General features: G+C 73.0%; 41 protein-coding genes and 1 rRNA gene (1 of these 42 running past the window's edge). 12 read left to right on the top strand and 30 right to left on the bottom strand.

Annotation, left to right across the window (positions count from 1 at the left end):
- On the top strand, positions 1–683 hold the 3' portion of the coding sequence (gene lexA / locus ABT095_RS17115) for a transcriptional repressor LexA (RefSeq protein WP_350530312.1). It extends 136 nt beyond the left edge of the window; 683 of the gene's 819 nt are visible here — the last part of the coding sequence; the start codon falls outside the window, past its left edge; it ends in the stop codon at positions 681–683.
- A 97-nt stretch (positions 684–780) separates the two neighbouring features.
- Here lexA and ABT095_RS17110 read toward each other — a convergent pair whose 3' ends face one another.
- Genes ABT095_RS17110 through ABT095_RS17090 form a run of 5 tightly spaced genes read right to left on the bottom strand, consistent with a single transcriptional unit; the run spans position 781 to position 8,366 of the window.
- On the bottom strand, positions 781–2,871 hold the full coding sequence (locus tag ABT095_RS17110; RefSeq protein ID WP_350530223.1) for an ATP-dependent DNA helicase: 2,091 nt from the start codon (positions 2,869–2,871) through the stop codon (positions 781–783).
- Positions 2,872–2,883: 12 nt separating this feature from the next.
- Positions 2,884–4,644 carry an IucA/IucC family protein gene (locus tag ABT095_RS17105; RefSeq protein WP_502884902.1) on the bottom strand — a complete coding sequence of 587 codons (1,761 nt, stop codon included), beginning with the start codon at positions 4,642–4,644 and terminating at the stop codon, positions 2,884–2,886.
- Entirely contained in the window at positions 4,622–6,001 is a 1,380-nt protein-coding gene (locus ABT095_RS17100; RefSeq protein WP_350530222.1) for a lysine N(6)-hydroxylase/L-ornithine N(5)-oxygenase family protein, read from the bottom strand. Before ABT095_RS17100 ends, ABT095_RS17105 begins: the two co-directional genes overlap by 23 nt.
- A 20-nt stretch (positions 6,002–6,021) precedes the next feature.
- Positions 6,022–6,579: a GNAT family N-acetyltransferase gene (locus ABT095_RS17095; RefSeq protein ID WP_502884901.1), complete on the bottom strand. Its 558-nt coding sequence runs from the start codon at positions 6,577–6,579 to the stop codon at positions 6,022–6,024.
- Entirely contained in the window at positions 6,576–8,366 is a 1,791-nt protein-coding gene (locus tag ABT095_RS17090) for an IucA/IucC family protein (protein WP_350530220.1), read from the bottom strand. The genes ABT095_RS17095 and ABT095_RS17090 overlap by 4 nt, the downstream gene beginning before the upstream one ends.
- A 264-nt stretch (positions 8,367–8,630) precedes the next feature.
- Here ABT095_RS17090 and ABT095_RS17085 point away from each other — a divergent pair, with 264 nt between their 5' ends.
- A complete protein-coding gene (locus tag ABT095_RS17085) occupies positions 8,631–9,761 on the top strand; it encodes a trypsin-like serine peptidase (RefSeq protein ID WP_350530219.1) in 1,131 nt (376 codons plus the stop codon).
- 57 nt (positions 9,762–9,818) lie between these two features.
- Here the strand turns inward: ABT095_RS17085 and hflX are convergent, their stop codons facing one another.
- The 5 genes from hflX to miaA form a co-directional block, all read right to left on the bottom strand.
- Positions 9,819–11,318, bottom strand: coding sequence for a GTPase HflX (gene hflX, locus ABT095_RS17080; protein ID WP_502884900.1), 1,500 nt, complete (start codon positions 11,316–11,318; stop codon positions 9,819–9,821).
- Positions 11,319–11,326: 8 nt separating this feature from the next.
- Positions 11,327–13,540 (bottom strand): RelA/SpoT family protein, encoded by a 2,214-nt coding sequence (locus tag ABT095_RS17075; protein ID WP_350530218.1) that lies wholly within the window; start codon positions 13,538–13,540, stop codon positions 11,327–11,329.
- Positions 13,541–13,797: 257 nt separating this feature from the next.
- Complete coding sequence (gene dapF / locus ABT095_RS17070; protein ID WP_350530217.1) at positions 13,798–14,658, bottom strand: diaminopimelate epimerase; 861 nt, start codon at positions 14,656–14,658, stop codon at positions 13,798–13,800.
- 67 nt (positions 14,659–14,725) lie between these two features.
- On the bottom strand, positions 14,726–15,208 hold the full coding sequence (locus ABT095_RS17065) for a hypothetical protein (RefSeq protein ID WP_350530216.1): 483 nt from the start codon (positions 15,206–15,208) through the stop codon (positions 14,726–14,728).
- Positions 15,209–15,438: 230 nt separating this feature from the next.
- Positions 15,439–16,383: a tRNA (adenosine(37)-N6)-dimethylallyltransferase MiaA gene (gene miaA / locus ABT095_RS17060; protein ID WP_350530215.1), complete on the bottom strand. Its 945-nt coding sequence runs from the start codon at positions 16,381–16,383 to the stop codon at positions 15,439–15,441.
- A gap of 107 nt (positions 16,384–16,490) precedes the next feature.
- On the opposite strand from miaA, the gene ABT095_RS17055 reads away from it, so the two are divergent.
- Positions 16,491–16,727 carry an antitoxin gene (locus ABT095_RS17055; protein ID WP_350530214.1) on the top strand — a complete coding sequence of 79 codons (237 nt, stop codon included), beginning with the start codon at positions 16,491–16,493 and terminating at the stop codon, positions 16,725–16,727.
- A 12-nt stretch (positions 16,728–16,739) separates the two neighbouring features.
- On the opposite strand, the gene ABT095_RS17050 is transcribed toward ABT095_RS17055, so the two are convergent.
- Both ABT095_RS17050 and miaB read right to left on the bottom strand, forming a co-directional pair.
- Positions 16,740–17,438, bottom strand: a complete 699-nt coding sequence (locus ABT095_RS17050) for a class III extradiol dioxygenase subunit B-like domain-containing protein (protein ID WP_350530213.1) — start codon at positions 17,436–17,438, stop codon at positions 16,740–16,742.
- A 205-nt stretch (positions 17,439–17,643) separates the two neighbouring features.
- Complete coding sequence (gene miaB, locus ABT095_RS17045) at positions 17,644–19,137, bottom strand: tRNA (N6-isopentenyl adenosine(37)-C2)-methylthiotransferase MiaB (RefSeq protein ID WP_350530212.1); 1,494 nt, start codon at positions 19,135–19,137, stop codon at positions 17,644–17,646.
- A 94-nt stretch (positions 19,138–19,231) separates the two neighbouring features.
- Here miaB and ABT095_RS17040 point away from each other — a divergent pair, with 94 nt between their 5' ends.
- Entirely contained in the window at positions 19,232–20,239 is a 1,008-nt protein-coding gene (locus ABT095_RS17040; protein ID WP_350530211.1) for a TAXI family TRAP transporter solute-binding subunit, read from the top strand.
- Here the strand turns inward: ABT095_RS17040 and ABT095_RS17035 are convergent.
- Positions 20,236–21,660, bottom strand: a complete 1,425-nt coding sequence (locus tag ABT095_RS17035; RefSeq protein WP_350530210.1) for a sensor histidine kinase — start codon at positions 21,658–21,660, stop codon at positions 20,236–20,238. The two genes, ABT095_RS17040 and ABT095_RS17035, sit on opposite strands and share 4 nt — an antisense overlap.
- A 6-nt stretch (positions 21,661–21,666) precedes the next feature.
- Positions 21,667–22,431, bottom strand: coding sequence for a response regulator transcription factor (locus tag ABT095_RS17030; protein WP_350530209.1), 765 nt, complete (start codon positions 22,429–22,431; stop codon positions 21,667–21,669).
- 247 nt (positions 22,432–22,678) lie between these two features.
- Between ABT095_RS17030 and ABT095_RS17025 the strand changes: the two genes are divergently transcribed.
- The 5 genes from ABT095_RS17025 (at position 22,679) to ABT095_RS17005 (ending at position 27,742) form a co-directional block, all read left to right on the top strand.
- Entirely contained in the window at positions 22,679–23,440 is a 762-nt protein-coding gene (locus ABT095_RS17025) for an amino acid ABC transporter ATP-binding protein (protein ID WP_350530208.1), read from the top strand.
- Positions 23,441–23,517: 77 nt separating this feature from the next.
- Positions 23,518–24,417 (top strand): glutamate ABC transporter substrate-binding protein, encoded by a 900-nt coding sequence (locus tag ABT095_RS17020; RefSeq protein WP_350530207.1) that lies wholly within the window; start codon positions 23,518–23,520, stop codon positions 24,415–24,417.
- Positions 24,418–24,456: 39 nt separating this feature from the next.
- The gene (locus ABT095_RS17015) at positions 24,457–25,107 is read left to right on the top strand and encodes an amino acid ABC transporter permease (protein WP_350530206.1); all 651 of its coding nucleotides are present in this window, start codon (positions 24,457–24,459) and stop codon (positions 25,105–25,107) included.
- A complete protein-coding gene (locus ABT095_RS17010) occupies positions 25,104–25,937 on the top strand; it encodes an amino acid ABC transporter permease (protein WP_350530205.1) in 834 nt (277 codons plus the stop codon). The genes ABT095_RS17015 and ABT095_RS17010 overlap by 4 nt, the downstream gene beginning before the upstream one ends.
- A 95-nt stretch (positions 25,938–26,032) precedes the next feature.
- Positions 26,033–27,742 carry an FAD-dependent monooxygenase gene (locus tag ABT095_RS17005; RefSeq protein ID WP_350530204.1) on the top strand — a complete coding sequence of 570 codons (1,710 nt, stop codon included), beginning with the start codon at positions 26,033–26,035 and terminating at the stop codon, positions 27,740–27,742.
- A 120-nt stretch (positions 27,743–27,862) separates the two neighbouring features.
- Here the strand turns inward: ABT095_RS17005 and rny are convergent, their stop codons facing one another.
- From rny to ABT095_RS16975, 6 genes are all read right to left on the bottom strand, one after another.
- A complete protein-coding gene (gene rny, locus ABT095_RS17000; RefSeq protein WP_350530203.1) occupies positions 27,863–29,317 on the bottom strand; it encodes a ribonuclease Y in 1,455 nt (484 codons plus the stop codon).
- Between the two features lie 158 nt (positions 29,318–29,475).
- Complete coding sequence (locus ABT095_RS16995) at positions 29,476–30,450, bottom strand: regulatory protein RecX (protein ID WP_350530202.1); 975 nt, start codon at positions 30,448–30,450, stop codon at positions 29,476–29,478.
- A 1-nt stretch (position 30,451) separates the two neighbouring features.
- A complete protein-coding gene (recA, locus tag ABT095_RS16990) occupies positions 30,452–31,570 on the bottom strand; it encodes a recombinase RecA (protein WP_350530201.1) in 1,119 nt (372 codons plus the stop codon).
- Between the two features lie 148 nt (positions 31,571–31,718).
- The gene (locus ABT095_RS16985) at positions 31,719–32,894 is read right to left on the bottom strand and encodes an AI-2E family transporter (protein ID WP_502884897.1); all 1,176 of its coding nucleotides are present in this window, start codon (positions 32,892–32,894) and stop codon (positions 31,719–31,721) included.
- A 52-nt stretch (positions 32,895–32,946) separates the two neighbouring features.
- Complete coding sequence (locus tag ABT095_RS16980; RefSeq protein ID WP_350530199.1) at positions 32,947–33,141, bottom strand: DUF3046 domain-containing protein; 195 nt, start codon at positions 33,139–33,141, stop codon at positions 32,947–32,949.
- 30 nt (positions 33,142–33,171) lie between these two features.
- The gene (locus tag ABT095_RS16975) at positions 33,172–34,731 is read right to left on the bottom strand and encodes a S8 family serine peptidase (protein ID WP_350530198.1); all 1,560 of its coding nucleotides are present in this window, start codon (positions 34,729–34,731) and stop codon (positions 33,172–33,174) included.
- Positions 34,732–34,984: 253 nt separating this feature from the next.
- On the opposite strand from ABT095_RS16975, the gene ABT095_RS16970 reads away from it, so the two are divergent.
- A complete protein-coding gene (locus ABT095_RS16970) occupies positions 34,985–39,592 on the top strand; it encodes an ATP-dependent helicase (protein ID WP_350530197.1) in 4,608 nt (1,535 codons plus the stop codon).
- Positions 39,593–39,925: 333 nt separating this feature from the next.
- On the opposite strand, the gene ABT095_RS16965 is transcribed toward ABT095_RS16970, so the two are convergent.
- From ABT095_RS16965 to ABT095_RS16930, 8 genes are all read right to left on the bottom strand, one after another.
- A complete protein-coding gene (locus ABT095_RS16965) occupies positions 39,926–40,291 on the bottom strand; it encodes a helix-turn-helix domain-containing protein (RefSeq protein ID WP_350530196.1) in 366 nt (121 codons plus the stop codon).
- Positions 40,292–40,644: 353 nt separating this feature from the next.
- Positions 40,645–41,160: a CinA family protein gene (locus tag ABT095_RS16960; RefSeq protein WP_350530195.1), complete on the bottom strand. Its 516-nt coding sequence runs from the start codon at positions 41,158–41,160 to the stop codon at positions 40,645–40,647.
- Positions 41,157–41,795 carry a CDP-diacylglycerol--glycerol-3-phosphate 3-phosphatidyltransferase gene (gene pgsA / locus ABT095_RS16955; protein WP_350530194.1) on the bottom strand — a complete coding sequence of 213 codons (639 nt, stop codon included), beginning with the start codon at positions 41,793–41,795 and terminating at the stop codon, positions 41,157–41,159. The genes ABT095_RS16960 and pgsA overlap by 4 nt, the downstream gene beginning before the upstream one ends.
- The gene (gene rimO, locus ABT095_RS16950; protein WP_350530193.1) at positions 41,792–43,279 is read right to left on the bottom strand and encodes a 30S ribosomal protein S12 methylthiotransferase RimO; all 1,488 of its coding nucleotides are present in this window, start codon (positions 43,277–43,279) and stop codon (positions 41,792–41,794) included. The genes pgsA and rimO overlap by 4 nt, the downstream gene beginning before the upstream one ends.
- 84 nt (positions 43,280–43,363) lie before the next feature.
- Complete coding sequence (locus ABT095_RS16945; RefSeq protein WP_350530192.1) at positions 43,364–44,215, bottom strand: helix-turn-helix domain-containing protein; 852 nt, start codon at positions 44,213–44,215, stop codon at positions 43,364–43,366.
- A 208-nt stretch (positions 44,216–44,423) separates the two neighbouring features.
- Positions 44,424–47,090: a DNA translocase FtsK gene (locus ABT095_RS16940; protein WP_350530191.1), complete on the bottom strand. Its 2,667-nt coding sequence runs from the start codon at positions 47,088–47,090 to the stop codon at positions 44,424–44,426.
- A 200-nt stretch (positions 47,091–47,290) separates the two neighbouring features.
- Positions 47,291–47,911, bottom strand: coding sequence for a response regulator (locus ABT095_RS16935; RefSeq protein ID WP_350530190.1), 621 nt, complete (start codon positions 47,909–47,911; stop codon positions 47,291–47,293).
- 268 nt (positions 47,912–48,179) lie between these two features.
- A complete protein-coding gene (locus ABT095_RS16930; RefSeq protein WP_502884907.1) occupies positions 48,180–52,679 on the bottom strand; it encodes a HAMP domain-containing protein in 4,500 nt (1,499 codons plus the stop codon).
- A 476-nt stretch (positions 52,680–53,155) separates the two neighbouring features.
- Between ABT095_RS16930 and ABT095_RS16925 the strand changes: the two genes are divergently transcribed.
- Complete coding sequence (locus ABT095_RS16925) at positions 53,156–55,741, top strand: SpoIIE family protein phosphatase (protein WP_502884895.1); 2,586 nt, start codon at positions 53,156–53,158, stop codon at positions 55,739–55,741.
- 285 nt (positions 55,742–56,026) lie between these two features.
- On the top strand, positions 56,027–56,584 hold the full coding sequence (locus tag ABT095_RS16920) for an acetate uptake transporter (protein WP_350530188.1): 558 nt from the start codon (positions 56,027–56,029) through the stop codon (positions 56,582–56,584).
- A gap of 89 nt (positions 56,585–56,673) precedes the next feature.
- On the opposite strand, the gene ABT095_RS16915 is transcribed toward ABT095_RS16920, so the two are convergent.
- The gene (locus ABT095_RS16915; RefSeq protein ID WP_350530187.1) at positions 56,674–57,516 is read right to left on the bottom strand and encodes a phosphatase PAP2 family protein; all 843 of its coding nucleotides are present in this window, start codon (positions 57,514–57,516) and stop codon (positions 56,674–56,676) included.
- A gap of 62 nt (positions 57,517–57,578) precedes the next feature.
- Positions 57,579–57,671 (bottom strand): 5S ribosomal RNA (gene rrf, locus ABT095_RS16910); the annotation flags it as partial.

The following is a 57,671-nucleotide window of genomic DNA, read 5'->3' as shown; positions in this document are numbered from 1 at the left end:
AGAGCGCCCCCACCCGTGCCCTCCCCGGCCGCCCGCCCGGCATCCGTACCGACGAGGCGGGGCTGACGGAGCGCCAGCGCCGCGTCATCGAGGTCATCAGGGACTCTGTCCAGCGCCGGGGTTACCCGCCGAGCATGCGGGAGATCGGCCAGGCCGTCGGCCTCTCCAGCACCTCCTCGGTGGCGCACCAGCTGATGGCCCTGGAGCGCAAGGGCTTCCTCCGGCGTGACCCGCACCGCCCCCGTGCCTACGAGGTGCGCGGTGTCGAGGTCTCCCGCCCCAACACCGCCGAGGCGGCCGGGCGCCCCTCCACCTCCTACGTGCCGCTGGTGGGCCGGATCGCGGCCGGCGGCCCGATCCTGGCCGAGCAGACGGTCGAGGACGTGTTCCCCCTCCCCCGTCAGCTGGTCGGCGACGGCGAGCTGTTCGCCCTCACCGTACGGGGTGACTCGATGGTGGACGCCGCGATCTGCGACGGCGACTACGTCGCGGTCCGCCGCCAGCCGGTCGCCGAGAACGGCGACATCGTCGCGGCGATGATCGACGGCGAGGCCACCGTCAAGCGGCTCAAGCGCGAGGACGGCCGGATCTGGCTGATGCCGCACAACCCGGCGTACGACCCGATCCCGGGCGACAACGCCACGATCCTCGGCAAGGTCGTAGCTGTCATGCGCCGACTCTGAGTTGCACTACCTAGGGGCGCGAGGAACTGCGCGAGTGCGGAAGGCGACAGGCCGCTGTCTCCCGCACTCGCGCAGTTCCTCGCGCCCCTGGTCTTGCCTAGCGTGAGTGAACCGGCTTCACCGGAGGTGCCGAAGCGTCGATCGCGGCGAGTGACTTGCGGATCTGGTTGCGGTCGGTGGTGTACCAGAAGGCCGGCATCGAGGAGCGGAAGAAGCCGCCGTACCGGGCCGTGGCCAGCCGGGGGTCGAGGACGGCGACGACGCCGCGGTCGTCTGCCGCGCGGACGAGCCGGCCCGCGCCCTGGGCCATCAGCAGGGCGGCGTGGGTGGCCGCCACCGCCATGAAGCCGTTGCCGCCGGCCTCCTCGACCGCCTTCTGGCGGGCGCTCATCAGCGGGTCGTCGGGCCGGGGGAAGGGGATCCTGTCCATCACGACCAGCTGGCAGGCGGAGCCGGGCACGTCCACGCCCTGCCAGAGCGAGAGCGTCCCGAAGAGGCAGGTCTCGGCGTCCGAGCCGAACTCGCGGATCAGCTCGCCCAGGGTGTCCTCCCCCTGGAGCAGGATCCGGTTGTCCAGCCGCTCCCGGAGCGCCTCTGCGGCGGCCTTCGCGGCCCGCATCGAGGAGAACAGCCCGAGCGTGCGGCCGCCGGCCGCACCGATCAGGTCGGCCAGTTCGTCCAGCATCTCCGGCCGGTCGGGCTCGCGCCCGGGCGGCGGCAGGTGCTTGGCGACATAGAGGATGCCCTGCTTGTTGTAGGAGAAGGGCGAACCGACGTCGATCCCGCGCCAATACGGCGGGGCGTCGTCGCCCTCCGCGCGCGCCGGCTCGGCCGCGCCGCGCGCGTCGGGCAGCCGCCCCTCCACCGGCAGGCCGACCGAGGCGGCGACGCCGTTGAAGTCCCCGCCCAGCTTGAGCGTGGCGGAGGTGAGCACCACCGCGCGCTCCCGGTAGAGCGTCTCCCGCAGCAGGCCGGAGACGTTCAGCGGGGCGACCCGCAGCGAGGCGGTGCCCGGGCCGAAGCGGTCGCTGCGCTCGATCCAGACCACGTCGTAGGCGGATTCGGCGAGCAGCCGCTCGGTGGTCTCGTGCAGCGTCTCGGCGGAGGCCATCGCCTGCTTGCGCACGGCGTCCTCGTCGGAGAGGCCCTTGTCGCGGGTCTCGCCGAGCGAGGTGATCACCTGGCGGGCGGCGTCCCGGATCGCCGAGACGGCGTAGACCAGGTACTCCGGCAGTTCCTCGACCCGGCCGGGCTGGGCCGTCTCCATCAGGCCGTGGTAGCTCTCGGCCGCGGCCTGGAGCGCGTCCACCGCCTTCTCGTTGGCCAACCGGGCGGCCCGCTTCACCGCCCGGTTGACCGCGCCCACCGTCAGCTCGGCGGTGGCCGCACCCGTCACCCGGTTCACCAGTTCGTGGGCCTCGTCCACGATCAGCATGGCGTGCTCGGGCAGCACGGGGGCGCCCTCGATCGCGTCGATCGCCAGCATCGCGTGGTTGGTGACCACCACGTCGGCGGTCTTGGCCCGCTCGCGGGCCAGCTCGGCGAAGCACTCCTCGCCGTACGGGCAGCGGGTGGCGCCCAGGCACTCCTTGGAAGTGACCGAGAGCTGGGCCCAGGCCCGGTCGGAGACGCCGGGGGTCAGGTCGTCGCGGTCCCCGGTCTCGGTCTCCTCGGCCCAGTCGCGCAGGCGCAGCACGTCCTGGCCGAGCTTGCCGGTGGGGCCGGCGATCTCCTCGAGCGGGATGAGCCCCTCGCCCTCGTCGCTCGGCGCGCCCTCCCTCGCCCGGTGCAGGCAGAGGTAGTTGGAGCGGCCCTTGAGCATGGCGAAGCTCGGGCGGCGGCGCAGCACCGGGTGCAGCGCGTCCACCGTGCGGGGCAGGTCCCGCTCCACCAGCTGGCGCTGGAGCGCCAGGGTCGCCGTGGCGACCACCACCCGGTCGCCGTGGGCGAGCGCGGGCACCAGGTAGGCCAGGGACTTACCGGTGCCGGTGCCGGCCTGGACGAGCAGGTGCTCGTCGTGGTCGACGGCGTCGGCCACGGCCTCGGCCATCGCGACCTGGCCCGGCCGCTCGGTGCCGCCGACGGCCGCGACGGCGGCGTGCAGCAGCTCGGGGAGCCGGGCGCGGGGGACGCTCACCGGGGCCTCGGCGGTGCCGGGCAGGGGCTGGGGTGCGGAGTCGTTCGTCATGGCCCTCCCACCCTACGGCGCGGGGGTGACAACCCGTGCGCGTCGGGGTGGCAGAGCGACCGGGCCGCCGGGGCACAGGGCGTTGTCCACCGCTCCGTGCACGGCGGCGTGCGGGCGCTCGGGGCGGTCCCGGTAGCCGTCGAGCAGCAGGCGGTTGCGGTTGAGGCAGAGCCGGTCGATGGTGGGCGTGAAGAGGTCGAACAGCCGGTAGCGCTCGCCGAGTTCGGGGAAGCGCCGCTGGTGGGCGAGGATCCGCTCCGCCACCAGGGTCCAGAACTCGTGCTCGGGCAGTCCCAGTTGTTCCTCGACCAGCGGGGCCAGGTAGCGCAGTACCCCGATGAACAGCCCGGAGTGCAGGAACTGGCAGAGCCCGGCCGGGGTCTCCCGCAGCAGCACCCCGCTCACCTCCTCGGGCAGCGCGGCGAGTTCGGGCAGCGGCTGGTCGCTGATGTTGACATCGTCCACGAAGTCCTTGACCGCCAGGCGTACCGGGGTGCACCGCTCGTCGAAGACCACGATCGCGTTCTCGCCGTGCGGGGAGAACGCGGTGCCGTAGCGGTAGAGGAAGTGCAGCAGCGGCGGGAGCAGCACGGCGAACAGCCGCCGCAGCCAGTCCCGGGCGGGCAGGCCGGAGCGGGCGACCAGTTCGGTGACCAGGGCCCGGCCGTCGGAGCCCACCTGCAGCAGGGCGGCCAGGGTGCGGCCCCGCTCGCCCGGGTCGAGGTACCGGCCGAGCGGCTCGCGCCAGATCACGCCGAGCAACTCCTTGTACTGGTACGGCACCTCGGGCAGGCCGCGGTAGTGCGGGTGGTCGACGGTGACGGAGGCCAGCTCGCCGAGCAGGATCACCCGGCACTCGTCGCGCAGGAACGGGTCGGCGTCGCGCACCCCGTGGATCCAGGCGGTGACGGCGGGCGCGGCCAGCGTGCGCTCGGTCGGCAGGCCGCGCCAGACCAGGGTGTTGAGGATGGACAGCGGCAGCTTGACCGTGCAGCGCTCGGGGTGGCTGAGGTTGAAGAAGCTGCGGATGGACTGCTGGGGCAGCCGCAGGTCGCCGTCGCCCGGCAGCGGCACGATCTCGCCGGAGGCGATCCAGGGGGCGAAGAGGGGCACCACCACTTCGTCCCACTGCCAGGGGTGCACGGGCAGCACCAGGTAGTCCTCGGACGGCGCGCCGCTCACCCCCGAGGCCTCCTCGGCGTACAGCTCCCGGTCGCCGCGGAACTCGGCGAGGCGGCGGTGGACCGCGATCCAGGGCAGCTGCCGCGGGGTGCGGGCCTCCGGGGTCCAGCCCGCCGAGTCCGTGGCGGAGAAGCCGAGCCGGCCCTTGTTGGGGACGATCCAGGGGTGGCCGCTCTGGCGGCCCTCCAGTTCGGTGTGGCCGAGGTCGGCCAGTTCGGCGGCGGTGAGCTCCTCGGCCAGCAGCCGGGTGTCGGCGACCAGGGTGGCGGTGAGCTCGCGGATCAGGTGGCCCAGGGTGTCGCCGGAGAGCCCGAGCACGCCGCGGGCGTGCCGGAGGAAGAGCAGCGGGTCACCGTCCAGCGAGCCCTGGTCCACCCGCCAGCTCCCGTACGCGCCCCGGCGGGCCCGGAAGCGGTAGTCGGCCTCGGGCAGCTCCACCAGGTACCCGTCGCCGTCGGCGACCGGGGTGATCAGCTCCTCGTAGGCGAACTCGGCGATCATCTTGGCCAGCAGGGCCCGGCTCGCCCGGCGCCAGTGCGCGGCGGTGAGCCCGGCGGGCAGGACGAGGTCAGCGGGTGGCTGCTGCGGCACGGTGCCCCTCCTGGGGTCGCGGGAGGGTGACGGCGGCCGGGCCGGGGGCGCCGAAGCTGGTCCAGGCCGCGCGGGCGGGCAGTTGGTGGACGGCGCGGCCGGTCACGGCGTTGAGGACGGTGGCGGCGCGGTGGGCGCCGAGGCCGAGGTCGGGGGTGCCGACCCCGTGGGTGTGCAGCTCGGCGTTCTGCACGTACAGGCCGCCGGAGAAGCGGGCGGCCACCCGGTGGTCCAGGTCCACCCGGAAGCGGCCCTGCTCGTCCCAGTCGATCAGCTCGGCGATCGGGTCCAGGGTGGCGGGGCGGACGGCCCGGTAGCCGGTGGCGAGCACCACGGCGTCGGTGCGCACCACGTGCCGGGCGCCGGAGTCGGTGTGGCGGCAGCTCAGTTCGAAGCCGCCGCAGGGCCCGGCCAGCGCCTCGACCACGGCGGTGCCGGGGATGATCTCGACCGGGTCGGCGCCGAGCGGGCGGCCGATGGTGCGCTCGTAGAGGTGGTCGTGGATCTCGGCCAGCGTCTCGGCGCTGGCGGCCTTGTGCAGCTGCCACTGGGCTTCGACCAGGCGGTCGCGGACGGCGCCGGGCAGGCCGTGGAAGTACCGGGTGTAGTCGGGGGTGAAGTGCTCCAGGCCGAGCTTGGAGTACTCCATGGGGGCGAGCGCGCGGGTACGGGTGAGCCAGCGCAGCCGGGTGCCGTCGGCGCCCCGGGTGCGCAGCAGGTCGAGGAAGACCTCGGCGCCGGACTGGCCGGAGCCGACCACGGTGATGTCCCGGGCGCCCGCCAGCGAGGCGCGGCGCGGCAGGTACTCGGCGCTGTGCCAGACCGCCGGGTGGCCGCGCAGCGCCGCGAAGGCCTCGGGCAGCACCGGCTCGGTGCCCACCCCGAGCACCACGTTGCGCGCCCGCACCTCACCGAGCCCGGTCACCTCCGCCCGGAAGGTCTCCCGGGAGGCGTCCCAGTGCAGCGCCGTCACGGCCGCGCCGAAGCGGCAGCTGACCAAGCGCTCGGCGGCCCAGCGGCAGTAGTGGTCGTACTCGCGGCGGGGCAGTTGGAAGCGCTCGGCGAAGTAGAACGGGAAGAGCCGCTCCTGGTCGCGCAGGTAGTTGAGGAAGGACCAGGGGTTGGTCGGGTCGACCAGCGAGACCAGGTCGGCGAGGAAGGGCACCTGCATCCGGGCCCCGTCCACCAGCATCCCGGGGTGCCAGCGGAACTCCTCCTTCGCCTCGCAGAAGAGCGCGTCGAGGCCGTCCACCTGGTCGGCCAGCGCGGCCAGCGACAGGTTGAACGGGCCGATGCCGATGCCGAGGAGGTCGTGCGGTTCGGGCTGCTCGTCGTCAAAGCTGTCCGGGGGCGTCATGGTGTCCTAAGGGGTCGGGGTCAGTCGGCGAGCGGTCGGCGGCGCATCATCAGGGCGGCGCGCTTGGCTGGCAGGTCGAGTTCGGCCGCGAAGCGGAACCCGGCGCTCCGGAAGGCCCGGACGGACGGGGTGTTCCGCAGGTCGGGCTCGGCGACCACCCGCCCGCACTCCGGCCGCACCCGCAGGATCTCCTCGGCGAGCGCGGCCAGCAGGGTGGTGCCCAGGCCCCGGCCGCGGGCCTCGGCCGGGCCGAGCAGCAGGTGCACGCCGATGTCGTGCGGCTCGGCCGGGTAGTGCTCGGCCAGCGGGTCGAGGTCGGCCCGGTAGACCTCCCAGTAGCTCATCGGGGTGCCGTCGAGCAGCCCGAGGTAGGGCTCGCTGCGGCCGTCGCCCTCCAGTTGGGCCCGCAGGTGGGCCTCGGTGGTGGCGGGCGGCCCGGCCAGCTCCCAGAAGGCGTCCACCTCCGGGTCGTTCATCCAGCTGGTGAGCAGCGGCAGGTCACCGGGCAGCCGGACGGGCCGCAGCTCGAACACCCCGGCGGGCGTCGGCATCGTCCCCAGCTCGGGCAGCTCGGTCACGGCCCGGCCACCGGGTTGGGGATGTCCACGTACACCGACTGGCCGTCCACCGGTCCGACCAGCTCGTCCAGCCCGCCCAGGCGGGTGAGCAGGTTGGCCTTGCACTGCAGGGTGGGCGAGTCGAGCAGGTGGGCGGGCAGGCTCGATCCGGTGGCCGTCGCGGCCGGGCCGGCCAGGAAGCCGCGCAGCGCGGCGAGCAGCACGCCCTCCTCGGCCAGGCCCTGCGAGCCGAAGGCGCCGACCAGCCCGAGCACGTGGTTGATGCCCAGGTAGTAGGCGAAGCGCTCGTCGATCACCCGGTCCGCGACGTACGTGTCGCTGGCCAGCCCGATCCCGGGCAGCGCGGCCTCCAGCCGGTCGGCCCAGGAGGTGCGGAAGTAGTAGCCCTGGTTGTCCCGGTAGCGCCCGCCGACCGGCCAGCCGGCCTGGTCGAGCAGCACCAGGCTGTTCTGCTGGTGCGCCTCCAGGGCGATGCCCGCCCGGCCGTCCAGCCAGAGCACCGGCAGCACCACGGCGTCCAGGTACCGCAGGAACCATTCGGTGGCCACCGTGCGCAGCGGCCGCCCGCAGCGCGCGGCCAGTCCGTGCAGCACGTCGCCGAGCTGCGAGCCGAGCCGCTGGTAGGGCCGCTCGGCGACCAGCCCGGCCACGCACAGCGCGCGCTGTTCGAGCAGGAAGGGCTGCTGGCGCAGCACGGTGTCCAGGCCGTTCGGATCACCCAGGCCGTCGACGCCGATCCAGGCCGGGTCGCGGACGATGTCGAAGCCGGGGTGGGCGGCGCGCCAGCGGGCGCCGAGGCCGCCCTCGAGCAGGCGGTGCACCTCGACTCCGCGCAGCGCCTCCTTGCGCAGGTTCTCCCGGCGGGAGTTGGTGATCCGCAGGCCCAGCGAGAGCTTGAGCATCCAGGGGGTGCCGGGCCGGGTGACGGTACGCACCGAGGAGGTGGGGTGCCAGGGGGCGCCGTGCGGGCCGAGGTCGCGCAGCCGGCCGTCGGCGAGCAGCTCGGCCACGTCGGGGCGCAGCGCCAGCTCGCGGGCCTGCCAGGGGTGCAGCGGCAGGGCGGCCATGCCGGAGGGCAGCAGGCCGGGGGCTGCGAGCAGCTGCCGGGTGAGCTCCTCGGCGGCGGTGCCGGTGGCCGAGTCGGCGGCGAGCACCGAGCGGTCCACGGCGTACCAGTGGAGCTGGAAGGAGCCGCGCAGCTCGGGTGAGAAGGCGGCGCTCTGGGCGGGGCCGAGGCCGTCGCGGCTCTTCGGCGTGGGGTGCAGCGGGTGGCCGAGCAGCAGCGCCTGCTCGGCGCGCAGGAAGGGCCAGCCCTCCGGGTCCGGGGTGGCGCGGCGGTGGGCGAGCACGTCGGCGGTGCGGGCCACCGAGTCGGCGACCCGGGCCGCGAGGTCGGCCACCTGGCCCGGGTCCGGCCGCTCGGCGGCCGCGCTGGCGACCAGGGCGGCGATGGTCACCGCGTCCACGGGGGTGTCCGCCCGCCCGGGGGCGCCGGCCAGGGTGACGGCGCCGAACCGGTGCCAGCCGCAGGCGGACCAGTGCCGCACCGGGGCGGCGAGCTGCGCCGCACCGCCGAGCACCGGGATGCGCAGCTGCCCGTCGGGGCCCGGCCGCGCCCCGGTCTCCCGGGCCCAGCAGCGCAGCAGGCTCTCCACTCCGGCCTGTTCGGCGGCCAGCGCGGGGTCGGGGTGGAGCAGCGGGTCGGCGGTCTCGGTGCGGTTCGTGAGGGCGGGCGGGGCTCCGGTGAGGGCGGTGCTCAAGGCTCCTCCAACGGCCAGACAGGCCATGGTGTGGGGGTGCGTCGGGGGCCGGGGGCTCGCGGGCTCCGATGCGCGACACCTAAGGGTTAGCTACGCCTGATGGCTGATCACAAGATCAGCTCACTCGTTGTGGTGAATCCCCTTGCATCACCCACCCGTTGGGGTGACCTACCGGCCCGACGCCGGACCGGGCGCCGTCCGGCGGAACCACGGGGCCGTGGCGGACGTCCCACACCCCCGGGTGGGAGACTCCTCCCGGGGAAGTCGTCACACGTCTTGGGGGCCGCAGTCTTGCCAGCGATACGTCACACCGCCGGGGTCGCGCTCAGCGCCGCGCTGCTGCTCGCCGTGTCGGCCTGCACCTCCGTCCACCCGGACGACCCCGGCGCCTCGGCCTCCGCTTCGGCCTCCGCCTCCGCCTCGCGGGCGCACCTGCTCGACGGACTGCCGAAGAGCTGGGACGAGCTGAAGAAGTGGAAGCTCACCGACTGGGACAAGTGGGCCAAGCAGCACGTGCTGCAGAACCCCGTGGTCAAGGACCGCTGGAACCCGGACCGGATGAAGGAGGCCACTCCCCAGGAGCCCGCCCCGCCGACCGGCACCCCGACACCCACCGCCGGAGCCGGCGGCACCGTCACGACCGATCCCGCGCCGGTCAAGGCCGTCCCGGTCACCCGCCCGTACACCGCCTACCCGGCCTCGGGAAAGATCTTCACCTCCGCACCGGACGGCAAGACCGGCCAGTGCTCGGCCACCGTGATCGCCGACCCCGCGCACCCGGGGAAGAGCAACCTGGTCTGGACGGCCGGCCACTGCGTGCACCAGGGCAAGGGCGGCAGCTGGTACAAGAACATCATCTTCGTACCCGCCTACAACAGCTCGGGCGCCGCCAGCGCGGGCAAGCACGCGACCCTCGAGCAGGTCGCCCCGCTCGGCGAGTGGTGGGCGGACAAGGCGATCACCTCACCGCAGTGGACGGCCGAGGGCGACCACGGCAGCGGCGCGGCCAACCAGTACGACTTCGCCGTGCTGCGGGTGCACAACCCGGACTCCCCCGGCAAGTCGCTGGAGGAGACGGTCGGCACCTCCGTCCCGGTCTGGTTCGACGCCCCGCGCGACCAGCTCACCGTCTCGGCCTGGGGCTACCCCGCGGTGGCCCCCTTCGACGGCCAGGAGCTGGACCGCTGCGACGGCGGCCGGCCCGTGCCGCTCTCCTTCGACGCGAGCCGCCCGGCCATGATGACCATCGGCTGCACCATGACGGCGGGCGCCAGCGGCGGCGGCTGGTTCGCCAGGATGCGCGACGGCCGCCAGGCCCTGGTCAGCAACACCTCGATCGGCACCCTCGACCACACCACGCTCAGCGGCCCGTACCTGGAGACGGTGGCCAAGCAGGCGCTGGACTACCTCAGCAAGCAGTGACCCAGCAGGAAGGGGCGCTCGCACGAATGCGAGCGCCCCTTCCTGTCGAACCGTGCCTTACTGGGCGACCACGCTGAACATCTCCAGCTCGGCCGCCAGCTCGGCCGCCACCTTGGCCCGCAGCAGCGTGCCCTCGGCGGTGTGCTCGGTCGAGATCAGCTCGCCCTCGGCGTGCACCCGGGAGACCAGCGCCCCCTGGGTGTACGGCACCAGCACCTCGACCTCGATCGCGGGGCGCGGCAGCTCCTCGTCGATCAGGGCCAGCAGCTCCGCCATGCCCTGCCCGGTACGGGCCGAGACCACGATGGCGTGCGGCTCACGGCGCAGCAGGCGCTGCAGCACGTGCGGGTCGGCGGCGTCCGCCTTGTTGATCACCACGATCTCCGGCACGTTCTGTGCCTCGACCGAGACGATCACCTCGCGGACGGCGGCCAGCTGCGTCTCCGGCTCGGGGTGCGAACCGTCCACCACGTGCAGGATGAGGTCCGCCTCGGCGACCTCCTCCATGGTCGAGCGGAACGCCTCGACCAGGTGGTGCGGCAGGTGCCGGACGAATCCGACGGTGTCGGCCAGTGTGTACACCCGGCCGCTCGGGGTCTGCGCCCGGCGGACGGTCGGGTCCAGGGTGGCGAACAGCGCGTTCTCCACCAGGACACCGGCGCCGGTCAGGCGGTTGAGGATGGAGGACTTGCCGGCGTTGGTGTAGCCGGCGATCGCGACCGAGGGGACCTGGTGGCGACGGCGCTCCTGGCGCTTGGTGTCGCGGCCCTTCTTCATGTCCGCGATCTCCCGGCGCAGCTTCGCCATCTTCTCGCGGATCCGGCGCCGGTCGGTCTCGATCTTGGTCTCACCGGGACCACGGGTGGCCATACCGCCACCGGAGGAGCCGGAGCCACCACCACCCATCTGCCGGGACAGCGACTGACCCCAACCGCGCAGACGCGGCAGCATGTACTGCATCTGGGCGAGCGAGACCTGCGCCTTGCCCTCGCGGGACTTGGCGTGCTGGGCGAAGATGTCCAGGATCAGGGCGGTGCGGTCGACCACCTTGACCTTGACGACGTCCTCCAGGTGGATCAGCTGGCCCGGGGTGAGCTCACCGTCGCAGACCACGGTGTCGGCGCCGGAGGCGGCGACGATGTCCCGCAGCTCCTTGGCCTTGCCGGAGCCGATGTAGGTGGCGGCGTCGGGCTTGTCGCGGCGCTGGATCACACCGTCCAGCACCTCGGAACCGGCCGTCTCGGCCAGGGCGGCCAGCTCGGCGAGCGAGTTCTCGGCCTCCTCGACCGTGCCGTCCGTCCACACGCCGACGAGCACCACGCGCTCCAGACGGAGCTGGCGGTACTCGACCTCGGTGACGTCCTGGAGTTCGGTGGAGAGACCGGCGACACGGCGGAGTGCGGCACGCTCACTGCGGTCGTACTGATCGCCGTCGTACTGGTCGAGGTCCTCGTCGATCGCCGCGAGGTCCTCGTCCATCAGGGCTTCCGCCCGGAGGTCCGCGAGTCGACGGTTGGACTCGGCGGAGTGGTTGCGGCTGTCGAACGTGGAGGTCAATTGCGTCCTTACGGTGTCTGGGGAGGCTGGTGCGCCATGTGGGTGAACACCTCGGACCTGCCGGGCATTCCCCCCGATGTTCGCACGCCCGGGGTGACCGGGTCATCCCCATTTACCCCGGCGGCGCCGGGCCGGAACACGTCGTACACCCCGGAGACCCGCAGCATCGCCCGCATCACCGCCGCCAGCGCGCGTGGATGCGGCAGCTCGACGGTGTAGCTGTGCCGGACCCGCAACTCCTGCGGGGGCTCCACGGCCGCCGAGACGATCCCGATGCCCTCGCCCGAGATCGCCGCCGTCAGGTCCGCCAGCAGCCGGGGGCGGTTCAACGCCTCGGCGTGCAGCGTCGCCCGGTACCCCGGATTGGCCCCGGCCACCCAGCTGACCGCCTCGGGCTCCCGGCCGGCCGCCCGTAGCTGCGCCCCGCCCGAACAGCTCGCACGGTGCACGGCCACCGCGCCGCCGCGGACGGCGTACCCGGTGATCTCGTCCGGCGGCACCGGCGTGCAGCAGCCGGAGAGCCGCACCGGCGCGCCCGGGCGGCCGCCGACCTCGATCGGCCGCTCGCCGCGCCCGGGCCGCTCCGGCTCGGCGGCCGGCGGCCCCGACCGGCCCGACCGCCGCGGCTGCACCGGGCGGACGGGGGTGGGGTGCTCGGCCAGCCAGCGCTCGATCGCCAGCCGCGCGCCGGGGGTTCGGGCGTGTTCCAGCCACTCCGGGCTCGGGCCGCCCGGCGCCCGGTACGGCTCGGCCGGGCCGCCGCCGGGCTCGACCAGCACGGCGATCACGTCCCCGTCGCCGAGCACGGTGGAGAGCGCGGCCAGCCGCCCGTTCACCCTGGCCCCCAGACAGCGGTGCCCGGTCTCCTCCCCCAGCAGGTACGCGGCGTCCACGCAGGTGGACCCGGCCGGCAGCTGCAGCGTCTCACCGTCCTCGGTGACGGCGGTGATCTCGCGATCGTCGGAGAGGTCGGCGGTCAGCGCCGACCAGAAGGTGTCCGGATCAGGGGTCTCCTGCTGCCACTCGAGCAGGCGGCTCAGCCAGCCGGGGCGGGCCGGGTCCGTCCGGTCGCACTCCGGCTGCTCGGGCTGCTGCGGGTCGGCCGGCTGGTGCGGATCGCCCAGGGCGACCACCCCGTACTCGGCGACCCGGTGCATCGCCCGGGTGCGGACCAGCACCTCGACCACCTCACCGCCCGGCAGGGCGACGGCAGTGTGCAGCGACTGGTACAGGTTGAACTTCGGCGCGGCCACGAAGTCCTTGAACTCCGCCGGCAGCGGCACCCAGCAGGTGTGCAGCTCGCCGAGCACGGCGTAGCAGTCGGCGCTCTCCTCCACCACCACGAGCAGCCGCCCGAAGTCGGCCGGCCGGGGCCCGGTGGCGGCCGAGCGCTTGAGCAGCACGCGGTGCAGCGACACGCAGTGGCGGGGCCGCGCCGTGACCGTCGCCGACACGCCGGCCTCGGCCAGCTGCCGGGTGAGGGCGGCCGCGAAGGGCTGCAGCAGCCCGTCCGGCTCGGCCTCGTGGGCGGCGATCAGGGCCCTGGTCCGCGCGTACTCCTCCGGGTGGAGGGTGGCGAAGACGATGTCCTCCAGCTCGGCCTTGAGCACCTGGATGCCGAGGCGGTCGGCGAGCGGGATCAGCACCTCGCGGGTCACCTTGGCGATCCGCAGGCGGCTGGCGGGCTTCATGTGACGGATCGTCCGCATGTTGTGCAGCCGGTCCGCGAGCTTGATCACCATCACCCGGACGTCGTCCCCGGTGGCGACCAGCATCTTCCGGAAGGTCTCCGCCTCGGCGGCGGCCCCGAAGTCCACCTTCTCCAACTTGGTCACGCCGTCCACCAGATACGCGACCTCGGGGCCGTACTCGGCGGCCACCTGAGCCAGCGTCATCTCGGTGTCCTCGACCGTGTCGTGGAGCAGCGAGGCCACCAAGGTGGTGGTCCCGGCCCCGAGTTGGGCCAGGATCATGGTGACGGCGAGCGGGTGGGTGATGTACGGCTCGCCGCTCTTGCGGGTCTGGCCGCGGTGGCTGGTCTCGGCCGTCCGGTAAGCCCGGCCGAGCAGGGGAAGATCGGCCTGGGGGTGGTGGCGCCGGTGCGCTTCCACGATCGGCTCGATCGCGTCCGGCACCGGAGGCCTGCCGGTCGCGAGCACCGCCGCACGGCCGGCCCGCCCAAGGACGGCCCGGCTCAGCCTCAGCTCGGGGCGGATGGTCATCTGCACCTCCGGCAACCAGCACCGAGGCGACGCCCGACCCGGTGGTCCATGCTACCGAGCACAGCACGTTCCGCGACGGCCCGCTCCCCATCCGTCACCACCATCACCCGAACGGGCGGATTGACGCGCCCGGTAACTGGGAAACGGCGAGAACCACCTCAGGGGCGCGAGGAACTGCGCGAAGCGGGAGGCCTCGGGCCGGTCGTCTTCCGCTCTCGCGCAGTTCCCCGCGCCCCCAAGCAGATGGTGCAAGTGCCTCAGAGTGCCAAAGTGCCGGAGGCGACGATCTCGGCGGGGCCGGTCATCTCGATGCGGCCGTCCGGGTGTTCGGTGATGACCAGCCGGCCGCCCGGGAGGTCGACGGTGTAGGTGGCGGATTCGCCGGTCAGGGCCGGGTCGATGCCGTCGCGACGGGCCGCCGCGACGGCGACGGCGCAGGCGCCGGTGCCGCAGGAGCGGGTCTCGCCCGAGCCGCGCTCGTGCACCCGCATCGCGACGTGCCGCGGCCCCCGGTCCACCACGAACTCGACGTTGACGCCCTCCGGGTAGGCCCCGGCCGGCGAGACCTCGGGAGCCTCGTAGAGCTTGCCCGCGTGCGCCAGATCGGCCACGAACGCGACCGCGTGCGGATTGCCCATGTTGACGTTGAGCGCGGGCCACTGCCGGTCCCCGACCGTCACCACGATCGAGTCCGGGCCGGGCAGCACCGCCCTGCCCATGTCCACCGTGACCGATCCGTCGTCCTGGACGACGACCTGCCGGACCCCGGCCCGGGTGGCCACCGCCAGCGGGCCCGGCTTCACCAGACCGGCGTCGACCAGGTACCGGGCGAAGACCCGGACCCCGTTGCCGCACATCTCGGCGATCGACCCGTCCGAGTTCCGGTAGTCCATGAACCACTCGGCCTGGCCGGCCAGCGCGGCCGCCGCCGGGTCGGCCGCCGAGCGGACCACCCGCAGCAGCCCGTCGCCGCCGATCCCGGCCCGCCGGTCGCACAGGGCGGCCACGGCATCCGCGCCGAGGTCGAGCACGCCGTCCGGGTCGGGAATGATCACGAAATCGTTCTGGGTGCCGTGCCCCTTGAGGAAGGGCAGGCCGGAGGTGGTGGATGCGCTCACACCGCCGATGGTACTGACCCAAACCGCCGGACGATCAAACACACGACCGCATGCTGGGACGCGCGGCTCAGCCGCGCAGGTGCACGACCCGCCAGACGGCCAGCGCCACGGCCACCACGACCGCGAGGGTGTAGAGCACCAGGGCCTTGCGGCTGGCCCGCAGCCCGCTGCCGCGACGCGGCACGCCCGGCCACTTGTACCCGGCCTTCCGGGCGGCCATCGCGCCCCAGCCGAGCGAGGCGGCGGTCAGCAGCAGCCCGAGCATCCCGATCATCGAGGAGGCGTTGTCGTTGGTCCCGAAGGCGAGCGGGAAGGCGAACATCAGCGAGCCGAGGGCGGCCAGCAGCGCTATCGGCAGGATCTGCCACCAGCGGAGCCGGCGGCGCGGGCGGATCTCCCGCTCGTGCACCACCCCGGGCACCGCCAGGTCGGGCAGCGCGGGGACGGCGATCGCGTAGGAGGTCGGCACCAGGGTTCCGGGCAGGGTGAGTTCGGAGCTGTCGACGTCGTGCGACAACTGGTCGGTCTCGGGGCCGGTACCCGTCGACACGCGGCCTCCCCTGACGGTTCGACACGGGTGCGGTGGCCCGTGAGCGGTGAGGACGGCCCGCGCGACCGACCTCTGGTCCTCCCGATGATGGCATGTGCAGGGTCGTGGACGAGGCGTCCTCCGGGGTCTTCGGGTGATCCGTGGCCATGACGTGATGCGGCCGTGACCCCGAGTTCTCCCTGCACCTGCAGATGCACCACCCGATGGCCGACAGCGACCCCCTGCCGGCGTCAGACCTGAGCCTGAATCAGTTCCAGGGCGCGGTCGTGCAACTCGACCGGATCGGTGCCGGCCGGGCGGGCCAGCCAGTGGATCCGGTCGTCCCGGCGGAACCACGACTCCTGACGGCGGGCGAAACGCTTGGTGGCCCGTACGGTTTCGGCCATCGCCTCGGCCTCGGTGCACTCACCGGCGAAATGGGCCAGCACCTGCTGGTAGCCGAGCGCCCGGGAGGCGGTCAGCCCCTCGCGCAGGCCGAGCTTCTCCAGTTCCCGTACCTCCTCGAGCAGCCCGGCCTCCCACATCCGGTCCACCCGCAGGGTGATCCGCTCGTCCAGCTCGGGCCGGGGCAGCTCGACCCCGATCTGGACGGTGTCGTACACCGCCGTGTTGGTCGGCAGGTTCGCGGTGAACGGGCGGCCGGTCAGCTCGATGACCTCCAGGGCCCGGACGATCCGGCGGCCGTTGCTGGTGAGGATCGCCTCGGCGGCGGCGGGATCCAGCTCGGCGAGCCGCTGGTGCAGGGCCCAGGGGCCGACGGCGGCCAGCTCCTCCTCCAGCCGGGCCCGGATCGCCGGGTCCGTGCCGGGGAACTCCATCTCGTCGACGGCCGCCCGGACGTACAGCCCGGAGCCGCCGACCAGCACCGCGGCCCGGCCCTCGGCGAGCAGCCGGTCGATCTCGGCCCGGGCCAGCCGCTGGTACTCGGCGACGCTGGCGGCCTCGGTGACGTCCCAGATGTCGAGCAGGTGGTGCGGGACGCCGCCGCGCTCCTCGACGGTCAGCTTGGCGGTGCCGATGTCCATGCCGCGGTAGAGCTGCATGGAGTCGGTGTTGATCACCTCGCCGCCGAGGGTACGGGCGAGGGCGACCGCCAGGTCTGACTTTCCGGCGGCGGTGGCGCCGACCACGGAGACGACGCGGGGCACGGAGGCGGGGACGGGAGAGCTGCTCACAGGCCAAGTCTCGCAAAAGACCGGATCACACGTGTCGGGGCACCTGGCCGTGGAAGGATATGGGTGATTTGATCCGGTTCGGTGACCAGGAGCGAGGAGAGACCACCATGAGCCTGAAGGACACCCTCAAGGGCAAGGCCGAGGAGCTCAAGGAGAAGGCCAGCGAGCTGGCGGGCAAGCACAACGAGAAGATCGACGAGGTGGTGGAGAAGGCCGGTGCCGCCGTCGACAAGGCCACCAAGCACAAGTACAGCGACAAGATCGAGCACGGCACCAGCAAGGCGAAGGACGCGGTGGACAGCTTCGCCGCCAAGCCCAAGGACGACGGCCCGGCGGCCGGCTGACCTGCTGCGGGCTCAGCTCCAGGCGGCGACGAAGTAGCCGACGCCGTACGGCGCCTCGTCGTAGCTGAGCCGTGCCTTGAGGCCGGTGCCGCGGGCCGCTCCGGCGAGGACCTGCCAGGGGGCGCGGCCGTCGGCGAGGAGCTCGGCGGAGAGCACCGGGTCGAGCGCCGCCAGCGCGTCGAGATCGGCGGTGGCGAGGGCCTGCGCGGCGGCGGCGTCGTAGGCCTCGGCCCGCTCGTCCAGGTAGCCCGGCGCCTTGACCGTACGGCAGGCGCTGCCGCCGCCGAGCACCAGCAGGCCGACCCGGTCAGCCAGCTCGGCCAGGCCCTCGCCCAGGCCGAGCAGGCGGGCGGGCGAGGCGTCGGCGGGCACCGCACAGGCGTGGGTGGGCAGCGCGGCGCCGGCCTGCTCGAGCAGCCAGGCACCGACGGTCAGCGAGGGGGCCAGCTCCGGCCCGTCCACCCCGCCCGATGGCAGCCGCACGTCCAGCGGCACCCCGTAGCCCCGGAACGTCCCGGCCCCGCCCTCGGTCCACACCCCGCCGCTCGGCCCGGCCCCGACCACGACCACGAGCTCGACCCCGGCCTCGAGCACAGCCCGGACGGCCTCGCCGCACGCCTCCCGCAACCCGTCCAACTCGGGCGCCGCCCCCTGGGCGACCTCGGGCACGAGCAGTGGCGGGCAGGGGCAGATCGCGGCAGCTACAAGCATGCCGTCACCTTATCCACTGACAGCAACCACATCAGGGGCGCGGCCGACCAAGCTCCTCGCCGACCGACGCACTATGACCCGGTTGCACTGTCCAAGGGGCGCGAGGAACGGCGCGAGTGCGGAAGGCACAGGCCTGTCGTCTCCCGACTTCGCGCCGTTCCTCGCGCCCCTTGGACAGTGCAACTGACCGGGGTGCTGGAAAGGGTCAGTCCCCGCAGCAGCCGCCGGCCGCCGCAGGCTGCGGCTTCGGGGCGCCGATGGTCGGCAGTCCGAGCATCACGCCGGCCGGCTTGGCGGCGGGAGCCGCCTGCCGCTTCTCCCACGCGTCGCCCGCCCGGGTGCGGCGGACCGCCAGCGTCGGGCCCTCCGCGAGGAGGTGGTGCGGGGCGGCGTAGGTGATCTCCACCGTCACCGTGTCGCCGGGCCGGACGGGCTCGGACGGGCGGGTGAAGTGGACCAGCCGGTTGTCGGGTGCACGGCCGGACAGCCGGTCGGTGCGGTCGTCCTTCTTGCCCTCGCCCTCGGCGACCAGGATCTCCAGCGTGCGGCCGACCTGCTTCTTGTTCTCCTCCCAGGAGATCTCCTCCTGGAGGGCGATCAGCCGGTTGTACCGCTCGGTCACCACGGCCTTGGGGATCTGCCCCTCCATCTCGGCCGCCGGAGTCCCGGGCCGCTTGGAGTACTGGAAGGTGAAGGCGTTGGTGAACCGCGCCTCGCGGACCACGTGCATGGTCTGCTCGAAGTCCTCCTCCGTCTCACCGGGGAAGCCCACGATGATGTCGGTGGAGATCGCCGCGTCCGGCATCGCCTCGCGGACCTTGCGGATGATCCCGAGGAAACGCTCCTGCCGGTAGGAACGCTTCATGGCCTTGAGCACGGTGTCCGAGCCGGACTGCAGCGGCATGTGCAGCTGGTGCATCACGTTCGGCGTCTCGGCCATCGCCGCGATCACGTCGTCGGTGAAGTCCCGCGGGTGCGGGGAGGTGAAGCGGATGCGCTCCAGGCCCTCGATCTGCCCGGCCGCCCGGAGCAGCTTGGAGAAGGCCTCCCGGTCGCCCAGGTCGGAGCCGTAGGAGTTGACGTTCTGGCCGAGCAGCGTCACCTCGATGACACCCTCGCCGACCAGCGCCTCGATCTCGGCGAGCACGTCGCCCGGGCGCCGGTCCTCCTCCTTGCCGCGCAGCGCGGGCACGATGCAGAAGGTGCAGGTGTTGTTGCAGCCGACCGAGATCGCCACCCAGGCCGCGTACGCCGACTCGCGGCGGGTCGGCAGCGTGGAGGGGAAGGTCTCCAGGGACTCCAGGATCTCCACCTGGGCCTTGCGCTCGACGGCGGCGCGCTCGAGCAGCGCGGGCAGGTGCCCGATGTTGTGGGTGCCGAAGACCACGTCGACCCAGGGTGCCTTCTGCACGATGGTGTCGCGGTCCTTCTGCGCCAGGCAGCCGCCGACGGCGATCTGCATGCCCTTGTTCCGGGTCTTCGCCGGAGCGAGCTGGCCGAGGTTGCCGTACAGCTTGTTGTCGGCGTTCTCGCGGACCGCACAGGTGTTGAAGACCACCAGATCGGGGTCCCCCTCCTGGTCGGCCTTGACGTATCCCGCGTCCTCCAGCAGCCCGGACAGGCGCTCGGAGTCGTGGACGTTCATCTGACAGCCGTACGTGACGACCTTGTAGCTCTTGGAATCCTGGCTCGTACCCACGGACCCAAGGGTACGAGACCCCGGACCGGGCCCGGCACCCTCTCCCGCAGTAACCCTCTCCCATTGGCGGCCCGGGCCTGGCACACTCCAGCGCATGACTTCCACCCCCGGCACCCTGCTGCGGGCGGCCGCCCGCAGCAGGATCTGCCGGGCGCTCGCCGTCCTGCTGCTGCTCGCGGGCGCCGGTGGCGGCTGGTGGCTGGCCGAGGCACGGGACCCGGGGTACCCCACCGGAACCTACGGGTTCGCCACCGGTGTCTCGGGCGGGGTGTACGACACCTACGGCGGGATGTTCGGCCAGTACCTGGGCGACCACCTGCCGGGGGTGCGGCTGCGGCTGGACAACTCCGAGGGCTCGCTCGAGAACATCGCCCGGGTCCTGGACGGCCGGGACACCTTCGCCTTCGCCACCGCGGACGCGGTGGCCGCCTACGACAAGCCGGGCAAGGGCCGGCTGCGCGCGGTCGCCCGGCTCTACGACGACTACCTGCAGCTGGTCGTCCCGGCGGACTCCCGCATCCACTCGGCGGCGGACCTGAAGGGCCTGCGGGTCGGCATAGGCGGACGGCAGTCCGGAGTCGCCCTGGCGACCAGGCGGCTGCTCACCAGTGCCGGGCTCGACCCGGAGCGGGACGTGACGTCCGAGCCGCTCGCCGTCAACAACGCGGCGGCGGCGCTGCAGGCCGGGCAGCTGGACGCCTTCTTCTGGTCCGGCGGCCTGCCCACCAGCGCGCTGAGCAACCTGAGCGCGCAGTTCCCGATCCGGATCGTCCCCCTCGGCGACCTGGCCGACAAGGTGCACGAGCGGGAGGGCGGCGGCACCGACGCCTACCGGGCCGCGACCATCCCGGCCGACGCCTACCCGAGGATCAAGCCCGCCGGGGCCGTCCCGACGCTGGCCGTGCCCAATCTGCTGATCACCCGCGACGACGTCGACCCCGACCTGGTCGAGCAGGTCACCCAGGCCGTCCTGGACAGCCGCGACGGCATCGGCGAGAAGGTCCACGCCGCCCAGGTGGTCGACCTGCGCACCGCCGTCTACACCGACCCGCTCCCCCTGCACGAGGGCGCCAAGCGGTACTACACCTCCGTCAAGCCCTAAGGCTTCGGAACGGTCAGCCCCACCGCCAGGCCGGTGGGCTCGACCGGGGTGAAGGTGAGCTCGCCGCCGGCGGCCAGGAGCAGGGTGCGGGCGATGGAGAGGCCGAGGCCGGAGCCGTCCACGTTCTGGTGGCGCGGGCTGCGCCAGAAGCGGTCGCCGACCCGGGCCAGCTCCTCCTCGGTGAGACCGGGGCCGGAGTCGGCCACCGTGACGGTGATGTCCCGCCGGCCGGTCTCGATGCCGACCAGCACCCGGCCCCCGGCCGGGGTGAACTTGAGGGCGTTGTCGAGCACCGCGTCCAGCGCACTGCCAAGCCCGATCGGGTCGGCCAGGCCGACGGCCGTCGCCGGGCCGTCCCAGGCCAGCTGGATGCCGCGCTGCTCGGCCACCGGGCGCCAGCCCTCCAGCCTGGTCAGCGCCAGCGCGGTGAGGTCGGTGCGCTCGGGCTCGGGCCGGGCGTGCTCGGCGGTGGCCAGGCCGAGCAGGTCGTCGAGCACCCGGGCCAGCCGCACACCCTCCTCGCGGACCCCGGCCAGCTCCTCCTCGTGCCCGTCCGGCAGCTCCATGCCGAGCAGCTCGACCCGCAGCAGCAGGGCGGCCAGCGGGTTGCGCAGCTGGTGCGAGGCGTCGGCGACGAAGGCCCGCTGCTGGTCCAGGGCGAGCACCACGTTGTCGGCCATGTCGTTGAAGGAGCGGGCCAGGCGACGCAGCTCGGGCGGGCCGATGCTGGCGGCGACCCGGGCGTTCATCCGGCCGGTGGAGATGTCGTGGGTGGCCCGGTCCAGGGTGCGGACCGGGCGCAGCACCCAGCCGGTGAGCCGCACGGCCAGCAGCACGGCGACGATCATGGCCAGCGCCTCGCCGGCGCCCAGCAGCAGCCAGCGGTGCAGGATCCGCGCGCGCAGCGGGCCGGTGGGCGACTCGGTGAGCACCACGGCGACCACGTCGCCGTCGCGCACCACCGGGGCGGCGACGGTCAGGGTGCGCTCGGGCGTCCAGGGCCAGACCTGCGGCGGGTTGTGGCTGCGGCGGCCGTCCAGGGCCTCGGCGAAGGCCTGGGCGCCGAAGCCGCCGCGGGGCAGCTGCCAGCTGGCGGGGGCGAGCGCCAGCGCGGAGCCGTCCCGCTGGAAGATCCCGATCGAGACGCCGTAGAGCTCGTGGTAGCGGGTCGCCTGGGCGGCCAGGGCCCGCAGCCGGCTGGCGTCGCCCGGCTCGGGCGTGGTCTGCCCCTTGAGCGCGCTGCCCAGCGAGGTGACGGCGGCGGTCGGCAGGTCCTGCGCGAAGCGGGCGGCGTCATCGATCCGGTCGACCCCGACCCGGCTCTGCTCGGCGGCGGCGATGGCCACGGCGAGCGGCACCCCGAGGGCGGCCAGCACGCAGGCCATCAGGGAGAGCAGGATGCCGAGCAGACGGTTGCGCACCTGCGGTCAGCGCCCCGGCTCGTCCGGGCCGGCGGCCGGGGTCGGCGGCTGGTCGGCCCGGGTCTCAGGCTGGTCGGGAATGAGGCGGTAGCCGACCCCGCGCACGGCCTCGACCAGGCCGGGCAGGGCCAGCTTGGTGCGCAGGGAGCCGATGTGCACCTCCAGGGTGCGGCCGTTGCCCTCCCAGCCGCTGCGCCAGACCTCGCTGAAGATCTGCTCCCGCCGGTAGACCACCCCGGGGCTCTGCGCGAGCAGCGCGAGCAGGTCGAACTCCTTGCGGGTGAGCGGCACGTCCCGGCCCTGCACGCTGACCCGGCGGCGCTCGCGGTCGATCACGATCCCGCGCGACTCCAGCGGCCCGGGCTGCCCGCCCGGCTCGGCCTGGCCCGCCTCGGGGACGGCCGCCGTGCCGCGCCGGGCGACGGCGTGGATCCGGGCGAGCAGCTCGCCCATGTCGTACGGCTTGGTCACGTAGTCGTCGGCACCGAGGTTGAGCCCGTGGATCCGGGAGCGGATGTCGGCGCGGGCGGTCACCATGATCACCGGGACGCCGCTGTGCGCGCGGATCCGGCTGCACACCTCGAAGCCGTCCCGGTCGGGCAGCCCGAGGTCGAGCAGCACCACCCGGTACGGCTCGTTGCCGTCCGGCACCAGCGCGTCCAGCGCCTCGTGCCCGCTGCGGGCGTGCCGCACCTGGAACCCGTGCCTGCCCAGCACGGCCACCAGCGCGGCGGCCACGCGTTCGTCGTCCTCGACGAGCAGCAGTCGCATCCCGACCTCCTCTCCCTGCCGTTGTTCCTGCGGAGTATTGTCCAACCGGCCCGTTCTGTCATTACGCCTCGGAACGGGCGGGGGGTGTGAAAGCGGCGTGGCCTGATCGTGATGCTCAAGTTCCGCTCAGATCGGCTGACGTGCCGTTACCGGGGCTTCTAAGGTCGCCGGACCGGGGGCTGCGGGCTCCGCCGGCTCTCGGCCCCCGGACCAGCACAGCCACACCGGACCGAGGGAGCCAGCCGCGATGACGGAGACGATCACGGACGACGCAGCACCCCTCGTGGTGCTGAGCGGCGTGAACAAGCACTTCGGCGCCTTGCACGTGCTGCAGGACATCGACCTGCAGATCCGCCAGGGCGAGGTCGTGGTGCTGATCGGCCCGTCCGGCTCCGGCAAGTCCACGCTCTGCCGGACGATCAACCGGCTGGAGACGGTCGACAGCGGCACGATCACCCTGGACGGCAGCCCGCTGCCCGCCGAGGGCCGCGAGCTGGCCCGGCTGCGCGCCGAGGTCGGCATGGTCTTCCAGAGCTTCAACCTCTTCGCGCACAAGACCGTCCTCGAGAACGTGATGCTCGGCCAGGTCAAGGTGCGCAAGACGCCCAAGGCCGAGGCCGAGCGGGTGGCCCGCGAGCTGCTGGAGCGGGTCGGGGTCGGCGCGCAGGCCGACAAGCTCCCCGCCCAGCTCTCCGGCGGCCAGCAGCAGCGGGTGGCGATCGCCCGCGCGCTGGCCATGAAGCCCAAGGTGCTGCTCTTCGACGAGCCCACCTCCGCTCTCGACCCCGAGATGGTCAACGAGGTGCTCGAGGTGATGCGCTCGCTGGCCGCCGAGGGCATGACGATGGTCGTGGTGACCCACGAGATGGGTTTCGCGCGCTCCGCGGCCAACCGGGTGCTGTTCATGGCTGACGGAAAGATCGTCGAGGAGAACACCCCGGACGCCTTCTTCACCGCCCCGCGCACCGACCGCGCGAAGGACTTCCTTTCGAAGATCCTGCACCACTGAGCCCTCGCCCGACCTAGCGTCAAGGGCGAACAAAGCCCGGCTCGACCCGTGCCCAAGAACCAGGAGAGCAGAGCCTCATGAGGACTCGTCGTACCATTGCCGCCGCCCTGTCGGTGCTCGCGCTGACCGCCGTCGCCGCCTGCGGCAAGGACGGCTCGCCGAACGCCACGGCGAACGACACCGCCAGCAAGCTCCCGACCTACCAGGTCAAGACCGACGTCAAGCTGGACGGCTCGCCGACCTGGAAGAAGGCCAAGGAGCGCGGCAACCTGATCATCGGCGCCAAGTCCGACCAGCCGTTCCTCGGCTTCGAGGACGTCTCCAGCAAGGACCGCTCCGGTTTCGACATCGAGATCGCCAAGATGATCGCCGCCGACCTCGGCTTCGCGCCGGGCCAGGTCAAGTTCCAGACCATCGTCTCCGCCAACCGCGAGACGGCCATCTCCGGCGGCCAGGTCGACTACTACGTCGGCACCTACACCATCAACGACGACCGCAAGAAGCAGGTCGCCTTCGCCGGCCCGTACATGGTGGCCGGCCAGGACCTGCTGGTGCGCAAGACCAACACGACCATCACCGGCCCGGAGGCGATGGCCGGCAAGAGCATCTGCTCCGCCACCGGCTCGACCTCGCTCAAGCGCGTCGACCAGTACCACGGCAAGGCCGTCAAGTACGACACCTACGCCCAGTGCGTGGACAAGCTGCTGACCGACGAGGTCGACGCCGTCACCACCGACGACGCGATCCTCAAGGGCTTCGCGGCCAAGAACAAGGACCAGCTCAAGGTGGTCGGCAAGCCGTTCTCCAAGGAGCCCTACGGCATCGGCCTGAACAAGACCGACAAGGTGCTGCAGGACGCGATCAACGCCGCTCTGAAGGCCCACGAGGACAACGGCGACTGGAAGAAGGCCTACGACGCCACCCTCGGCCTCTCGGGCGCGACCTCCGGCGACATCCCGGCCATCGACAAGTCCTGACGGCCCGTCGGTACCTGAACTGAAAGGAGGGCCGCCCGCATGGGCATACTCTTCGAGGACGACAACTTCGCGCTGTTCCGCGACGGCTTCCTGCGGACCATCGAGCTCAGCGCGATCAGCGGGGCGCTCGCCCTGCTCCTCGGTGTCCTGCTGGCGGCCTTCCGGGTCTCTCCGGTGCCGGTGCTGCGCGGGTTCGGCACCGTCTGGGTGAACGCCTTCCGCAACACCCCGCTGACCCTGCTGTTCTTCGCGGTCACCTTCGCCCTGCCCCGGCTCGGCGTGCACCTTCCCAGCTTCACCCTCGCGGTGATCGCCCTCACCGCGTACACCGGCTCGTTCGTCTGCGAGGTGCTGCGCGCGGGCATCAACACCGTGCCGATCGGCCAGGCCGAGGCCGCCCGCAGCCTGGGCCTGACCTTCGGGCAGACCCTCACCAGCGTGGTGCTGCCGCAGGCGGCCCGCAGCGTGGTGGCCCCGATGGGCAGCGTCTTCATCGCCCTGCCGAGGAACTCGGCGGTGGCCGGGGCGTTCAGCGTCACCGAGCTCTTCAGCACCCAGGCCACCTGGACCGACCGGGGCTACCCGATCTTCGCGATCTTCTTCTGGATCGCCCTGGGCTACCTGCTGATCAGCACCGTGATCACGCAGCTCTTCCGCTTCCTGGAGAACCGACTGGCGGTGGCCCGATGAGCAGCACCTCCTCCGTCCTCTACGACGCCCCCGGCCCCCGGGCCAAGGCTCGCTACCGGGCCTTCGGGGTGCTCTCCGCCCTGGGGATCGCCGGGCTCCTCTGGTACGTCTACGTCCAGCTGAACGACGCCGGCCAGTTCTCCTCGGCCCTCTGGGCCCCCTTCGAGTACACCGCCGTCCAGCAGCGGATCCTCGACGGCCTGCTGAACACGCTGGAGGCCTTCGGCCTCGCGGCGGTGTTCTCGCTGCTGCTCGGCGCCCTGCTGGCGGCCGGCCGGCTCTCCGAACACAAGGCCGTGCGCTCGGTGGCCACCGCGATCGTCCAGTTCTTCCGGGCGATGCCGCTGGTGATCCTGATCTTCGGCCTGTACGCGGCCTTCTTCACCGCCCAGCCGCTGATCGCCCTGGTGCTCGGGCTCACCCTCTACAACGGCGCGGTGCAGGCCGAGATCATCCGCGGCGGCATCAACGCCGTGCCGCGCGGCCAGGCCGAGGCCGGCTACGCGCTGGGCCTGCGCAAGTCCCAGGTGATGTTCACGATCCTGGTGCCGCAGGCCGTCCGCTCGATGCTCCCGGCGATCATCGGCCAGCTGGTGGTCACCCTCAAGGACACCTCGCTGGGCATCATCATCAGCCTGAACGAGCTGCTCTACATGGGCAAGCTGATCGCCAGCAACACCTCCACCCCGCAGGGCTACCCGTACATCCCGGTGCTCCTGGTGATCGCCCCGATCTACATCGCGCTCTGCCTGGCACTCACCGCCCTGGCCAAGTGGATCGAGGCGCGGGGCCGTCGCGGCGCGAACCGGCGCACACCTGCCGCTGCTTGACGGACACCCAGGTGATCTGTTGCATTGCTCTTCGTGACACCACCCGGTACCTCCCCAGCAGCAGCTGACCCGACGTCGGCCGCCCCGTCCACCCCGTGGCAGCCGTGGACCCGGTGATCGTCGTCGGGGCGGGGCCGGTCGGCCTCGCCCTGGCCCTCGCGCTGGCCCGGCAGGACGTACCGACGGTGGTGCTCGACGAGGGCACCGGCGTCTGCCCCGAGGGCCCCCGCAGTCTCGTGCTCGGGGCGGACACCACGGCCCTGCTCGCCCGGCTCGGCTACACCCGGGCCGCCTCCGACTCCGCGAGCTGGAGCGCCTTCACCATCTGGCGCCGCCGCTCCGAGGTGCTGCGAGTCCCGCTGGACGACAGCCCCCTGCTGCACCTGCCCCAGCACCGCCTGCAGCGCGGCCTGCGGGACGCCGTGACCGCCACCCCGCTGATCCAGCTCGTCCCGCTCAGCCGGGTCACCGAGCTGGAGCAGGACCGCGACGGCGTCAACGTCCGCACCCTCGGGGTCAAGGACGGCGCCCAGACCTGGTGGCGCGGCAGCCACCTGATCGGCTGCGACGGGGCCCGCTCCACCGTCCGCAAGCTGCTCAAGGTCCGCTTCCCCGGCCGCCCGGCCGTCGACCGGCACGCCGTGGCCACCGTCCGGGTCCAGCTCCCCTTCGAGGGCGAGGCCCGGCTGCACCGCGAGCCCCCGTGGCGGGGCGACCGCGAGGCCTCCGCCCGCCCGCTGCCCGACGGCCTCTGGCGGCTCGACTGGCGGCTGCCCCCCGGCCGCCCCGCCCCCAGCACCCCGGTCGACCCCTTCGCCACCTGGCCCGGCATCGTCACCGGGGACACCCTGCTCACCCGGGTCAAGGCCACCCTGACCGGCTGGTGCGGCGAACTCCCCCCGTACGAACTGCTGGCCGCCGCCGACCACACCTACCAGCAGCGCCTGGCCGCCCGCTTCCGGGTCGGCCGCTGCTTCCTGGCCGGCGACGCCGCCCACCTGCACGGCGCGCTCGGCATGCAGAACCTGGTGGACGGCCTGCGCGACGCCGACAACCTCGCCTGGCGGCTCGCCCTCGCCTGGCACCTGCACTCCGGCGGGCCGCAGCCCGGCGGCGCACTGCTGGACGGGTACGAGGCGGAGCGGCGCGGCGCGGTCGGCGCGCGGCTGCGCGCCGTGGACCAGTCGATGCCGCTGCTGCGGCCGCTGCGCGGCTGGCAGCAGACCAGACGCTCGCTGCTCACCGGCTCCTTCCGCAAGCACGCCCCGATGCTGGCGGACGGTCAGCTCGGCAGCGGACGCTTCGGCGGCGCACCCGCCTACCCGGCGGCGCCCTCCGGAGTCCCCGGCCGGGTGCCGGTCCAGCGCGGCGCCGGCCGCGGCACCACCCTCTCCGAAGCGCTCCCGGCCACCGCCCCCGGCGTCCTGGTCCCGGACGTCCCCGTCCTCACCTCCGACGGCTCCGCCGACCAGCTCCACGCCCGCCTCGGCGCCGCCTTCCTGCTCCTCCTGGTCGCCCCCGGCACCGCAGTCTGGTCCGCCGAACACTGGCTCGGCGCCGGCCTGATGCCCCACCTCGCCGAAACGGCCGCCGCCCTCCCCGTCCCCGCCGAAGTCCTGGTCACCGAGACCTACCCCGGCGCCGACCCCCACACCGTCCTCCTCATCCGCCCCGACGGCCACCTGGTCGGCACCGCGCCCGGGGGCCGTTCAGAAGACCTCCACGAACTGGTTGCACTCTCCAGGGGCGCGGGGAACGGCGCGAGTACGGAAGAGACCGACCAGGCGGCTACCGTCGAACGCTGACTTGCAACTCCCCAGGGGCGCGGGGAGCTGCGCTGCCAACCATGCACGGCTTGCAGCCTCCCGCTTCGCGCAGTTCCCCGCGCCCCTGGAGAGTGCAACTTCCCCGAGCCGCGGAGCGTCCTACCTCGCGAATTCCGTCGCCCTGCTCTCCCGGACCACCGTGATCCGGATCTGCCCCGGGTAGGTCAGCTCCTCCGCGACCTGCCGGGCGACCTCGCGGGCGATCACCTGTGCGCCGAGGTCGTCCACGACCTCGGGCTGCACCATCACCCGCACCTCCCGCCCCGCCTGCATCGCGAACACCTTCGCCACCCCGTCGTGCGCCCCGGCTATCTGCTCCAGCCGCTCGAGCCGCCGCACGTACGACTCCACCGACTCCCGCCGAGCCCCCGGCCGCCCACCGGAACAGGCATCCGCCGCCTGAGTGAGCACCGCCTCCACCGTCCGCGGCTCCACCTCCCCGTGGTGCGCGGCGATCGCGTGCACCACCTCGGCCGACTCCCCGTGCCGCCGCACGAACTCGGCCCCGATCGCCGCATGGCTCCCCGGCACCTCGTGCGTCATCGCCTTCCCGATGTCGTGCAGCAGCGCTGCCCGCCGCACCAGCGTCTCGTCCACCCCCAGCTCGGCCGCCATCATCCCGGCCAGGTGCGCCGACTCCACCAGGTGCCCGAGCACGTTCTGCCCGTAGGAGGTGCGGTAGCGCAGCGTGCCGAGGGTGCGGGAGAGCTCGGGGTGCAGCTCGCCGACCCGGGCGGCCAGCACCGCGTCCTCGCCGGCCCGCACGCACAGCCGCTCCACCTCGAAGCGGCTGCGCTCGTGCAGTTCCTCGATCCGGGCCGGGTGGATCCGACCGTCCGAGAGCAGAGCCTCCAGGGTCAGCCGGGCCGTCTCCCGCCGCACCGGGTCGAAGCAGGAGAGCTGCACCAGTTCGGGGGTGTCGTCGATGATCAGATTGACGCCGGTGACGGCCTCGAAGGCCCGGATGTTGCGGCCCTCCCGGCCGATGATCCGGCCCTTCACGTCGTCGCTGGCCAGCCGGAAGGAGGTGACCACGGCCTCGCTGGTCTGCTCGGCGGCCAGCCGCTGGATCGCCCCGGCGATGATCTCCCGGGCCCGCTGCTCGCCCTCGGTACGGGCCCGCCGCTCGATGTCCCGGACCGTCACCGCCGCCTCGCGCCGGGCCTGCACCTCGGCCGCCCGCACCACCTCGGCGCGGGCCTGAACCTCCGTCAGCCCGGCCGCGGCCTCCAGCGCCCGGCGCCGTTCGTCGTTGAGGTCCCGGGCGGCCGACCGCAGCCCGTCCAGCTCCTCGGCCCGACCGGCCAGCTCGGCCTCCCGGGCCCGGACCCGGTCCAGCTCCTCGGTGAGCCGCTGCTCACGGCGGTCCAGCTCGGCGCGCTGCCCGGCGGCCTGCGCCTCGGCCCACTCACGGGCCCGGCGCGCCTCCTCGGTGGCCCGCCGCTGGGCGGCCTGCAGCCGACGGACCATCAGCCAGGTGCCGGACAGGGCCAGGCAGAACACCCCGGCCACCACCGCGGAGACCATCGCACCGGTACCCATCGCGATCCCCATCCGGCCGTCACTCCCCTACCGACGCGCTCCTGCGCACGCGGTCGCCGCATGATCGGAGTGATCTCCCACTGCCTGTGAGGCTAGGCGCAGGTCACGAAACGGTCAAGATGCGATCGAGATCTGACATTCACCGTTCCGGACTGTCCCCTGACCGAGCGTCACCAGTCCGGCAGTTCCTCACCCTCCGCCTCCAGCGCGGCCCGGACCACCCGGAAGGCCAGCCCCTCCGCATAACCCCGGCGGGCCAGCATGCCGACCAGCCGCCGGGTGCGGACCTGGGTGTCCAGCCCGCGAGTGCTGCGCAGCTTGCGCTCGACCAGGGTGCGGGCGGCCTCCTCCTCGTCCTCCGGCTCGACCTGGGCCACGGCCTGCTCGACCAGCTCGCCGTGCACGCCCCTGGTCCGCAGCTCCTGGGCCAGCGCCCGACGGCCGAGCCCCCGGAAGGTGTGGCGCTGCTCGACCCAGGCCTGGGCGAACGCGGCGTCGTCGATCAGCCCGACCTCCTCGTACCGGTCGAGCACCCGCTCGATCACCTCGGCCGGGATCTCCTTCTTGCGCAGCGCGTCAGCCAGCTGCTTGCGGGTCTTCGCCGTGCCGGTCAGCAGCCGCAGACAGATGTCGCGGGCGCGGACCTCCGGATCGACCTGCTCTTCGGCCTTGGCGCCCCGGCGCCGCCGCCCGCCGGCGACCGCTCCCTCGGGCTCCGTCGGCTCCGCAGGCACGGGCGCGACGGGCGCCTCGGCCTCGCCGGCCTCGACCAGCGCACTGCGCCGCCGCCGGCGCCCCCCGGGCAGCTCGGCCGCCCGCACCAGCCCGGCGGCCGCCAGATCGACCGGCCCTCCGACCGCCTCCCCGGACACCGCGTCGACGGCACCGGCCCCACCCGGCTCACCACCTCGGCCCGGTTCACCACCTCGGCGCCGGGCACGCCGGACACCGGCCTGCCCGGACGGCGCAGCCTCCGCCGCGTCGCCGTCCGCGACGGCACGGGCCGCCCGGGGCTGCTCGCCCGCCCGCCCCCGCGCGGAACGCCGCGTGCCGGAGGCCCGGCCGGGCTCCGGCGCGGCCGGGCTCTCCTCGGGCCCGCCCGTCCACCAGTCCGGCGGGCCCGACTCGTCCTCGTACACCTGCACGTCAGGCCTTGGCGGCGGCCGTCTTCTTGGCGGCGGCGGTCTTGGCGGCGGTGGCGGTGATCGGCTTGGCACCGCCCTCGACCTCGGCGGACGCGGTGGCGGCCGCGGCGGCCTCCAGCTCGTCCTTGGAGCCGATGCCGAGCTTGACCTTGATCTTCTTCTCGATCTCCTCGGCCAGCTGCGGGTTGTCCCGCAGGAAGTTACGGGCGTTCTCCTTGCCCTGGCCGAGCTGGTCGCCCTCGTAGGTGTACCAGGCGCCGGCCTTGCGGATGAAGCCGTGCTCGACACCCATGTCGATCAGGCCACCCTCCCAGCTGATGCCGTGGCCGTAGAGGATGTCGAACTCGGCCTGCTTGAAGGGAGCCGCGACCTTGTTCTTGACGACCTTGACGCGGGTGCGGTTACCGACGGCCTCGGTGCCGTCCTTCAGGGTCTCGATCCGGCGGATGTCGAGCCGGACGGAGGCGTAGAACTTCAGCGCCCGGCCACCGGTCGTGGTCTCCGGCGAGCCGAACATGACGCCGATCTTCTCGCGCAGCTGGTTGATGAAGATCGCGGTGGTGTTCGACTGGTTGAGCGCACCGGCGATCTTCCGCAGCGCCTGGCTCATCAGGCGGGCCTGGAGACCGACGTGCGAGTCACCCATCTCGCCCTCGATCTCGGCGCGCGGCACGAGCGCGGCGACGGAGTCGATGATCACCAGGTCGATCGCGCCGGAGCGGATCAGCATGTCCGTGATCTCGAGCGCCTGCTCACCCGTGTCGGGCTGGCTGACCAGCAGCGCGTCGGTGTCGACACCGAGCTTCTTGGCGTACTCCGGGTCGAGCGCGTGCTCGGCGTCGACGAAGGCGACGGTGCCGCCGAGGCGCTGCGCGTTGGCCGCCGCGTGCAGCGTGAGGGTCGTCTTGCCCGAGGACTCGGGGCCGTAGATCTCGATCACGCGGCCGCGCGGCAGGCCGCCGACACCGAGCGCGACGTCGAGCGCCGTGGACCCGGTGGGAATCACGTCGATCGGCTCGTTGGCCTTCTCGCCGAGCCGCATCACCGAGCCCTTGCCGAACTGCCGCTCGATCTGGGCGAGTGCGGTCTCAAGAGCCTTCTCGCGGTCCGTGCCTGCCATGGCTTCCACCCTCGGATTCTGTGCTGTGCGCTTCATCGTCCTCGACGCTAGCGCGTCCCACCGACAATCCACCCTGAACGGGCTCCGCCTGTGGAAAACTCGCCGCCACCGAGTATAAAGAACATCTGTTCGATTCGAGCGTTCGACCCTACTCCTCGGAGCGCTCCGCTTCCCGCCGACGCCGTTCCCCCCGGTCGATCCGCGGATCGGTGGCCACCTCGTACCGCCGCACGTAGGTGCCGACGAAGCCCTGCAGGGTGGCGGCCGCCGGGATGGCGATCAGCGCGCCGACGGCGCCGAGCAGGGCGGCCCCGGCGATCACCGCGCCGAAGGCCACCGCCGGGTGCACGTCGACGGTCTTCGCGGTGATCCTCGGGTGCAGCAGGTAGTTCTCGATCTGCTGGTAGACGATCACGAAGCCCAGCACCCAGAGCGCGTCCACCGGCCGCACGGTGAGCGCCACGATCACCGGCAGCGCCCCGGCCAGGTACGTCCCGATGGTCGGCACGAACTGCGACATCACGCCCACCCAGACGGCCAGCGCCGCCGCGTACGGCAGGCCCAGGATCGCGAACATGATCCAGTGCGCCACGGTCGAGGCGATCGCGAGCAGCGTCCGCGAGTAGAGGTAGCCGCCGGTCTTGGCCAGCGCGATCTCCCAGGCCCGCAGCACCTCGGCCTGCTTGGCGGGCGGCAGCAGCGAGCAGAGGGTGCGGCGCACCCGGGGCCCGTCGGCGGTCAGGTAGAAGGTGAACAGGCCCACGGTGAAGGCCTGGAACAGCCCGCCGATCAGGGTGCTGGACCACCCCCAGACGTTGCCGGCGGCCTGCTGGGCGTACTTCTCGATGCTGCCCGAGTCCTTGAGCACCCGCTGCTGCAGCTGGTCGAGCGAGAGGTCCTGGTGGAAGGTCCGGTTGACCCAGTCGATCAGGTTGTCCACCAGGTGGGGCAGGTCACCGGCGATCTTGGCGACCTGGTCGACCAGCAGCGTGCCCAGCGCGGTGAGGAAGCCGGCCACGGCCACCGCGAGCCCGATGAAGACCAGGAAGGTGCCGAGCCCCCGCCGCACGCCCCGGGCGGCCATCCGGTCCACCGCCGGCTCGATGGCCAGCGAGAGGAAGAAGGCCACCAGGAGCATCACGAAGAGGTCGATCAGCTGGTGGAAGGCCCAGTCGGCCAGCTGGAACGCGCCGAACAGCAGCAGCGCGAGCAGCATCGCCCGGGGCACCCAGCGGGGCATCGCCTCCCCTCGGGTGCGGTCGGTGCGTGTCCGGTCCTGCTGCGGGGGTGAAGGGGTACTGGCCACCGGCCCAGTCTCACCCATCACCCGAACAGAACCGGACAGAACCGGGCAGATCCGCCCGCCCGGTCACCTACTACCGCAGCAGCGCGGAGACCCCCTGCGTCTCGCAGACCACCCGCCAGACGTCCTTGGCCTCCCACCCGGCCGCCAGGGCCTGCCGGACCGTCCGCCCGCCCAGCTCGCTCATCACGTGATCGCTCGCGAAGGACTCCGCGTACGTCTCGCCGAAGTGCTCGTACATCCGCCGCCAGAACTCGGTCAACCTCATGCGCCCAGTATCCCGAACCACGCCGGGCGGCTATCTCGGCAGGGCGAGCACCCCCGCGCCGAAGTACTGCCGGTCGCTGCAGGCGCCGATCGCGTACGGGCAGTTGGCGGCCGCGAGCCGGGTGAGCAGCGCGGTCAGCTGCCCGGGACTCCAGCCGGGGTGCTCGGCCGCCGCGACGGCCACCGCGCCGGTGACGTGGGCGGCGGCCATCGAGGTGCCGGCCAGGGCCACGTACTGGCCGCCCGGCCAGTCGGAGACGATCGCGCCCTGGGCCCCGCCGTCCGGGTCCCCGCCCGGTGCGGCCAGGGTGATCCGCCCGCCGCCGAAGTTGGTGTACGCGGCGGGCAGGCCGCTGCGGTCCACCGCGCCGACGGTGACCACCCCGGGCAGCTCGCCGGGCAGGCGGACGCACTCGGTGCCGACGGTCCTGTTCCGGGCGGGCCCGGTCAACCGGTCGTTGGGGCTGCGGCGGTCGGTGCGGGCAGCGCCGAGGTCCTGCGCGTCGTTGCCCGCCGAGGCGACCACCACCGCGCCCTTGCGCTGGGCGTAGGCCACCGCCCGGCCGACGGCCCGGATCAGCGCGGCCTGGTCCTGGTCCTCCGGGCAGTTGTACTTCCAGGGGTCGGCGAAGTAGCTGTCGTTGACCGCGCGGGCGCCGTGGTCGGCGGCCCAGAGCAGGCCGCAGACGATGTTCTCGGTGTAGTACTGCCCGAGCGGCCCGAGCAGCCGCACGGCGGCGATCCGCACCCCCGGGGCCACCCCCGAGACCCCTCGGCCGTCGCGGACGGCGCCGATGATCCCGGCTACGTGGGTGCCGTGCCCGCTCTCGTTCACCCCCTGGTCCGGCCGCCAGGCCCCGGACCGGGCGTCCGGCCGCCCGTCGGCACAGGAGACCGAGGCGGCGGGGTCCACCGCCCCCCGCAGGTCCGGGTGGGTGTCGTCGACCCCCGAGTCGAGCACCGCGACCAGCACCTGCCGCAGGTCCTGCTGCGAGGCCACCGCCCGGTCGGCGGCGGGGCTGCGCAGCAGGCCGGCCCCCTCGGCCGCCGGCCCCGCGACCGCCCCGATCATCGCCAGGTTCCAGTCCGCGCCCTCGGCCGGGTCCGGCAGGCTCGTCTCCCCGTCCCCCAGCCACCCGCCCACCGCCCCGCTCCCGGCCGCCCGGCCGGCCGGGGCGACGTCGGCGCCGTCCTGCGCGGGGCGCTTCCGCTCGGCCGAGCCGCCGGCCGGAGGGCTCTGGGCAACCGCCCACCCCTCGGCGGAGATGCGGCGGAAGTCCCCCGCACCGTCCAGCGAGCCGGGCAGCGAGGCGACCGGGGCCGTCCGGGTGGCTCCCACGGCGGTGATGCCGGGGCGGCCGCGCAGCCGGTCGGCGAAGCCGCCGGTGGCGTAGGCGAGGGCGGCGCCGATCTGCGGGTACTGCTGGACCACCCGCCCGCCCGCCGCCCGGGTCTGCCCGGCGGCGAGCTCGGCGCCCGCCGCGTCCTGCCGGTCGGCCAGCACCAGGTAGCTGAGGTAGGCCCGCCCGGGCCCGGTGACGTAGGGGACGGCCCCGCCGAGCAGCAGCGCGGCCAGCAGCATCACGAGCATCGCCCGCAGCCGCCCCCGCCGCACGCCACCGCGGGAGGCCGGCCGGGCACCTGGGAGACCGTCCGTGGGGCACCGCCGCTGCATCGCTCGGCCTCCGCTGCTCGGGCCCGCCCTGGACGCGGACCTGAGACATCACCATATGAGCGGATTGTCCTATTTGCTCGCTCGGCTTGATCCTCCCGCAACGCCCCGTACCGCGCCCGGCCGCGCCCCGCTGCCACCACCTGTCAGTCCCCGGCGGCACCATGGGCACATGGCGCGACGCACCACACCGTCCACCGACCCGCTCGCCGGCTTCGCCCCGGCGACCAGGGCCTGGTTCGAGGGCGCCTTCCGCGCGCCCACCCAGGCCCAGGCCGAGGCCTGGGCCGCCATCGGCCGGGGCACGGACGTACTCGTCGTCGCCCCCACCGGCTCCGGCAAGACCCTCGCGGCCTTCCTCTCCGCGCTGGACCACCTCAGCCACACCGCGCCCCCGGCCGACCCGAAGCGCCGCTGCCGGGTGCTCTACATCTCCCCGATCAAGGCCCTCGCGGTCGACGTCGAGCGCAACCTGCGCGCCCCGCTGGCCGGCCTGCGCCAGGCCGCCGTCCGGCTCGGCCTGCCCGAGCCCGAGGTGCAGGTCGGCATCCGCTCGGGTGACACCCCGGCCGCCGACCGCCGCCGCTTCGCCACCCACCCGCCGGACATCCTGATCACCACCCCCGAGTCGCTCTTCCTGCTGCTCACCTCCGCCTCCCGCGAGGCGCTGCGCGGCATCGACACGGTGATCCTGGACGAGGTGCACGCCGTCGCCGGCACCAAGCGCGGCGCCCACCTCGCCCTCAGCCTCGAGCGCCTCGACGAGCTGCTGGAGCGTCCGGCCCGCCGGATCGGCCTGTCCGCCACCGTCCGCCCGGTCGAGGAGATCGCGCGCTTTCTCAGCCCCCAACGCGGCGCCGCGATCGTCCAGCCCCCGGCGGCCAAGGAGTTCGACCTCTCGGTGGTCGTCCCCGTCCCCGACCTGGACGAGCTGCCCGCGACCAGCAGTGACGACCCGGCCCGCCAGGCCTCCATCTGGCCGCACGTCGAGGAGCGGATCGCCGACCTGGTCCAGGCCCACCGCTCGACCATCGTCTTCGCCAACTCCCGCCGCCTCGCCGAGCGGCTCTGCAACCGGCTGAACGAGATCGCCCACGAGCGCGCCACCGGCACCGCCCTGCCCGAGGCGCACGCCCCCGCCCAGCTGATGGGCGGCTCCGGCGCCGCCGCCGGGGCCCCGCCGGTGATCGCCCGGGCGCACCACGGCTCGGTCTCCAAGGAGCAGCGCGCCCTGGTCGAGGAGGAGCTGAAGGCCGGCCGGCTGCCCGCCGTGGTGGCCACCTCCAGCCTGGAGCTCGGCATCGACATGGGCGCCGTCGAGCTGGTCGTCCAGGTCGAGTCCCCGCCCTCGGTCGCCTCCGGCCTGCAGCGGGTCGGCCGGGCCGGCCACCAGGTCGGCGCCGTCTCCACCGGCGTGGTCTTCCCCAAGTACCGGGGCGACCTGGTGCAGTCCGCCGTGGTCACCGAGCGGATGCGCAGCGGGCAGATCGAGGCCCTGCGCGTCCCGCGCAACCCGCTGGACGTGCTCGCCCAGCAGCTGGTCGCGATCACCGCCCTCGACACCTGGGACGTCGACGAGCTGCTCGCCCTGGTCCGCCGGGCCGCCCCCTTCGCCGCCCTCCCCCAGTCCGCCTTCGAGGGCGTGCTCGACATGCTCGCCGGGCGCTACCCCTCCGACGCCTTCGCCGAGCTGCGCCCCCGCCTGGTCTGGGACCGCGTCGCGGGCACCGTCACCGGCCGCCCCGGCGCCCAGCGCCTGGCCGTCACCTCCGGCGGCACCATCCCCGACCGGGGGCTGTTCGGAGTGTTCATCGCGGGCGCGGACCCCAAGAAGGGCGGGGGTCGGGTGGGCGAGCTGGACGAGGAGATGGTCTACGAGTCCCGCGTGGGCGACGTCTTCACCCTCGGCACCACCTCCTGGCGGATCCAGGAGATCACCCACGACAAGGTGCTCGTCGTGCCCGCCCCCGGTGTGCCGGGGCGCCTCCCGTTCTGGAAGGGCGACAGCCTGGGCCGGCCGCTGGAGCTCGGCCGGGCCGTCGGCGCCTTCGTCCGCGAGCTCGGCGGCCTGCAGCCCGAGCAGGCCACCGAGCGGTTGCGAAAAGCAGGCCTGGACGACTGGGCGGCCGGCAACCTGCTCGCCTACCTGGCCGAGCAGCGCGCCGCCACCGGCCACCTGCCGGACGACCGCACCATCGTGGTCGAGCGCTTCCGCGACGAGCTGGGTGACTGGCGGATCGTCGTCCACTCCCCCTTCGGCGCCCAGGTGCACGCCCCCTGGGCGCTCGCCCTCGGCGCCCGGCTGCGCGAGAAGCACGGGCTCGACCCGCAGGTGATGCACGCGGACGACGGCATCGTGCTCCGCCTCCCCGACGCGGACCTGCTGGACTTCCCCTCGCCCGACGCCGCACCCGCCGAAGAGGCTCCCGTCGGCGCCGACGCCGCCCTGTTCGAGCCCGGCGAGGTCGAGCAGCTGGTCACCGACCAGGTCGGCGGCTCCGCCCTGTTCGCCGCCCGCTTCCGCGAGTGCGCCGGGCGGGCCCTGCTGCTGCCCCGCCGCAACCCCGGCCGCCGCACCCCGCTCTGGCAGCAGCGCCAGCGCGCCTCCCAGCTCCTCGAGGTGGCCGCCGAGTACGGGTCCTTCCCGATCGTGCTCGAGGCCGTCCGCGAGTGCCTTCAGGACGTCTTCGACGTGCCCGGCCTGGTCGAGCTGATGGGCGACCTCGAATCCCGCGCCGTCCGCCTGGTCGAGGTCACCACCCCCGAGCCCTCCCCCTTCGCCCGCTCCCTGCTCTTCGGGTACGTCGCCCAGTTCCTCTACGAAGGCGACTCACCCCTCGCCGAGCGCCGCGCCGCCGCCCTCTCGCTCGACTCCCGGCTGCTCTCCGAGCTGCTCGGCCAGGCCGAGCTGCGCGAGCTGCTCGACCCGGCGGTGCTGGCCGAGCTGGAGGCCGAGCTCCAGCGCCTCACCCCGGACCGGCGGATCAAGGACGTCGAAGGCCTGGCCGACGCGCTGCGCCTGCTCGGCCCGCTCAGCACCGCCGAGCTGGCCGTCCGAGGCGCCGAGGAGGCCTGGGCCGTCGAGCTGCAGGCCGCCCGCCGGGCCATCGAGGTCCGGATCGGCGGCGAGCAGCGCTGGGCCGCGATCGAGGACGCCGGGCGGCTGCGCGACGCCCTGGGCACCCCCCTGCCGGTCGGCGTCCCCGAGGTCTTCACCGAGCCGGTCAAGGACCCGCTCGGCGACCTGCTGGCCCGCTACGCCCGCACCCACGGCCCCTTCACCGCCGCCGAGGCCGCCGAGCGCTTCGGCCTGGGCACCGCCGTGGTCACCGGCACCCTGCACCGGCTCACCGCCGCCGGGCGGCTGGTCGCCGGCGAGTTCCGGCCGGGCTCCACCGCCACCGAGGAGTGGTGCGACGCCGAGGTGCTGCGCCGCCTGCGCCGGCGCTCACTGGCCGCGCTGCGCCAGGAGGTCGAGGCGGTGCCGCCGCGCGCCCTGGCCGCCTTCCTGCCCGCCTGGCAGCACCTGGGCGGCCACCGGCTGCGCGGGGCGGACGGCCTGCTGCGGGTGGTCGAGCAGCTCCAGGGCACGGCGCTGCCCGCCTCCGCGCTGGAGAAGCTGGTGCTCCCGGCCCGGCTCACCGACTACCACCCGGCCCTGCTGGACGAGCTGACGGCGGCCGGCGAGATCGGCTGGTCCGGTGCGGGCGCCCTGCCCGGCAAGGACGGCTGGCTCGGCCTGCACCTGCCCGAGACCGCCCACCTGCTGCGGCCCGAGCCGGTGCCGCCCACCCTCACGCCCGTCCACACCGCCCTCCTGGCGGCCCTGGCGGGCGGCTACGGCCTGTTCTTCCGCCAACTGACCACCCAGCTCCCCGACACCCCCGAGAGCGAGCTCCTCGCCGCCCTGTGGGACTTGGTCTGGGCCGGGTACGTCACCAACGACACCCTCGCCCCGCTGCGCGCCCTGCTCGGCTCCGGCCGAACCGCCGGGGCCACCGCCCACCGGGCTCCCCGGGCCACTCCCCGGGCCCGCTACGGCGGCGGTTCCCGCGGCCTGGGCCGCCCGGCCTCGGCGCTGCGCTCCGGCGGGCCGACGGCGGCCGGGCGCTGGTCCCTGCTGCCCGAGTACGCGGCCGACCCGACGGTGCGGGCCGCCGCACAGGCGCAGGCGCTGCTGGACCGGCACGGCGTGCTCACGCGCGGCGCGGTGGCCGCGGAGCGGGTGCCGGGCGGCTTCGCGGGGGTGTACCGGGTGCTCGCCGCCTTCGAGGAGCGGGGCCGGGCCCGGCGGGGCTACTTCGTGGAGGGCCTCGGCGGGGCGCAGTTCGCGATGGACGGTGCGGCCGACCGCCTGCGGGCGGTCAACGGGCGGCTGGATCGCGGTGACGCGGCCGGCTGGGCTGCCACCAGCCCCGAGCCACCGCAGGCCCTGGTCCTGGCCGCCGCCGACCCGGCGAACGCGTACGGCGCGGCCCTGCCCTGGCCCGAGCTGCCCGACGCCACCCACCGGCCCAGCCGCAAGGCGGGCGCCCTGGTCGTCCTGGTCGACGGTGCCCCGGCCCTCTACATCGAGCGCGGCGCCAAATCCCTGCTCTCCTGGGCAGACCACCCTGCCGCCCTGGCCGCCCTCGCCGAGTCCGTCCGGGCAGGCGCCCTGGGCTCCTCCGTCACCATCGAACGCATCAACGGCCAACCGGCCCTCACGGCCCCCCTCGGGGCAGCCCTCGAAGCAGCCGGGTTCCACCCGACTCCGCGAGGCCTACGACTCCGAGGCTGAGTCGCACCACCCAGGGGCGCAGATGGTGCAACTACCTCACTCCGGGTCGGTGCGGCAGGTTCCTCGGTCGGCCGCGCCGTTCCCCGCGCCCCTGGGAGGTGCGGTGCTACTGCTGTGCACAGGTATCAGCCCCAGGCTCCAGCCGGCTGCGAGCAGACCGACGCCGCCGCTCCGGAGGCTGCCGCCGATCAGCAGCGCACACCAGAGGGCGGCGATCACCAGCCCCCACCGCGACCTCGGGCCTATTCGGCCCAGTAGCGCAGTGATCTTCACGATGGCCTCCAGACCCCCGAGCGCCAGCCTGCCGGCCGCCACCACGGGAGAGCGGAGACGTCAGGCCGCCACCACGTCGACGGCGGTCTTGGACGAGATGGAGCTCATCCGGTCGCCGGGCGCGGGCAGCGGGACCGGCTCAAGGACCGGCCTCAGGATCTCACCCTCGGAGAGGGTGGCCATCGCCGCAAGTTCGGCGAGCGACAGTTCGTCGCTGACCTCGCGCATCACTTCGGACATCCGGACATCGAGTGCGTCGCAGATGGCGGAGAGCAGTTCGGAGGAAGCCTCCTTCTGCCCCCGCTCGACCTCGGAGAGGTAGCCGAGCGAAACCCTGGCCGCCGCCGACACCTCGCGGAGTGTGCGGCCCTGGCGCTGGCGCTGCCGACGCAGTACATCGCCCAGTAGGCGACGGAGCAGGATCATCGGTGCCTCCCTCCTCGGACTGCGGATCGAGATGTCACGCCCCCACCGTACCGCCTTGTCCGCGTCACGTGCGGGGACCATGGTCGTGTTCACTCTGGGCTGCAATGCGGCTCCCTCCCCTTGTTCGGTTCCCCGCCGGACCCGCCGGATCCGTCCGACCGCCCCTGCCCACCTGGTTTCTGCCCAGCTGGACCCTTCGGTGTAACACCATCCTCCTGTCAAGGCAGTCAGTTCAGCTCGAATTCAGGAAAACTCCGTGGGAAAAGCTCAACTCCCCCCACGCACGGGCCCCGGAGGCGCTAAGGGCTCACACCGGCGCAAACCGGGCGCCGGGGCCGCGCCACGATCCGCGGCTAGTCCGTCAGCTCTCCGGCCGTCACCGGCCGCGCCAGCTCGGCCAGCAACAGCTCCAGGACCCGCCGCACCGCCTCCTGGCGAATGCTCGCACGCCCCTGTGACAGCGCCTCGGCCGGCAGCTCCGGCGTCAGCGCGACGCTGCCGGCGGGCCCGGCGAAGGCCAGGTGCACGGTGCCGACGGGCTGTCCGTCCTGCGGATCGGGCCCGGCCACCCCGGTGGTGGCGAGGCCGTAGGTGGCGCCGAGCAGCCGTCGTACCCCGGCGGCCATCTGACGGGCCACCACCGGGTCGACCGCGCCGCGCACGGCCAGCAGGCCTTCGTCCACGCCCAGTACCGAGGCCTTCACCTCGGTGGCGTACGCGGTGACGGACCCTCGGAAGACCGCCGAGGCCCCGGGCACGTCCACCACGGCGGCGGCCAGCAGCCCGCCGGTCAGCGACTCCGCGACGGCGAGCGTCTCGCCGCGCTCCTTCAACAGCTCCTGCACCCGCGCGGCGAGCACCTCGGTCATCGGCCCTCCCGAGCCTTGGCCAGCCCCTCCCGCCGCAGCCGGAGCGCCTGGCCCACGTAGTCGAGACCGGTGCCGACGGTCAGCAGCACCGCGAGACCCATCAGGACGGCCCGCCCGGTGGCGAGCCAGCCGGTCAGCTCCAGGACGTACATGCCGACCGCGATGCCCTGGGTGAGTGTCTTCAGCTTGCCACCCCGGCTGGCCGGGATGACACCGAAACGGATGACCCAGAAGCGCAGCAGGGTGATGCCGAGCTCGCGGGCCAGGATGACCACGGTGACCCACCAGGGCAGGTCCCCGAGCACGCAGAGGCCGATCAGCGCCGAACCCATGATCGCCTTGTCGGCGATCGGGTCGGCGATCTTGCCGAAGTCGGTGACCAGGCCCTTGCGCCGGGCCAGCTCGCCGTCGAACAGGTCGGTGATCATCGCGACGGCGAAGGAGGCCCAGGCCACCGAACGCCACTTCGGGTCGTGCCCGCCGCCCGCGAAGAGCAGCAGGACGAAGACCGGTACGAGCAGCAGCCGGAGCATCGTCAGCATGTTGGCGATGTTCCAGATTCCGGCCTGGGGAGGCAGCGCCGCCCCGGGTCTGCCGGGGCGGGCCGCGGCCGGGGCGCCGGGCCCCTTGGTCATTCCCCGCTCCCGGCCTGCTCCGTAGCGGCGGTGTACGCGTCCTCGGGGGCGCCGACCAGCTCGGCCACCAGGTCCACGCCCTCGGTGGCGACCACCTTGGCGCGGTAGTAGCGGCCGATCACCGGCTGCTCGACGCCGAGCAGGGTGGTCAGGCCGTCGGTCTCGGGGGCCTGGTGGGCCGAGCGGCCCTCGACCACGCCGTCCTCCACCGACTCGACCAGCACGGTCACCTCGGTGCCGATCCGCTGCTCGGCCCGCTGGGCGGTGAGCTCCTCGGCCAGGCGGGAGAGCTTGGTGACGCGCTCGTCCACCACGTCCTGCGGCAGCTTGCCGTCGAAGGTCGCGGCCTCGGTGCCGTCCTCGTCGGAGTAGCCGAAGACGCCGATCGCGTCCAGGCCAGCACCGGTGATGAACCGTTCCAGCTCCGCGAAGTCCTCCTCGGTCTCCCCGGGGAAGCCCACGATGAAGTTCGAGCGGGCGCCGGCCTCCGGGGCCTTGCCGCGGATGGTGCCGAGCAGCTCCAGGAACTGCTCGGTGTTGCCGAAGCGGCGCATCTTCCGCAGCACGGCCGGGGCCGAGTGCTGGAAGGACAGGTCGAAGTAGGGCACGACGCCCGGGGTGCCGGTCATCACGTCGATCAGGCCGGGGCGCATCTCGGCGGGCTGCAGGTAGCTGACCCGCACCCGCTCGATGCCCTCGACGGCCGCGATCTCGCTCAGCAGGGTCTCCAGCAGGCGGATGTCGCCCAGGTCCTTGCCGTAGGAGGTGTTGTTCTCGCTGACCAGCACGACCTCGCGCACGCCCTGCCCGGCCAGCCACTGGGCCTCCTGCAGCACGTCCGAGGGGCGGCGGGAGATGAAGGAGCCGCGGAAGGCGGGGATGGCGCAGAAGGAGCAGCGGCGGTCGCAGCCGGAGGCGAGCTTGATCGAGGCGACGGGGTTGTCGTCCAGGCGCTTGCGCAGGGTGCGCGGGCCGGAGGCGGGCGCGATGCCCTCGGGCAGGTCCTCCGGAGCACCGTGGCCGGGCAGCGCGACCTCGGCGGCGGCCGCCTGGCGCTCGACCGGGGTGAGCGGGAGCAGCTTGCGGCGGTCGCGCGGGGTGTGCGCCTCCACGTGGCCGCCCGCCAGGATGGTCTGCAGGCGGCCGGCGATGTCGGCGTAGTCGTCGAAGCCGAGCACCGCGTCGGCCTCGGGCAGGGCGTCCTGCAGCTCCTTGCCGTAGCGCTCGGCCATGCAGCCGACGGCGACCACGGCCTGGGTGCGGCCGTGCCCCTTGAGGTCGTTGGCCTCCAGGAGGGCGTCCACGGAGTCCTTCTTGGCGGCCTCCACGAAGCCACAGGTGTTGACGACGGCGACGTCGGCGTCGGCGGCGTCGTCGACGAGCTGCCAGCCGTCGGCCTCCAGACGCCCGGCGAGTTCCTCGGAGTCCACCTCGTTGCGGGCGCATCCGAGCGTGACAAGGGCGACTGTACGGCGTTCAGGCATGACGCCAAGATTAACGCGCGGGCCCCGGGTCCGTTTGCCCCGGAGTCCGCGCGCCTCGTTCCACCGGCCCCGGCCGGGCCCCGATCAGCCTGCCTGCGGGTCTCCCGGGGTGTACGTGAGGTGCACCACCTGACCGTCCTCACCTGCGGCGCCGAGGTCCTTGCCGTTGACGTACACGTGCACGGCGCCCGCGTTGCCGATCACCAGCTTGATCTCTTTGGGATCGGTGAAAGTCTGGTCCTTGCCCTGGTCCAGGTTGTTCTGGAACAGCGACTTGCCCTTGCTGTCCAGGGCCGAGATCCAGCTGGTGTCCTTCTCGGCGACCAGCTTGACGGTGACCTTGTCGGCCGGGGCCGCCGCGATCGCCGCGATGCTCGGCGCGGGGGCGGGCGGCTGCGCGGAGGGGGTGGCCGGGGCGGAGGCGGTCGGCAGCGGGGTGCTGGCGGCGCCCGCCGTGGTGGAGCGGCTGGGGGTGCCGGAGACCAGGTTGAAGCCGATCAGGCCGACCACGGCGACGATCGCCAGGACCATCGCGGTGGTCCAGTTCGGCCGCCGGTGATCGGTGATCTTGATCGGGCCGGTGTCGAGCAGCTGGGCCCGGGGCTGGGTGACCGGGCCGCCGCCGTGCGCGGCGTCGTACTGGGCGACCAGGGCGTCCCCGTCCACCCCCACCGTCTTGGCGATCGCCCGGATGTGACCCCGGGCGTAGAAGTCGCCGCCGCAGCGGCCGAAGTCGTCCTCCTCGATCGCATGCACGATCGGCACCCGGACGCGGGTGCTGGTGCTGACCTGGTCCACTGTCAGCCCGGCGCGCAGCCGGGCGGCGGACAGGACGGAGCCGATGCTCGCGGCCTGGGCGGCGGGCTCGGCCACGGCACCCTCGGCGGGGGCGAGGGATCGGCGGTTGTCTCGGTGGGGGGACTTGCCGATGGTCACTGGGCGCGCCTTTCGAGCGTTGGCCACCTGCTGAGAAGACAGTCTAGGGGCGGGGGCCGGGCCTTTCTCAAGCGGAGCGGGCCCGAACGGGCACCTGACGGCCCGCTCCGCTGACAGCTGGTCAGCCCCCGCTCCGCGCGGAGGACGCGTGGCCCTGACCGGCCGGTTCCACGCCTCCCCTGCTCCGAACGACTCAGACGCCGCCGAGTCACCCCCGCAGCGTCAGGATGACCCCGTCCAGTTCCTCCGGGGTGACCAGCACGTCGCGTGCCTTGGAGCCCTCACTGGGCCCCACGATGCCCCGGGACTCCATCAGGTCCATCAGCCTGCCCGCCTTGGCGAAGCCCACCCGCAGCTTGCGCTGGAGCATCGAGGTCGAGCCGAACTGGGTCGAGACGACCAGCTCGGCGGCCTGGATCAGCAGGTCCAGGTCGTCCCCGATCTCCTCGTCGATCTCCTTCTTCGGCCCGCCGCCGACCGTCACGTCCTCCCGGTAGACGGCGCTCAGCTGGTCCTTGCAGTGCTGGACGATCTTGGCGATCTCCGCCTCGGTGACGAACGCCCCCTGCATCCGGACCGGCTTGCCCGCGCCCATCGGCAGGAAGAGCGCGTCGCCCTTGCCGATCAGCTTCTCGGCGCCGGGCTGGTCCAGGATGACCCGGGAGTCGGCCATCGCGGAGGTGGCGAAGGCCAGCCGGGAGGGCACGTTGGCCTTGATCAGACCGGTCACCACGTCCACCGAGGGCCGCTGGGTGGCCAGCACCAGGTGGATGCCGGCGGCCCGGGCGAGCTGGGTGATGCGCACCACCGAGTCCTCGACGTCCCGGGGGGCGACCATCATCAGGTCGGCCAGCTCGTCGACGATCACCAGCAGGTACGGGTACGGCTTCAGCTCGCGCTCGCTGCCCAGCGGCGGCGTCACCTTGCCGGCCTTCACCGCCGCGTTGAAGTCGTCCACGTGCCGGAAGCCGAAGGCGGCCAGGTCGTCGTAGCGCAGGTCCATCTCGCGGACCACCCACTGCAGCGCCTCGGCGGCCTTCTTCGGGTTGGTGATGATCGGCGTGATCAGGTGCGGGATGCCCTCGTACGCGGTGAGCTCGACCCGCTTGGGGTCGACCAGCACCATCCGCACCTCGTCCGGGGTGGCCCGGGCCAGCACCGAGGTGATCAGGCAGTTGATGCAGGAGGACTTGCCCGCGCCGGTCGCACCGGCGACCAGGATGTGCGGCATCTTGGCGAGATTGGCCATCACGGTGTGGCCCTCGACGTCCTTGCCCATGCCGACGACCATCGGGTGCGAGTCCTCGGCGGCCGTGCGCGAGCGCAGCAGGTCGCCGAGGTTGACCATCTCGCGGTCCGCGTTGGGGATCTCCACGCCGACGGCGGACTTGCCCGGGATCGGGCTGATGATCCGCACGTCCGGGCTGGCCACCGCGTACGCGATGTTCTTGGCCAGCGCGGTGATCCGCTCGACCTTGACCGCGGGCCCGAGCTCGACCTCGTACCGGGTGACCGTCGGACCCCGGGTGAAGCCGGTGACCCGCGCGTCCACCTTGAACTCCGCGAAGACGCCGCTGAGCTGCGCCACCACCTCGTCGTTGGCCGCGCTCCTGGTCTTGCCCGGGCCGCCGCGCTCCAGCAGGTCCAGCGAGGGCAGCGCGTAGGTGATGCCCTCGGAGAGCTGCAGCTGCTCCATCCGTGGCGGGGCGGGGGTGTGCTCCGGCGCACCACCGCTGCGGGCGCCCGGCACGGCGGGCTCCTCCGGGGCGGCCGTGAAGTCCTGCACCTGGTGCATCATGCTCGCCACCGCCGGGGAGGCGGGCACCCCGTAGAGCAGCGCGCCGTCCAGGTCGGCGGCGACCCCGGCCGCGATGTCCCTGGTCTGGAACGGGTCGTCGGACTTCTTGAACATGTCCACGGCTGCGGCGGGCAGCTCCTGCGGGTCGTCCTGCTTCTTGCGGCGGCGCCGGCGCCGGGCGGCCACCTCGTCCTCGGGGTCGCCCTCGACGGTGTGCGGCAGGGCCGACGGGTCGGCGTCCTCCGGCGGCGCGGTGGAGTACTCGCGCTCCTCGGCGTACTCCGGCTCGACGTAGCCGGGCTCGACGACGCCCAGTCGCTCGCCGAGGTGGCGCAGGCGCTCGGGGATGCGGTTGACCGGCGTGGCGGTGACCACCAGCAGGCCGAAGAAGGTGAGCAGCAGGAGCAGCGGCACCGCCAGCGGCGGGCCGGCGGCAGCCATCATCGGGGTGGAGGCGGCCCAGCCGAGGATGCCGCCGGCCGCCCTTATCCGGGTGGCGCCGCTGCCCATCACGGGCGCGCCGCACCCGATGTGCACCAGGCCGAGCACGCCGAGCACCAGGGCGCTCAGCCCCACCGCGATCCGGCCGTTGGCCTCCGGCAGCTCGGGGTGGCGCATCAGCCGGACGGCCACCCCCACCAGCAGGAACGGCACCAGCACGTCGAGCCGCCCGAACAGCCCGGACACCACGTTGGTCGCCGCCTCGCCCAGCCACCCCTGCGGGCTGAACCACGTCCCGGCCGCCGTCACCAGCCCGAGCGCCAGCAGCAGCAGCGCGACGCCGTCCTTGCGGTGGTCCGGATGCAGGTTCCGCGCGCCGTCGCCGAAGCCCCGGAACATCGCCCCCACACTGTGCGCGAGGCCGAGCCACACGGCCCGGACGGCGCGGAAGAGTATCGGCCGGGAAGCCGGCGGCGGCGGAGCGGCGGGCGGCCGGGCCGCCGCCTTCTTCGCCGGAGCCCGCTTGGCAGGCGCCGCCTTCTTCGCAGGCGGGGCTGCCTTCTTGGCGGCGGGGGCCTTCTTGGCCGGCCCGGGCTTCGGGTTACGAGCGGCGCTTCCGGGCGAACGTGTGGCCATGAGTCAGCAGCCTACCCGCGGCATCCAGATGCAACGCCCAGGGGCGCGGGGAACTGCGCGAGGTCGGGAGAGGCGACCTGCCAGGTTTCGCAGAGATCCAGTTGCACTGTCCAGGGGCGCGAGGAACTGCGCACTGCGGGAGGCGACAGGCCGTCATCTTCCGTACCCGCGCAGTTCCCCGCGCCCCTGGACAGTGCAACTTACGGTTTCAGGGCTTCCAAAGCCTGCCGCAAGGCCGTCAGGCGGCGCTCCAGGTGGGCCACCGTGGCGGCCAGGGCGGCGTCCGGGGTGTCGTCGAGCTGCTTGGCGAGGGCCTCCGCCTGTTCCTCGACCGAGGCCAGCCGGGCCGAGAGTTCGCCGAGGAGGCCGCCACCGAGCTGCTCGCCCGCCTCCAGCTGGAGCCGCAGCAGGGCCGCCTGCTCCTTCAGCTGGCAGTTCTTCACGTACAGGTCGACGAAGACCGAGACCTTGGCGCGCAGCACCCACGGGTCGAACGGCTTGGAGATGTAGTCGACCGCACCCGCCGCGTACCCGCGGAAGGTGTGGTGCGGCCCGTGGTTGATCGCCGTCAGGAAGATGATCGGGATGTCCCGGGTGCGCTCGCGACGCTTGATGTGCGAGGCGGTCTCGAACCCGTCCATGCCGGGCATCTGGACGTCGAGCAGGATCACCGCGAAGTCGTCGGTGAGCAGCGCCTTGAGCGCCTCCTCACCGGAGGCGGCCCGTACCAGCGTCTGGTCCAGCGCCGAGAGGATCGCCTCCAGCGCCAGCAGGTTCTCCGGGCGGTCGTCCACCAGGAGGATCTTCGCCTTCTGCACCACGACCCGCCCTCCTGCCGGTTGTCTTCCGAGGGACGGCACTCGCGCACCACCCATCACTGCCCCGGTCATGCTAGCCGCACCCCCTCCCCCGCCGTGTCGCGATACGGGAACCCGGACGCCAGGTAACCGACTGTTCACAGCCTGCGACATTGGGTGACCTTACCAGGACCAGGTGACGACGGGGGGCGCGGGAAAGCGCGCGCACAACCGAGCGCTCCCCACTGACCAAGCGTCACTCGGCCGCCGGATGTCACACCACCCACAGCCGTCACTTCACCGGCAGCCAGTGCCGCATCACCGCCAGCAGGTGGTCGGTCTCCACCGGCTTGGTGACGTGGTCGCTCGCCCCGGCGGCCAGGCTCTTCTCCTTGTCGCCCTTCATCGCCTTCGCGGTCAGCGCGATGATCGGCAGCCCGGAGAACTGCGGCATCCGCCGGATCGCCTCGGTCGTGGCGTAGCCGTCCATCTCCGGCATCATGATGTCCATCAGCACCAGGGCCACGTCCTCGTGCTGCTCGAGCACCTCGATGCCCTCACGCCCGTTCTCCGCGTACAGCACCGTCAGGCCGTGCTGCTCGAGCACGCTGGTGAGCGCGAAGACGTTCCGGACGTCGTCGTCGACGATCAGCACCTGCTCACCGCTGAACCGGCCCTGACCGTTCGTCTGGTGCGGGGCCGCCGTCTCGGAGGTGTGCCGGGCGGCCGGCACCTCGCGGTTCTCCTCCTCCGCGCGCCAGCGCTCGGCGGCGCCCCGGCGGCGCTCCTGGGCCAGCTCGCGGACCTCCTGGGCCCAGTGCTCGGCCGGGTTCTCCCCGATCGGTACGGGGGTGCCCAGCGGGGTCACGGCGACCACGGCCCGTACCGCCGGCCCGGCCGGGCGCTCCAGCTGCACCACGTCCGGCGCCTCGCTGCGCAGCGGCAGGTAGAGGGTGAAGGTCGAGCCCCGGCCGAGCTCGCTCTCGGCGTGGATCTCGCCGCCGAGCAGGCGGGCGATCTCCCGGCTGATCGACAGCCCGAGGCCCGTGCCGGCGTACTTGCGGCTGATGCCGCCGTCCGCCTGCTTGAACGCCTCGAAGATCTCCCGCAGCTTGTTGTCCGGGATGCCGATGCCGGTGTCGGAGACCGAGAAGGCGATCAGCGGCTCGTCCGGGTCGGCGATCGAGCGGCTCTCCAGCATCTGCTCGCGGACGTGCTGCGGCACCCCGCCGTTCGCCGGGCGGATGCGCAGCTCGACGGCGCCGGAGTCGGTGAACTTCACCGCGTTGGAGAGCAGGTTGCGCAGCACCTGCTGGAGCCGCTGCTCGTCGGTGTGCAGGGTGACGGGCAGCTCGGGCGAGACCACCACGGCGAAGTCGAGGTTCTTGTCGGCGGTGAGCGGCCGGAAGGCGGCCTCCACGTAGTCGACCAGCTGGACCAGCGCGATCTTGGCCGGGCGGACGTCCATCTTGCCCGCCTCGACCTTGGAGAGGTCGAGGATGTCGTTGATCAGCTGGAGCAGGTCGGAGCCCGCGCCGTGGATCGTCTCGGCGAACTCGACCTGCTTGGGCGAGAGGTTGGCCTCGTTGTTGTCGGAGAGCAGCTTGGCCAGGATCAGCAGCGAGTTGAGCGGGGTGCGCAGCTCGTGCGACATGTTGGCGAGGAACTCGCTCTTGTAGCGCGAGGCGAGGGCGAGCTGCTCGGCGCGCTCCTCCAGGATCTGCCGGGCCTCCTCGATCTCGCTGTTCTTGATCTCGATGTCACGGTTCTGCTGGGCCAGCTGCTCGGCCTTCTCCTGCAGCTCCTCGTTGGTGCGCTCCAGCTCCTCCTGCCGGGCCTCCAGCTCGGCCGAGCGCATCGAGAGCTCGGCGGTCAGCCGCTGGGACTCCAGCAGCAGGCCCTCGGTCTTGGTGTTGACGCTGATGGTGTTGACGGTCACGCCGATCAGGTCCGCGATCTGGTTGAGGAAGTCCAGCGCGACGGTGGTGAAGGAGCTGAAGGTGGCCAGCTCGATCACGCCGAGCAGCCGGCCCTCGAACAGCACCGGCAGCACCACCACGTGCGCGGGCGCGGCCTCGCCGAGGCCGGAGGCGATCTTGAGGTACCCGGGCGGGGTCTCCCGCAGGATGATCGGGCGCTTCTCCACCGCCGCCTGGCCGACCAGGCCCTCGCCGGGGCGGAAGGTGGTCGGCATGGTGCGGCGCTGGTAGCCGTAGGAGCCGATCAGGCGCAGCACGGTGTCGTTCTCGTCGTCATCCTCGGTGACCGGCTCCGCGCTCCGCCCGGCCGGCTGGGCCAGGAAGAAGGCGCCGTGCTGGGCGGAGACCACCGGGGTCAGCTCGGTCATGATCAGCGAGGCGACGGCCTCCAGGTCACGACGGCCCTGGAGCAGACCGGAGATCCGGGCCAGGTTGGACTTCAGCCAGTCCTGCTCCATGTTGGTGCGGGTGGTCTCCCGGAGGTTGGCCACCATCTGGTTGATGTTGTCCTTGAGCTCGTCGATCTCGCCCGAGGCGTCGACGTCGATGCGCAGACTCAGGTCTCCCCTGGTCACGGCGGCGGCGACCTGGGCGATCGCGCGCACCTGCCGGGTCAGGTTGTTGGCCAGCTCGTTCACCGACTCGGTGAGGTCCTGCCAGGTGCCGTCCACCCCGGGCACCCGGGCCTGGCCGCCCAGGGTGCCGTCGGTGCCGACCTCGCGGGCGACCCGGGTCACCTCGACGGCGAAGGCGCCGAGCTGGTCGACCATGGTGTTGATGCTGGTCTTGAGCTGCAGGATCTCGCCGCGCGCGTCCACGTCGATCTTCTGCGAGAGGTCGCCGCGGGCCACCGCGGTGATCACCAGGGCGATGTTGCGGACCTGGCCCGTCAGGTTGTTGGCCATCAGGTTGACGTTGTCGGTCAGGTCCTTCCAGATCCCGGCCACACCCGGCACCCCGGCCTGACCGCCCAGCGTGCCGTCGGTGCCCACCTCGCGGGCGACCCGGGTCACCTCGACGGCGAAGGCGGAGAGCTGGTCGACCATCGTGTTGAGGGTGCCGGCGAGCGCGGCGACCTCGCCCTGGGCCTCGATGGTGATCTTCTTGGAGAGGTCACCGCGGGCCACCGCGGTGGCGACCTCGGCGATGTTGCGCACCTGGCTGGTCAGGTTGGACGCCATGAAGTTCACGTTGTCGGTCAGGTCCCGCCAGATGCCGGAGACCCCGCTCACCCGGGCCTGACCGCCGAGGTTGCCCTCGGTGCCCACCTCGCGGGCGACCCGGGTCACCTCATCCGCGAACGCGGAGAGCTGGTCGACCATCGTGTTGACGGTCATCACCAGCTCGCGGATCTCGCCGCGAGCGTCGACGGTGATCTTCTTGGAGACGTCGCCGCGGGCCACCGCGGTGGTCACCTCGGCGATGTTGCGCACCTGGCTGGTCAGGTTGTTGGCCATCAGGTTGACGCTGTTGGTCAGGTCCTTCCAGATCCCGGCCACGCCGGGCACGCTCGCCTGGCCGCCGAGGATGCCCTCCGTACCCACGTCCCGGGCGACCCGGGTGACTTCGTCGGCGAAGGCCCCGAGCTGGTCGACCATGGTGTTGATGGTGTTCTTCAGCTCCAGGATCTCGCCCTGGGCGTCGACCTGGATCTTCTGCGACAGGTCGCCCTTGGCCACCGCCGTGGTCACCTGGGCGATGTTGCGGACCTGACTGGTCAGGTTGTTCGCCATCGAGTTGACGTTCTCGGTGAGGTCCTTCCACACCCCGGCCACGCCCGGCACCTGCGCCTGGCCGCCCAGGATACCCTCGGTACCGACCGCGCGGGCCACCCGCGTCACCTGGTCGGCGAAGGCCCCCAGCTGGTCGACCATCGTGTTGACGGTGTTCTTCAGCTCCAGGATCTCGCCCCGGGCGTCGACCTCGATCTTCTGCGACAGGTCGCCCTTGGCCACCGCCGTGGTCACCTGGGCGATGTTCCGCACCTGGGCGGTCAGGTTGTTGGCCATGAAGTTCACCGAGTCGGTGAGGTCACGCCACACCCCGGCCACGCCCGGCACCAACGCCTGGCCGCCCAGGCGGCCCTCGGTGCCCACGTCACGGGCCACCCTGGTCACCTGCGCGGCGAAGCCGTTGAGCTGGTCCACCATCGTGTTGACGGTGTTCTTCAGCTCCAGCATCTCGCCCGCGACGTCCACCGTGACCTTGTGCGACAGGTCGCCCTTGGCCACCGCGGTGGTCACCTCGGCGATGTTGCGCACCTGGGCGGTCAGCCGCCCGGCCATGGTGTTGACCGAGTCGGCGAGCTCCTTCCAGCTGCCCGTCGCCCCGCGCACCCGGGCCTGGCCACCGAGCTTGCCCTCGGTACCCACCTCGATGGCGACCCTGGTCACCTCGTCGGTGAACTCCGACAGCTGGTCCACCAGCCCGTTGACGGTACGGCCGACCTTCAGGAACTCGCCGCGCAGTGGGTGGCTGGCCCCGCTGGTGTGGATCGAGCGCAGCTCCATCCGCTGGTCCAGGTCACCCTCGGCGATCGAGCTCAGCACCCGGCCGACCTCGGCCATCGGCCGGGCCAGGTCGTCGATCAGCGCGTTGCAGTTGTCGACGGCCGCCATCCAGGCGCCCTCGCCGACCCCGCTCTCCAGCCGCTCCGAGAGCCGCCCCTCGCGGCCCACCGCCCGGCGCACCCGGGCGAGTTCACCCGTCAGGTGCTGGTTGCGCTCGGCCACCTCGTTGAAGACCGCCGCGATCTCGGCCAGCGGGCCGTCCCCCGGCACGGTGAGCCGGCGGCGGAAGTTGCCGTCCCGCATCGCGGTCAGCGCCGCGAGCAGCTTGCGCAGATCGGCCGGCTCGGCGCCACGGTTGTGGTTCGGGCGCCGCCCGGCACCGCCCCGGGGGGCAGCCGCCCCCCGGGCGCCGCGTACGGGCGCCGGAGTCGTACCGGGTACGTCCTTGGTGGCCGAACTCAACGGGGCCCTCCCACATCGTGACTAGTGCGCACCGCTCCGGTGTTGTACCGACCGTACGCCGTACGCCGGGTGCGGCGGACCCCCCAGTCTGGCAGCCTTCGCGCCGCGTGTCCGTCCGCTTGCACAGGGTGGAACGCCGCACGGGGCAAACTCGTGGCCAGAATCACCCTCTGGTGCCTGTTTCGGCGCCCTGGCCCCACGGGGTACCAACCGGAAAGTAGGGTGGAACGCCGCACGGGCCCAGGATCTGCCCGAGAGCTTCCGCCAGCAGGTCCGACGACGCACCGTTGCCCCGGGGCACCACTGGGGCAACTCCAATGTTCCGACAGCACCGACCGACTGATGGGAGACGTGGGCACGTGGTCACCGCGCGCGCAGCCGCCACCTTCGAACCGGTCGGCCGGTCGGCCGCCGCCGCGCGCGGGTTCGTCCGCGACACCCTGCTCGGCTGGGGCCTGCCCGAGGTCGTCGACGACGCCGTCGTGCTGGTCAGCGAACTGGTCACCAACGCCGTCGTGCACGCCGGCACCGCTGCCGAAGTCAGCTGCGAACGCGAGCCGGAGAGCCTGCGGATCGGCGTCACCGACCGCCACCCCGAGCGCGGCCTGCCCTCCTTCGCCCACGTGCCCACCAGCTCCGACCGCTACGCCGACCCCGACGGCGAAGGCGGCCGCGGCCTGCTGATGTGCGCCGCCCTCTCCTCCACCTGGGGCGTCGAGTACTCCGCCGGCCGCAAGACCGTCTGGTTCCGCCTCCCGCTGCCCGCCCAGCAGCCCGGCACCCGGTACGCCCTGCCCAGCCTGCCCGGCGGCGAACTCCCCGACGCCGAGAGCCCCGTACGGGTCGGTGTGGTCCAACTCACCGAGAGCGGGCTGGTACAGAGCTGGAACGCCGACGCCCAGGCGCTCTTCCAGCACCCCGCCGAGCAGGTGCTCGGCCGCCCCTGGGCCGAACTCACCGACTGGCCGGCCGGCGGCCCCAGCCTCGCCGACACCCTGCGCCTGGCCCGCTGGGAGGGCACCTTCGCCGTCCGCCGCGCCGACGGCCGCCACCTGGACGTCTACGGCCTGCAGGTCCGCGTCCGCGACACCCACGGCACCCCGTCCACCGTCTGCCTGCTGGTCCGCGAGGCCGACCAGGGCCTGCTGCGCTCCCCCGGCACCGCCCTCGACAAGCCCGCCGCCGTCGAACCGCTCGACCTGCTGGTCGGCCCCGCGATCCCCGACGACCTCGGCGAACTCCTCCAGGGCATCGTCGAGCGCGCCCGCGACCTGCTCGACGCCGACGCCGCCTACCTCATGCTCACCAGCGAGGACGACACCGAGTTCGAGGTCCGCGCCGCCACCGGCCTGCCCAGCGCCGGCCGCCGGCTCGCCCCCATCCCGGTCGAGTCCGGCGCCGGACGCTTCGACTCCGCCCGGATGCCCGCCGTGCACGAGGACCTCTCGGTGCGCCCCACCGCAGCGCCCCTGCTCATCGGCAGCGGCCTGCGCTCGCTCATCACCGTCCCGCTCAAGGTCGAGGGCCGCCTCACCGGCTCGCTCGGCGTCGCCGCCTCAGCCCCCGGCCGCTTCGACAACGAGGACGCCCTGCGCCTTCAGTTCGCCGCCGACCGGATCGCCCTCGCCCTCGAGAGCGCCCGCCTCGCCGAACTCGAACGGCTGCGCCGCGGCTCGCTCTCCTTCCTGGTCGAGGCCTCCGACCTGCTGGCCGGCACCCTCGAGCACGAGCAGACCCTGGCCCTGATGGCCCAGATGGCCGTGCCCACCCTCTCCTCCTGGTGCGCCGTCTACACCACCGGCGACCAGGGCGCCGCCGCCGACCTCGCCTTCGTCCTCCACGAGGACGAGGACCGGATCGACCCGCTGCGCGCCCTGCTCGACAAGACCCCGGCCCCCGACACCGACCGCGCCGCCGGCGCCAACTTCTGGACCGCCCCCGCCGACACCGCCCGCGCCTCCGGCCAGGCCGACAGCCCCGAACTCGCCGGGCTGCTCGGCGAGACGGTCGTGCTCCCGCTCGCCGCCCGCAACCGCGTCATCGGCCTGCTCGTCCTCGGCGTCGGCACCGGCCAGCGGCTGCGCCAGGAGATCCTCGAACTCGCCGAGGACCTCTCCCGCCGCGCCGCCCTCGCCCTGGACAACGCCCGCCTCTACAGCGAGCGCACCGCCACCAGCCAGGCCTTCCAGCGCGCCCTGCTGCCACCGGAGCTCCCCAAGATCCCCGGCGTCGAGGTCGAGGTCTTCTACCAGGCGGCCGGCGAGGGCAACGAAGTCGGCGGCGACTTCTACGACATCTTCCCGATCCGCGAAGGCACCTACGGTTTCGCCATCGGCGACGTCTGCGGCACCGGCCCCGAAGCCGCCTCCGTCACCGGCCTGGCCCGCAACTCGCTGCGCCTGCTGGCCCGCGAAGGGCTCGACGCACCCCAGGTGCTCACCCGGCTCAACGCCGCCATCCTCGACGAAGGCCCCCGCAGCCGCTTCCTCACCCTGCTCTACGGCGAGTTGACGCCCCAGGAGGACGGCAGCACCGCCCTCTCCCTGGTCTGCGCCGGACACCCCCTCCCGCTGCGCCTGCGCACCGACGGCCAGGTCGACCAGGCCGCCTCACCGCAGCCGCTGCTCGGAGTGATGGACGAACTGGAGCTGACGGCCGAACAGTTGGTGCTGCTCCCGGGCGAGGTACTGCTCTGCGTCACCGACGGCGTGACCGAACGCCGGGAGGGCCTGCGGATGCTCGGCGACGACGGACTGGCCCAAGTCCTCACCGGCTGCACCGGGCTGACCGCCGGTGCGGTGGCCACCCGGGTCCAGCGAGCCGTCGAGCGATTCGCCCCCGAACCTCCGTCGGACGACATGGCCATCCTGACCCTGCGGGTGCCGACCCAGCGCACCCGCTGACCGCCCGCTCCGCACTGTCCAGCGGCGCCGCTCCACAGCTGACGGCTGGACAAATTGTGCGATTCACAAGGGTACAAGCGCGCGGAGGCGGGTACACCGCTTTCACCGGGGATTCCCCCGGGAGGGGCACCGACCGGCGTACTCCTGCCGGTTCTTCACTCAACCGCAGCCACCGCGCCCGTGGCACCGCCATGGCTCCGCGCACCCGGCTCGGCAACGCACTCCCCCACACAACCCCGCAGTACAACGCGCCATGACGGCGCACGGAGTGAAAGGAGCCCTCCGGTGAGCAACGACGCTGCCGGGGCGCAGAACGCCCGCTCCGCCGACGCCGGTAACCTCGGTTACCTCGCTCTCGGCCTCACCCTCCTCGCCTACGGTCTCCTCGGCACCGGCCTGCTGTCCGGCGCCGGAGTCAAGGACGCCGCCTCCCTCGCCCACCTGCTCGGCGGGCTCACCCTCTTCATCGCCGGCCTCTGGCAACTGCGCGGCGGCGAGGGCTTCACCGGCACCGCTTTCACCAGTCTCGGCGCCTTCTGGGCAGTCTGGTCCGCGGCCGGCAGCAGCAGCAAGAACGCCGCAGGACTCTTCCTGCTCCTCTGGGCCCTGCTCGCTCTCACCCTGGCGCTCGCCAGCTGGAACTCCGGGCTCCTCAGCCGGCTCGTCTACGGGCTGCTGACGCTCGCCCTGCTGCTCAACGCGATCGCCACCCTGGCCGGCAACGGCGGCCTGGGCAAGGTGGCCTCCTGGGTCGCCGCGGTCTCCGGCCTCTGCGCCTGGTACTGGGCGGCCTCCGCCCTGACCGGCAGCAGCTGGCGGCGCGGACTGCTGCCCGCGAAGTGACCGACCCTGCCGTGTGACCGAGCCTTCCGTCACCGGCACCCGCTGAACGGGCCGGACCTCGAGCGACGAGGCCCGGCCCGTTCGGCGTCCTAGCCGCCCACCGGGGTCCGCTCCCGCTCGTCCGCCACGGCCCCCGCCTCCGTCTCCTCCCGGCGCCAGCCGCTGCACGCGTGCTGCACCAGGTAGACGACCAGCAGGAGAGCCACGGCCACCAGACCGTCCGCCCAGAAGTGGTTCGCCGTCACCACGACGACGAAGACGGTCGCCAGCGGATGCAGCACCACCAGCCACCGCCAGGGCGTCACCGCGATCCGCACCACGGCCACCGCGACGATCACGGCCCACGCCACGTGCACCGAGGGCATCGCCGACAGCTGGTCCGGCACCACCCCGGCCACCGCGCCCCCGTACACCGACTGCCCGTACTCGGCCGCCAAGTCAACGAACCCGTTCCCCGGCAGCATCCGGGGCGGCGCCACCGGCACGAACTGCACGGTCAGACAGGCCGCCGTAGTCAGCACCACGGAGTTCCGCAGCCACCGGTAACTCGCCCGGCGTCGGGCGAACACCCAGGCCAGCAGCGCGAGCATCACCCCGAAGTGCATGGTCGCGTAGAAGTAGTTGCTCGCCGTCACCACCCAGCGGTGCGGCTCCACCGCCCGCTGCCAGGCCGCCTCGTCCGGGAACCCGAGCTTCAGCTCCGTCCGGTGGATCCAGTCCGCCCGGTCCAGCGCATGGTCGGTACTCATCACCGACAGGTGCCCGACCAGCTGCCACAGTGTGAACAGCACGAGCAGGATGCCCGCCTCCCGGAGCACCGCGGCCGCCGGCCTCGCGTAGCGGTGGCGGACGCGTCGAGCCGCGTAGGCCGCCCCGAAGGCAGCCACGGCGATACCACCGGATGACTGCCAGGTGAGCGTCAGGTTCTGCATTGGCAGAGGTTAACGCAAAATACCCCCCTCCCGAAGTGGGAGGGGGGTATTTTGGAATATTTGTTCGGCGGCGTCCTACTCTCCCACAGGGTCCCCCCTGCAGTACCATCGGCGCTGTGAGGCTTAGCTTCCGGGTTCGGAATGTAACCGGGCGT

This window comes from Kitasatospora sp. NPDC002227 (assembly GCF_040296285.1).
Taxonomy (GTDB): domain Bacteria; phylum Actinomycetota; class Actinomycetes; order Streptomycetales; family Streptomycetaceae; genus Kitasatospora.
This window is presented reverse-complemented; position numbering and strand designations above follow the sequence as displayed.

Bases quoted from the DNA above. Each gene is read 5' to 3' on its own strand.
- ABT095_RS17020 (WP_350530207.1), top strand. From the start codon at position 23,518: ATGAGGACTCGTCGTACCATTGCCGCCGCCCTGTCGGTGCTCGCGCTG.
- ABT095_RS16925 (WP_502884895.1), top strand. From the start codon at position 53,156: ATGTTCCGACAGCACCGACCGACTGATGGGAGACGTGGGCACGTGGTC.
- rny (WP_350530203.1), bottom strand. From the start codon at position 29,317: ATGGGGATCGCGATGGGTACCGGTGCGATGGTCTCCGCGGTGGTGGCC.
- ABT095_RS17075 (WP_350530218.1), bottom strand. From the start codon at position 13,540: ATGACCATCCGCCCCGAGCTGAGGCTGAGCCGGGCCGTCCTTGGGCGG.
- ABT095_RS16965 (WP_350530196.1), bottom strand. From the start codon at position 40,291: ATGATCCTGCTCCGTCGCCTACTGGGCGATGTACTGCGTCGGCAGCGC.
- ABT095_RS16960 (WP_350530195.1), bottom strand. From the start codon at position 41,160: ATGACCGAGGTGCTCGCCGCGCGGGTGCAGGAGCTGTTGAAGGAGCGC.
- pgsA (WP_350530194.1), bottom strand. From the start codon at position 41,795: ATGACCAAGGGGCCCGGCGCCCCGGCCGCGGCCCGCCCCGGCAGACCC.
- ABT095_RS17050 (WP_350530213.1), bottom strand. From the start codon at position 17,438: ATGCTTGTAGCTGCCGCGATCTGCCCCTGCCCGCCACTGCTCGTGCCC.
- ABT095_RS16975 (WP_350530198.1), bottom strand. From the start codon at position 34,731: ATGCTCGTGATGCTGCTGGCCGCGCTGCTGCTCGGCGGGGCCGTCCCC.
- ABT095_RS17100 (WP_350530222.1), bottom strand. From the start codon at position 6,001: ATGACGCCCCCGGACAGCTTTGACGACGAGCAGCCCGAACCGCACGAC.
- ABT095_RS17015 (WP_350530206.1), top strand. From the start codon at position 24,457: ATGGGCATACTCTTCGAGGACGACAACTTCGCGCTGTTCCGCGACGGC.
- ABT095_RS17090 (WP_350530220.1), bottom strand. From the start codon at position 8,366: ATGGCCTGTCTGGCCGTTGGAGGAGCCTTGAGCACCGCCCTCACCGGA.
- rimO (WP_350530193.1), bottom strand. From the start codon at position 43,279: ATGCCTGAACGCCGTACAGTCGCCCTTGTCACGCTCGGATGCGCCCGC.
- ABT095_RS17010 (WP_350530205.1), top strand. From the start codon at position 25,104: ATGAGCAGCACCTCCTCCGTCCTCTACGACGCCCCCGGCCCCCGGGCC.
- ABT095_RS16985 (WP_502884897.1), bottom strand. From the start codon at position 32,894: ATGGGTGAGACTGGGCCGGTGGCCAGTACCCCTTCACCCCCGCAGCAG.
- ABT095_RS16915 (WP_350530187.1), bottom strand. From the start codon at position 57,516: ATGCAGAACCTGACGCTCACCTGGCAGTCATCCGGTGGTATCGCCGTG.
- ABT095_RS17030 (WP_350530209.1), bottom strand. From the start codon at position 22,431: ATGCGACTGCTGCTCGTCGAGGACGACGAACGCGTGGCCGCCGCGCTG.
- ABT095_RS17110 (WP_350530223.1), bottom strand. From the start codon at position 2,871: ATGACGAACGACTCCGCACCCCAGCCCCTGCCCGGCACCGCCGAGGCC.
- recA (WP_350530201.1), bottom strand. From the start codon at position 31,570: ATGGCAGGCACGGACCGCGAGAAGGCTCTTGAGACCGCACTCGCCCAG.
- ABT095_RS17055 (WP_350530214.1), top strand. From the start codon at position 16,491: ATGAGCCTGAAGGACACCCTCAAGGGCAAGGCCGAGGAGCTCAAGGAG.
- ABT095_RS16970 (WP_350530197.1), top strand. From the start codon at position 34,985: ATGGCGCGACGCACCACACCGTCCACCGACCCGCTCGCCGGCTTCGCC.
- ABT095_RS17025 (WP_350530208.1), top strand. From the start codon at position 22,679: ATGACGGAGACGATCACGGACGACGCAGCACCCCTCGTGGTGCTGAGC.
- ABT095_RS17040 (WP_350530211.1), top strand. From the start codon at position 19,232: ATGACTTCCACCCCCGGCACCCTGCTGCGGGCGGCCGCCCGCAGCAGG.
- ABT095_RS16980 (WP_350530199.1), bottom strand. From the start codon at position 33,141: ATGAGGTTGACCGAGTTCTGGCGGCGGATGTACGAGCACTTCGGCGAG.
- ABT095_RS16930 (WP_502884907.1), bottom strand. From the start codon at position 52,679: ATGCGGGACGGCAACTTCCGCCGCCGGCTCACCGTGCCGGGGGACGGC.
- ABT095_RS16940 (WP_350530191.1), bottom strand. From the start codon at position 47,090: ATGGCCACACGTTCGCCCGGAAGCGCCGCTCGTAACCCGAAGCCCGGG.